The 54,315-nt window shown below is 41.6% G+C and carries 45 protein-coding genes and 2 rRNA genes (2 of these 47 cut by a window edge); 28 read left to right on the top strand and 19 right to left on the bottom strand.

Annotated elements, in window-relative coordinates:
- The 3 genes from FPL27_RS14710 to FPL27_RS14700 all read left to right on the top strand — a co-directional run.
- Positions 1-520: ribosomal RNA gene (locus FPL27_RS14710) — 23S ribosomal RNA — on the top strand (it extends 2,384 nt beyond the left edge of the window).
- Between the two features lie 171 nt (positions 521-691).
- Positions 692-803: ribosomal RNA gene (gene rrf / locus FPL27_RS14705) — 5S ribosomal RNA — on the top strand.
- 181 nt (positions 804-984) lie between these two features.
- Positions 985-2,118, top strand: a complete 1,134-nt coding sequence (locus FPL27_RS14700) for a 1-acyl-sn-glycerol-3-phosphate acyltransferase (RefSeq protein ID WP_143961810.1) — start codon at positions 985-987, stop codon at positions 2,116-2,118.
- A gap of 19 nt (positions 2,119-2,137) precedes the next feature.
- On the opposite strand, the gene FPL27_RS14695 is transcribed toward FPL27_RS14700, so the two are convergent.
- Positions 2,138-2,404, bottom strand: a complete 267-nt coding sequence (locus FPL27_RS14695) for a GNAT family N-acetyltransferase (protein WP_143961809.1) — start codon at positions 2,402-2,404, stop codon at positions 2,138-2,140.
- A gap of 305 nt (positions 2,405-2,709) precedes the next feature.
- On the opposite strand from FPL27_RS14695, the gene FPL27_RS14690 reads away from it, so the two are divergent.
- Positions 2,710-3,339: a hypothetical protein gene (locus FPL27_RS14690; protein WP_143961808.1), complete on the top strand. Its 630-nt coding sequence runs from the start codon at positions 2,710-2,712 to the stop codon at positions 3,337-3,339.
- Between the two features lie 158 nt (positions 3,340-3,497).
- On the opposite strand, the gene FPL27_RS14685 is transcribed toward FPL27_RS14690, so the two are convergent.
- Positions 3,498-6,446 (bottom strand): DNA polymerase III subunit alpha, encoded by a 2,949-nt coding sequence (locus FPL27_RS14685; protein WP_143961807.1) that lies wholly within the window; start codon positions 6,444-6,446, stop codon positions 3,498-3,500.
- A gap of 154 nt (positions 6,447-6,600) precedes the next feature.
- Here FPL27_RS14685 and FPL27_RS14680 point away from each other — a divergent pair, with 154 nt between their 5' ends.
- Positions 6,601-7,509 (top strand): mechanosensitive ion channel family protein, encoded by a 909-nt coding sequence (locus FPL27_RS14680; RefSeq protein ID WP_143961806.1) that lies wholly within the window; start codon positions 6,601-6,603, stop codon positions 7,507-7,509.
- 45 nt (positions 7,510-7,554) lie between these two features.
- On the opposite strand, the gene FPL27_RS14675 is transcribed toward FPL27_RS14680, so the two are convergent.
- Together FPL27_RS14675 and dinB are read right to left on the bottom strand one after the other, a co-directional pair.
- Positions 7,555-8,286: a DNA alkylation repair protein gene (locus FPL27_RS14675; protein WP_235893448.1), complete on the bottom strand. Its 732-nt coding sequence runs from the start codon at positions 8,284-8,286 to the stop codon at positions 7,555-7,557.
- A 92-nt stretch (positions 8,287-8,378) separates the two neighbouring features.
- Positions 8,379-9,569: a DNA polymerase IV gene (gene dinB, locus FPL27_RS14670; protein ID WP_143961805.1), complete on the bottom strand. Its 1,191-nt coding sequence runs from the start codon at positions 9,567-9,569 to the stop codon at positions 8,379-8,381.
- Positions 9,570-9,691: 122 nt separating this feature from the next.
- On the opposite strand from dinB, the gene FPL27_RS20080 reads away from it, so the two are divergent.
- The 3 genes from FPL27_RS20080 (at position 9,692) to FPL27_RS14655 (ending at position 11,778) form a co-directional block, all read left to right on the top strand.
- Entirely contained in the window at positions 9,692-9,913 is a 222-nt protein-coding gene (locus FPL27_RS20080; protein WP_235893447.1) for a four helix bundle protein, read from the top strand.
- A 223-nt stretch (positions 9,914-10,136) separates the two neighbouring features.
- The gene (locus FPL27_RS14660) at positions 10,137-10,832 is read left to right on the top strand and encodes an XRE family transcriptional regulator (RefSeq protein WP_143961804.1); all 696 of its coding nucleotides are present in this window, start codon (positions 10,137-10,139) and stop codon (positions 10,830-10,832) included.
- Between the two features lie 37 nt (positions 10,833-10,869).
- Entirely contained in the window at positions 10,870-11,778 is a 909-nt protein-coding gene (locus FPL27_RS14655) for a cation diffusion facilitator family transporter (RefSeq protein ID WP_143961803.1), read from the top strand.
- Here the strand turns inward: FPL27_RS14655 and FPL27_RS14650 are convergent.
- Entirely contained in the window at positions 11,750-12,121 is a 372-nt protein-coding gene (locus FPL27_RS14650) for a hypothetical protein (RefSeq protein WP_143961802.1), read from the bottom strand. The two genes, FPL27_RS14655 and FPL27_RS14650, sit on opposite strands and share 29 nt — an antisense overlap.
- Before the next feature lie 112 nt (positions 12,122-12,233).
- On the opposite strand from FPL27_RS14650, the gene FPL27_RS14645 reads away from it, so the two are divergent.
- The 8 genes from FPL27_RS14645 to FPL27_RS14610 all read left to right on the top strand — a co-directional run bounded on the left by FPL27_RS14645 (position 12,234) and on the right by FPL27_RS14610 (position 23,965).
- Positions 12,234-13,034, top strand: coding sequence for a phytanoyl-CoA dioxygenase family protein (locus FPL27_RS14645; RefSeq protein WP_143961801.1), 801 nt, complete (start codon positions 12,234-12,236; stop codon positions 13,032-13,034).
- Between the two features lie 147 nt (positions 13,035-13,181).
- Positions 13,182-14,336: a glycosyltransferase family 4 protein gene (locus FPL27_RS14640; RefSeq protein ID WP_143961800.1), complete on the top strand. Its 1,155-nt coding sequence runs from the start codon at positions 13,182-13,184 to the stop codon at positions 14,334-14,336.
- 1 nt (position 14,337) lies between these two features.
- Positions 14,338-14,922, top strand: coding sequence for an acetyltransferase (locus FPL27_RS14635; protein WP_143961799.1), 585 nt, complete (start codon positions 14,338-14,340; stop codon positions 14,920-14,922).
- Positions 14,923-15,082: 160 nt separating this feature from the next.
- Positions 15,083-15,904, top strand: a complete 822-nt coding sequence (locus FPL27_RS14630) for a polysaccharide biosynthesis/export family protein (RefSeq protein WP_143961798.1) — start codon at positions 15,083-15,085, stop codon at positions 15,902-15,904.
- A gap of 1 nt (position 15,905) precedes the next feature.
- Positions 15,906-18,347: a GumC family protein gene (locus FPL27_RS14625; protein ID WP_143961797.1), complete on the top strand. Its 2,442-nt coding sequence runs from the start codon at positions 15,906-15,908 to the stop codon at positions 18,345-18,347.
- A 10-nt stretch (positions 18,348-18,357) separates the two neighbouring features.
- A complete protein-coding gene (locus tag FPL27_RS14620; protein WP_143961796.1) occupies positions 18,358-19,650 on the top strand; it encodes a nucleotide sugar dehydrogenase in 1,293 nt (430 codons plus the stop codon).
- A gap of 238 nt (positions 19,651-19,888) precedes the next feature.
- On the top strand, positions 19,889-22,990 hold the full coding sequence (locus FPL27_RS14615) for a T9SS type B sorting domain-containing protein (RefSeq protein WP_185974384.1): 3,102 nt from the start codon (positions 19,889-19,891) through the stop codon (positions 22,988-22,990).
- A 21-nt stretch (positions 22,991-23,011) separates the two neighbouring features.
- Positions 23,012-23,965: a PorP/SprF family type IX secretion system membrane protein gene (locus tag FPL27_RS14610; protein WP_143961794.1), complete on the top strand. Its 954-nt coding sequence runs from the start codon at positions 23,012-23,014 to the stop codon at positions 23,963-23,965.
- 1 nt (position 23,966) lies between these two features.
- Here FPL27_RS14610 and FPL27_RS14605 read toward each other — a convergent pair whose 3' ends face one another.
- Positions 23,967-25,040 carry an endonuclease/exonuclease/phosphatase family protein gene (locus FPL27_RS14605; protein ID WP_143961793.1) on the bottom strand — a complete coding sequence of 358 codons (1,074 nt, stop codon included), beginning with the start codon at positions 25,038-25,040 and terminating at the stop codon, positions 23,967-23,969.
- Between the two features lie 230 nt (positions 25,041-25,270).
- Here FPL27_RS14605 and FPL27_RS14600 point away from each other — a divergent pair, with 230 nt between their 5' ends.
- Positions 25,271-26,065, top strand: a complete 795-nt coding sequence (locus FPL27_RS14600) for a thymidylate synthase (RefSeq protein ID WP_143961792.1) — start codon at positions 25,271-25,273, stop codon at positions 26,063-26,065.
- Here the strand turns inward: FPL27_RS14600 and FPL27_RS14595 are convergent.
- Complete coding sequence (locus FPL27_RS14595; RefSeq protein WP_143961791.1) at positions 26,062-26,889, bottom strand: aminotransferase class IV; 828 nt, start codon at positions 26,887-26,889, stop codon at positions 26,062-26,064. The genes FPL27_RS14600 and FPL27_RS14595 overlap by 4 nt on opposite strands.
- A 156-nt stretch (positions 26,890-27,045) precedes the next feature.
- On the opposite strand from FPL27_RS14595, the gene sdaAB reads away from it, so the two are divergent.
- The 3 genes from sdaAB to FPL27_RS14580 are packed head-to-tail and all read left to right on the top strand — an operon-like array spanning position 27,046 to position 30,386.
- Entirely contained in the window at positions 27,046-27,723 is a 678-nt protein-coding gene (sdaAB, locus tag FPL27_RS14590) for an L-serine ammonia-lyase, iron-sulfur-dependent subunit beta (RefSeq protein WP_143961790.1), read from the top strand.
- Between the two features lies 1 nt (position 27,724).
- Positions 27,725-29,068: a TolC family protein gene (locus FPL27_RS14585; RefSeq protein WP_143961789.1), complete on the top strand. Its 1,344-nt coding sequence runs from the start codon at positions 27,725-27,727 to the stop codon at positions 29,066-29,068.
- A gap of 4 nt (positions 29,069-29,072) precedes the next feature.
- The gene (locus tag FPL27_RS14580) at positions 29,073-30,386 is read left to right on the top strand and encodes an efflux RND transporter periplasmic adaptor subunit (RefSeq protein WP_143961788.1); all 1,314 of its coding nucleotides are present in this window, start codon (positions 29,073-29,075) and stop codon (positions 30,384-30,386) included.
- Between the two features lie 37 nt (positions 30,387-30,423).
- Here FPL27_RS14580 and FPL27_RS14575 read toward each other — a convergent pair whose 3' ends face one another.
- A complete protein-coding gene (locus tag FPL27_RS14575; protein WP_143961787.1) occupies positions 30,424-31,527 on the bottom strand; it encodes an alanine racemase in 1,104 nt (367 codons plus the stop codon).
- Between the two features lie 168 nt (positions 31,528-31,695).
- On the opposite strand from FPL27_RS14575, the gene FPL27_RS14570 reads away from it, so the two are divergent.
- The 4 genes from FPL27_RS14570 (at position 31,696) to FPL27_RS14555 (ending at position 37,230) form a co-directional block, all read left to right on the top strand.
- Positions 31,696-34,851 (top strand): AsmA-like C-terminal region-containing protein, encoded by a 3,156-nt coding sequence (locus FPL27_RS14570; RefSeq protein WP_143961786.1) that lies wholly within the window; start codon positions 31,696-31,698, stop codon positions 34,849-34,851.
- A 289-nt stretch (positions 34,852-35,140) separates the two neighbouring features.
- Positions 35,141-35,353, top strand: a complete 213-nt coding sequence (locus tag FPL27_RS14565; RefSeq protein WP_143961785.1) for a hypothetical protein — start codon at positions 35,141-35,143, stop codon at positions 35,351-35,353.
- A 442-nt stretch (positions 35,354-35,795) separates the two neighbouring features.
- Positions 35,796-36,446, top strand: a complete 651-nt coding sequence (locus tag FPL27_RS14560) for a DUF6266 family protein (protein ID WP_143961784.1) — start codon at positions 35,796-35,798, stop codon at positions 36,444-36,446.
- Between the two features lie 13 nt (positions 36,447-36,459).
- Entirely contained in the window at positions 36,460-37,230 is a 771-nt protein-coding gene (locus FPL27_RS14555) for a hypothetical protein (RefSeq protein WP_143961783.1), read from the top strand.
- Here the strand turns inward: FPL27_RS14555 and FPL27_RS14550 are convergent.
- On the bottom strand, positions 37,227-39,296 hold the full coding sequence (locus FPL27_RS14550; RefSeq protein WP_143961782.1) for a S9 family peptidase: 2,070 nt from the start codon (positions 39,294-39,296) through the stop codon (positions 37,227-37,229). The genes FPL27_RS14555 and FPL27_RS14550 overlap by 4 nt on opposite strands.
- 191 nt (positions 39,297-39,487) lie before the next feature.
- On the opposite strand from FPL27_RS14550, the gene mscL reads away from it, so the two are divergent.
- Positions 39,488-39,904: a large-conductance mechanosensitive channel protein MscL gene (mscL, locus tag FPL27_RS14545; RefSeq protein ID WP_143961781.1), complete on the top strand. Its 417-nt coding sequence runs from the start codon at positions 39,488-39,490 to the stop codon at positions 39,902-39,904.
- Between the two features lie 48 nt (positions 39,905-39,952).
- Here mscL and FPL27_RS14540 read toward each other — a convergent pair whose 3' ends face one another.
- The 3 genes from FPL27_RS14540 to FPL27_RS14530 all read right to left on the bottom strand — a co-directional run bounded on the left by FPL27_RS14540 (position 39,953) and on the right by FPL27_RS14530 (position 44,395).
- Positions 39,953-42,049 (bottom strand): ComEA family DNA-binding protein, encoded by a 2,097-nt coding sequence (locus FPL27_RS14540; RefSeq protein ID WP_143961780.1) that lies wholly within the window; start codon positions 42,047-42,049, stop codon positions 39,953-39,955.
- Entirely contained in the window at positions 42,046-42,870 is an 825-nt protein-coding gene (locus FPL27_RS14535; protein ID WP_235893446.1) for a PorV/PorQ family protein, read from the bottom strand. The genes FPL27_RS14540 and FPL27_RS14535 overlap by 4 nt, the downstream gene beginning before the upstream one ends.
- Positions 42,871-42,955: 85 nt before the next feature.
- Entirely contained in the window at positions 42,956-44,395 is a 1,440-nt protein-coding gene (locus FPL27_RS14530) for a BamA/TamA family outer membrane protein (protein ID WP_394348513.1), read from the bottom strand.
- A 167-nt stretch (positions 44,396-44,562) separates the two neighbouring features.
- Between FPL27_RS14530 and yidD the strand changes: the two genes are divergently transcribed.
- A complete protein-coding gene (yidD, locus tag FPL27_RS14525; protein ID WP_143961779.1) occupies positions 44,563-44,784 on the top strand; it encodes a membrane protein insertion efficiency factor YidD in 222 nt (73 codons plus the stop codon).
- On the opposite strand, the gene FPL27_RS14520 is transcribed toward yidD, so the two are convergent.
- The 5 genes from FPL27_RS14520 to FPL27_RS14500 are packed head-to-tail and all read right to left on the bottom strand — an operon-like array spanning position 44,781 to position 50,073.
- On the bottom strand, positions 44,781-45,878 hold the full coding sequence (locus FPL27_RS14520) for a prolipoprotein diacylglyceryl transferase (RefSeq protein ID WP_143961778.1): 1,098 nt from the start codon (positions 45,876-45,878) through the stop codon (positions 44,781-44,783). The genes yidD and FPL27_RS14520 overlap by 4 nt on opposite strands.
- A gap of 26 nt (positions 45,879-45,904) precedes the next feature.
- Positions 45,905-47,761, bottom strand: coding sequence for a nitrilase-related carbon-nitrogen hydrolase (locus tag FPL27_RS14515; RefSeq protein WP_143961777.1), 1,857 nt, complete (start codon positions 47,759-47,761; stop codon positions 45,905-45,907).
- A gap of 60 nt (positions 47,762-47,821) precedes the next feature.
- Positions 47,822-48,556, bottom strand: coding sequence for a ribonuclease III (gene rnc / locus FPL27_RS14510; RefSeq protein ID WP_143961776.1), 735 nt, complete (start codon positions 48,554-48,556; stop codon positions 47,822-47,824).
- A 2-nt stretch (positions 48,557-48,558) separates the two neighbouring features.
- The gene (fabF, locus tag FPL27_RS14505) at positions 48,559-49,812 is read right to left on the bottom strand and encodes a beta-ketoacyl-ACP synthase II (RefSeq protein ID WP_143961775.1); all 1,254 of its coding nucleotides are present in this window, start codon (positions 49,810-49,812) and stop codon (positions 48,559-48,561) included.
- 24 nt (positions 49,813-49,836) lie between these two features.
- Positions 49,837-50,073 (bottom strand): acyl carrier protein, encoded by a 237-nt coding sequence (locus tag FPL27_RS14500; RefSeq protein WP_010855324.1) that lies wholly within the window; start codon positions 50,071-50,073, stop codon positions 49,837-49,839.
- Between the two features lie 149 nt (positions 50,074-50,222).
- Between FPL27_RS14500 and FPL27_RS14495 the strand changes: the two genes are divergently transcribed.
- Together FPL27_RS14495 and pyk are read left to right on the top strand one after the other, a co-directional pair.
- The gene (locus FPL27_RS14495) at positions 50,223-50,651 is read left to right on the top strand and encodes an IPExxxVDY family protein (RefSeq protein WP_143961774.1); all 429 of its coding nucleotides are present in this window, start codon (positions 50,223-50,225) and stop codon (positions 50,649-50,651) included.
- Positions 50,652-50,666: 15 nt separating this feature from the next.
- Complete coding sequence (pyk, locus tag FPL27_RS14490) at positions 50,667-52,097, top strand: pyruvate kinase (protein WP_143961773.1); 1,431 nt, start codon at positions 50,667-50,669, stop codon at positions 52,095-52,097.
- 59 nt (positions 52,098-52,156) lie between these two features.
- Here the strand turns inward: pyk and FPL27_RS14485 are convergent, their stop codons facing one another.
- Both FPL27_RS14485 and FPL27_RS14480 read right to left on the bottom strand, forming a co-directional pair.
- On the bottom strand, positions 52,157-53,725 hold the full coding sequence (locus tag FPL27_RS14485; protein WP_143961772.1) for an NFACT RNA binding domain-containing protein: 1,569 nt from the start codon (positions 53,723-53,725) through the stop codon (positions 52,157-52,159).
- A 2-nt stretch (positions 53,726-53,727) separates the two neighbouring features.
- Positions 53,728-54,315 carry the 3' portion of an MBL fold metallo-hydrolase gene (locus FPL27_RS14480; protein WP_143961771.1) on the bottom strand. The gene runs 174 nt beyond the window's last position, so only the last 588 of its 762 coding nucleotides appear in the window; its start codon lies off the right edge, out of view; it ends in the stop codon at positions 53,728-53,730.

Below are 54,315 nucleotides of genomic sequence, written 5' to 3'. Positions count from 1 at the left end.
AGCAGGGACGAAAGTCGGGTATAGTGATCCGGCGGTTCTGTATGGAAGGGCCGTCGCTCAAAGGATAAAAGGTACTCTGGGGATAACAGGCTGATCTCCCCCAAGAGCTCATATCGACGGGGAGGTTTGGCACCTCGATGTCGGCTCGTCACATCCTGGGGCTGGAGAAGGTCCCAAGGGTTGGGCTGTTCGCCCATTAAAGTGGCACGCGAGCTGGGTTCAGAACGTCGTGAGACAGTTCGGTCCCTATCTGTTGCGGGCGTGGGAAGTTTGAGAGGACCTGACCTTAGTACGAGAGGACCGGGTTGGACTGACCGCTGGTGTACCGGTTGTGATGCCAATTGCATTGCCGGGTAGCTACGTCGGGAAGAGATAAGCGCTGAAAGCATCTAAGTGCGAAACTCCCCTCAAGATGAGACTTCCAAACAGGGCCGTCAGAGACGATGACGTCGATAGGCTGCAGGTGTAAAGCCAGAAATGGCATAGCTGAGCAGTACTAATTGCCCGAACACTTGAACACGCTTTATCTGTTGCATTTTCTGCGAGACATATCAAATGTCATGAAGGGATGTCCGAAGCCGGATGTCCGATGACAAAGAACTTAACATACTGTGTCCAATGGACAGTGCCGGAAGACGGCCGAACGGGACTTACATCCGACATCGGCCATCTGACATCCGACACCAAAACCTTGGGCGGCCCAGCGCAGGGGCCCCACCTCTTCCCATCCCGAACAGAGAAGTTAAGCCCTGCAGCGCCGATGGTACTGGAGTCACATCCGGGAGAGTAGGTCGCCGCCTTCCTTTATTAACAGAAGCCTTTGGAGAAATCCAGAGGCTTTTTTGCGTTTAGGGGAACGCGCGATTTATGAATCATAAACATAAATCAATTTTATATTAATGCGTAGTGCAACCTCAAGTCATTCCTTAAGGGTGATTTAAAGAAAATTTCGTTTCTTTGTAGTTAAGCCCAAATATATAAGAGATGTCGAAATTTGATCATATAAGACCTTATTATGATACTGAAGTAAATGCAGCCCTTCGTGAGATCGCTCATGACCCCATGATGAAAGCTATCATGAACTTTACTTTTCCAGGTATGGAAGATCAGGAATGGGTTGATAGATTGAGCAGAACCCATTCCATTAGAGATTTCCAGATCAATTTTATTTATCCGGCATTAAATATGGTTTTGAAAAGCAGCTCGAAAGGACTAACTACTTCTGGATTTGATAATTTGGATGAGCATACTGCATACCTGTTCATTTCAAACCATAGAGATATCATTCTTGACACCTCCCTTTTAAACTATAACCTGTACAATCATAATCTGATGATGACTACATCGGCTATTGGAGATAACTTGATCAAAAAACCGTTTTTGATGGCCATGTCGCGACTTACCAGAAACTTTATAGTTCAAAGGGGATTGCCTGCCAGAGATCTTTTGTTAAGTTCTAGACTGCTTTCCGAATATATCAACAATTCACTTTTTCATGAAAATAGATCCGTATGGATGGCCCAGCGTGAAGGCAGAACCAAAGATGGCAATGATGCAACACATAAAGGTGTCTTAAAAATGCTGGGGATGGCGAAAGGTGATTTGTCCGAAATGGAATATTATAAAAGTATGAAAATTGTTCCAGTCTCCATTTCTTACGAATACGACCCTACAGACGCTCTAAAAATGCCGGAGCTACTTGCCAGATCAAGAGCGGAAAAATATGTGAAGGAGAAAAACGAAGATTTCATCAATGTTTTAACTGGTCTCATGGGGCAAAAGAAGAGAATCCATTTCCATGCGGGAACAGTACTTCACGAAGAGATCGATGAAATAGTTAGTCAACATTCCAGTGCCAATAAACAAATCCAAGCACTTTGCGATACAATAGACGCTTCGATCGTGTCCAATTACAAGCTTTGGCCAACCAATTACATTGCGCATGATTTAATGAATGAAGGCAATCAGTTTGCTGAATTCTATTCCAAAGAAGAAAAAGAAGAGTTTGTGGACAGGATGAATAAAGGGATTAATATAGATGATCCACAGATAGTGAATAACTTTTTAGCTATGTATGCCAACCCTGTAATTAACCAGATGTCGGCCGTAGTACAATAAAATAAGGCTCAAAAGAGCCTTATTTTATTTCATTCAATACTTTTTTGGCATATGGGCAAGTAGATTTTATCTTGAGGTTTTTCTCCTTGGAAAAATCCAAAGCTTTTACCACTAAAGTTTTGGCTAAATCTGTTCCTCGCTTGTCTGGATGGACCTCAGTATGTTCAACAACCATTTCTGTCGTAGTGAGTTGGTATTCAATGCGACCTACTTCATTGGAATCTTCAATAGCCAAAATATTACTATTCCCACTATCGGTATTATTCTCAAATTTTATATTTTCCATGTGCTTTCCCTTTGAAGTAATAAACCGAATGCTGCTTGAAAATGTTATTTTTTCAAAAAAATACAGAATGGGATTTTTTTAATAGTTAAGCCTTTGAATTATAGTGGTTTAATTGGTAATATAATTTTTTTACCATAACTTTATATACTTATTTCTTACTGTAGCTAGAGAACATTTTGAAATAATTGTTATTTCAACAGGCCAGTTTTTATTTTACCCCGACCGCCTGATTCCGTGTAAGGTCCTTTCTTATAAAGGTTGCGTTGCGTGCTTATCTATAATAACTTATCCTATTTTAATTTTCCATGAAAACAAAAATCGGTATCTCTTGGCTGAGGCTATTGTTAATAGCTGTTGCCATGATGTTAGTTGGATGTATATCTGACCAACTTGATGATTTGGACCTGGCTCAAGAACCAGATTTAATGCTTGAGGAAGAATTGACTGATGAAAATTTAAGAGTTAATCCTGCTGCTCAAAACCAACTTCTGGCTTCAGTCAGAAAAGCTACAGCTAAATATCAACGTATGGAAGTTGCGATAGCCGATGGTTATGCGCCCGCAAGTCCATGTGTGGTAGATTTCATTAACAATACAGGGGCAATGGGAGTACACCTGGTCAATTTTGACTTAGTGGATGGTGAATTAGACCCCAATAAACCTGAAGCCTTGGTGTATGAACCCTTGCCTGGTGGTAAGTATAAACTAGTAGCGCTAGAGTACATTGTGGTGGCAGATCTTCTGGAGGATAGGAATATCGCACCTAAGTTTGGCCAAGTACCAATGGATAACCACCTTCAAGGTGCGCCATTAGATTTCCCCCATTATCAACTTCATGTGTGGGTATGGAAAAACAATCCTTCAGGAATGTATACTCCATATAACCCCAAAGTGTCTTGCGCATATTTTGTAGATGATGGGAATGACCATCACTAAATAAAAAAACCGGTCTCGTGCCGGTTTTTTATTAGGCACATATATTATTTGATACGATATCATGTCATTTGTAAACATGTGAAAACATGAAGGTTACAGCTATTATATCGGATGAAATTATAGAGGAGACGATGAGGTTATCAGAATTTTTAAAGCTTTCAACCTTCTGCATTCCAATACGCCATCCTTTCACAACTGCTGACCTCAACTGTATAAAAACCAAATTCTTCTGAAACTTTTCCATTTATGAGATAAATCCCCCTTCCTTTGAAGGGGTGTTTTTTTACCGCGGGAGGAAAATGAACCGTGTCCACCCAGTCTCCCGCACGATCGATGAAAGTCCCGAAGTTCATGATGTCGCCCTTTACGGTCCGGGTGTACTTGATGGTAACCAAATAACCAATTACTTGAACTTCCTTACCCAGAAATTTCCGTAGATCTTTAGCAGCTATACTAGGTACATTTTGATTTTTGACTAACAGGAAAGGGGAGGCCAAGGGGAATTCCAAAATGTCAATTTGATCAATAATTTCCTGACGTGGATCATTGGTTTCCAGCTGGGGTATCTGTGCTTTTCGCAAGCCCTGCTTTTGAAATAGTCCTCCTGCCGGCATCACTTTTCGCTGCTGGTTGAATATGAAATGGGCCTCCCATAAGCATTCCTGCTTGGACTTGCCCGTAAATCGGAAACAGCCGATGCGGATAAGTATGAGCAACTGCTCGAGGCTCACTTCCACCCGAGCTATGAAATCTTCCAAGCCTGTGTAAGGACCACTTTGACAGCGCTCGCGCAGCAACCTTTCCCAAGTGGCCGTTTCCAGATTTTTCAGATGGGTAAAGCCTAAATATACAACCCTACCTTTAATGTTAGTCAGATAATCACTTTCGTTGATATGCGGGGCTTCTATCTGAGCGCCGTTCATGCGGAGTTCGTGGATATAAAACTCGGTATGGTAAAACCCTCCAAAATTATTGACCACGGCAACCATAAATTCCAGCGGAAAATGGGCCTTGAGATAGAGACTTTGGTAACTTTCCACTGCAAAGGATGCAGAGTGGCCTTTGGCGAATGAATAGCCTGCAAAGCTTTCAATCTGATGCCAAACTTCCTTGGTTATATTTGGATCTCTGCCCAGTTTTTCGCAGTTGATAAAAAATTGGGAATGCACCCGTTGAAATTCATCTTTGGAGCGGGATTTTCCACTCATGCCCCTGCGGAGGATGTCCGCTTCACTGAGGCTGAGTTGGGCAAAGTAATGCGCCACCTTGATCACATCCTCTTGGTAGACCATGATGCCGTAAGTGTCCGGCATGATGTCATACAGGACAGGGTGGGCGACCTTGCGGCGGGCGGGGTCGATATGTCTGAGGATATATTCCCGCATCATACCGGAACGGGCCACCCCAGGACGGATGATGGAGCTTGCCGCTACCAGTTCGAGATACTCGTCTGCCTTCATTTTGGCTAGCAGCATACGCATGGCAGGAGACTCCACGTAAAAAGCCCCCATGGTTTTTCCTTCACGCAGATGCATTTTGATTTTAGGATCCTTTTTGAACTCACTAACCTGATGAATATCGATTTTCATACCTTGGTTTTGCTCGATAATTTCCACGGCACTTTTGATGTGGCCAAGGCCACGCTGGCTTAGGATGTCAAATTTATGCAGGCCAATGTCCTCAGCGACATGCATGTCAAAATGGGAAATAGGAAAGCCTTTCGGAGGCAGTTCCGTAGCTGTATAGTAATGAATGGGCTTGTGGGCTATCAGAATGCCTCCCGCATGAATGCTCAGGTGCGATGGGAAATTTTTCAACACTTGACTGTATTTGATGATAAGACGGCCAAACTGGTCGGGCTGGTAGCTGGGCTTGTCTGCATGATAAATCAGTGATTCAATTTCTGTTTTGGGCAGACCAAACACCTTGCCCAGCTCCCTAAAGACAGAATTGTATTGAAAGGTAGTATGGGTAGCCAACAAGCATACATGTTCCTGTTGAGCGGTGTTGTGTTTCTTGAAAACATAATCGATGATGTCATCCCTTTCTTTCCAGGAAAAGTCAATGTCAAAATCCGGTGGGTTTTCCCGGTATAAATTGATGAAACGCTCAAAATATAAATCCAGCTCAATGGGGTCCACATCGGTGATGAAAAGACTGTAAGCCACAATGCTGTTTGCCCCGCTACCCCGGCCCACATGGTAGTACCCTTTCTGCTGGGCATAGCGGATGATGTCATAATTGATGAGGAAATAGGAGACAAAGCCTTTTTGCTGAATAAGCTCCAGTTCTTTCTCTATCCGTGTTTCAATCTCCGGTAAAATTGTCCCGTACCGCAAAGCAGCCCCTTTGAAAGTCTCCTCCCGCAGGTAGTCGTAATCCTGCCAATCGGAACCCAGGATGTCTCGCTTATTTTTGACCGCTTGGAAATAAAACGAAAACTGACATTGCTCGAGGAGTTTTTGGGCATTATAGATCAGGTAGGTGTGGTTTTCACAACGGGCTACTATCTCCGCATATTCATAGAGCCTGTCAGAAGCATTTCCTTGATCGGCAAGGGGTAGTTTGCTAAGCAAAGTGTTGAGGTCAATGGATCGGAGCAGACGGTGAGCGCTGAAATCTCTTTTAGAAGTGAAGGTGGCAGGCTGGAGCAGTACTAAGCGGTCTTTGTGACGAAGCCAAGGGGAGCGCTGAAACTGATTCAGAAGTTCCGGCGGCACTCCAATGTATTCATTTTCCCGAAGGGCAAAATGCTGCGCAGGCAAAGGGTAAATGATAAAGCTATTGGCGAATTCAGGGGCTCGGTGGGTAAAAGGGATTCTCTGCATCCGATGATGGGAAAGATGTTTGTTCAGCTCAAAAAAGCCTTCCTGATTCTTGGCCAAACCGATATATACCTGCTGGGTACCATTGCGAAAGTCGATGCCGATCACCGGATGTATGCCATTTTTGTGAGCTTCCCTGAGAAAAGGAAATACACCGGCCGTACTGTTTATATCCGTCAAAGCCAAGGCGTCAAGCTTTTTGCCTTTGGCTTCGGATACCAATTCCTCAATGGACAGGGTTCCGTATTTGAAACTGTAATATGAATGGCAGTTGAGATACAATTGTTTATTATTTTGACATTTTGTTGTTTATAATTTAATCAAAAAAATAGCAGGAGAGAAAGTTTTTAATAGAGAAATAAGGAAAAAATAGGATTGAGTGGAGAAGAGGGGATTTTCTACTTATATTAGATATATTTTGAAATACCACGCCTTTATGAACGAGATTTTGAATTATATAGATGAGTTTGTCCCTTATGATGTTAGATTGAAAATCCTCCAGACGGTTATCATTATTTTGGTACTCTGGCTGATCAAAAAGGGTGCAACTAGGCTGGTCATTCAAAATGTAGGAGGAGAGCTAAAGCGGCAATACCATTGGCAGAAAACCATCCAGTATGTGGTGGTGGTGATTGGATTGCTATTGGTGGGTAGTATTTGGATCACCAATTTCCAATTTGTAACCACTTACTTGGGATTGTTGTCGGCAGGTATTGCGATTGCTTTGAAGGATATTTTTGTCAATATCGCTGGGTGGTTTTTTATTTATTGGCGGAGGCCATTTGATGTGGGTGACCGGATTCAGGTAGGGGAGCATAAGGGGGATGTCGTAGATCTGCGGATGTTCCAATTTTCGATCCTCGAGGTGGGCAGCTGGGTGGATGCAGAGCAAAGTACCGGCAGGATCATCCATATCCCCAACGGAAAGGTTTTTTCAGACTCCCAGGCCAACTATAGCCAGGGTTTTGACTATATCTGGAACGAGCAGCATGTCTATATCAGCTTGGAAAGTGACCACAAGAAAGCTCAGAAGATTTTGCTGGACATTATGAATGAGGAGCTGAAAGATGAGTTTAAGAAAATCGAAAAGGCATTTAAAAGAGCTGAAAAGAAACACCTGATTTCCTTCATTTTTTATACCCCCACCGTCTACATCAATCTTAACGAAAGGGGTATACAATTATCCATGCGCTACCTTTGTCCGCCGAGAAAGCGAAGAGTGCTCCAGCATGCCATGATTGAGGCGGTGCTTGAGAAATTCAGAAATGAGGAGAGTATCAGGATTGTGTACCCGATTACGTCAGTGCATTTTGAAAATGATAAAGGGAGAATGAGAAATGATTGAAAAAACCGCAGAGACGCAAAGAGCCCCAGAGAAATTAAATGGAAATTATATCAGCCCCTTCAAAAACCTATCTCTTGTATCCGACTCAAACTTTTCAATGGCATACCTCAGCATGGTCCTTGGCATTTGTCGGTAGTGTTCTTTGAGGAAATCATATTCGGTCTCAAAATCCTTTCGACCCACTTCTCGGAGCATCCAGCCCACGGCTTTGTGAATGAGGTCATGGGGGTGGTTGAGCAAGATCCCTGCAATTTGAAGCGTATCGGAATAATGCCCTTTTTTTATAAAATACATAGTGGAAATGATAGCGACTCTCTGTTTCCAAAGCTCACCGGATCTGGCAAATTCGTACAGAACATCTTTTTCCTTGTCAAACAGATAGGCACCCAGAATTTTCGGAGCCGAAGAATCCACCAAGTCCCAGTTGTTGACAAAACTCAGATGGCGGAGGTAAAAGTCAACCAGGTTTTTTTTGTCTTCTGATGTCTGTGCCTTTTCGAACTTGTTCACTAGCATGAATAAAGCTGTCATTCTGTATTCATGTACCGGATGGGTCAGCAAAGTCTCCAGCGCCTCCATGGAAATCTCCCGATAATATTTTTGGGCAACTCTTTGCTGTATGGGTACCTTCACGCCGATAAAGCGATCACCCTCTCCATACCCGCCGGGGATAGCTTTAAAATACCTGGGCAGAAATTCAGCCTTAGCAGGATCCGCATGTTGGGCCAGCTCTTCCTGGATGATGGTAACGGTTGCCATCTGGGGCTGATTTTTCATAAGTATAAAGTTAACAATTACCCTATTCAAATTATAGGTAAATTTTTTATTGTAATATTTCGTTAGGTATTACTCGGTCAGCCGGAAATATCTTAAATCTCCTTCCCATTAAACGGATTGAACCTCCTTCTCCCCACCTGCATGCCCACGGCACGACAAACGGTCTTGTCACCATACCTGACATTGAGCTTGTCCAAAGCTTGGTAGAGGTTGATCTGCTCCTGGGTGTCTTCGAAGAGGTTGATCTGATAGTTGCCGTAGACTAGGCTGCTGAATCTCACCCCGATCAGACGGATGAGGATGCGACGGTTGTAGAGCTTGTGGAAAAGCTCCTTTACCAAAGGAATCAACGTATGATCCGCAGAGGTGTAGGGGATTTTTCGCTGCATAGTGTGGGTGTCAAAATCCGAGTAGCGGATCTTCACACTCACACAGGCGGTGAGCTGGCCTTTCTGCCGAAGCTTGGAGGCGATTTGCTCTGTCATGGCTACTAAAGTTGCCTCCAACATACGTACATCGATGGTGTCCTGCTCAAAGGTGTTTTCCGTAGAGATGGACTTGGCTTCGGAATAGGGGACGACAAGGGAGCGGTCGATGCCATTGGCCTTTTCCCAAATCATATTGCCGTTTTTGCCGAAAGTCGCTTCCAACAGTTCTGCCGGCATGGCCTGCAGGGTATGCACTTTCCGCACGCCCATATTGTATAGTGTCTGCGAGGTTTTCTCCCCGATCATGGGGATTTTGCGAATGGACAGGGGGGCCAGAAAAGGTTTCTCTTGCCCATGAAGGATTTCCTTCTCGTTATTGGGCTTGGCTTCGCCGGTAGCAACTTTTGATACGGTTTTGTTTTCCGACAGCCCCAGCGAAATAGGCAGTCCGGTTTCCTGCATAATTCTTCGACGCAGCTGGTGGGCCATCTTGGCACAGCCAAAAAAACGGTCCATGCCTGTGTAGTCAATGTAGAATTCATCGATCGATGATTTTTCGAACAGGGGCACGTCTTCCTGTATGATTTCGGTGACATCATGGGATTTTTGACTGTATTTTTCAAAATCCCCCCGGATGATCAGTGCCTCCGGGCAAAGCTGCCTGGCCGTACGCATGGGCATGGCCGAGTGCACGCCAAACTTCCGTGCCTCATAGCTGCAGGAAGCCACCACTCCCCGGTCACCCGACCCCCCGATAAGGATGGGTTTGCCGTTCAGTCTGCTGTCGTATAATCGCTCCACCGACACAAAAAACGAGTCCAGATCCATATGGACAATGCTTCTTCTTCCCTCCATAACTTATATTGACAACATTATTAACATTTATATGTTTATAATGTAGACATTATTTTTTATATTTGAGATGAAATAAGTAAGCTACCCTGGTATTACTTGGATTTTTAACGTGAAAAAGAAACATGAACAAAAAGCCAGCATTTATTGCTTTGAAAGACTTGGAGGTGTATCAGCTTTCCCGGCAGTTGTCGGCTATCGCTTGGGTGATTTATGAGCGGTTGACTTATCAGCAGAGAAAAGTCTGGGGTGATCAGATGCTGACAGCAGTAGATTCTGTGGGGGCTAATATAGCGGAAGGCTATGCTCGCTATCACTATCTGGAAAGATCAGGTTCTTTTATATAGCCAGAGGATCTTTATCAGAAGGAGTCGAGCATTGGGTAAACCTGGGTTGGTGTCGAAAAATTGTTTATGACCAAGAACATGAAGAGATTCGTATAACAGGAAAAACACTTCAGGTTAAACTTAACCTTTTCATTAAATCAACTTATGCGTCCAAGAGAGGGGAAGGCGATCATTAATATTTCTTTATTTCAAAAAAAAAGTATTTCCCTATTTCTATTTTAATATGTATTTAAACTCAAACATCAAATTTCTCCGTAAGCAAAAAGGGCTCACCCAGATGGTAATGGCCGAAGCGATGGGGATCAGCAGGTCCAAGCTTGCTGGGTATGAACTGAACATCACACCACCCCTGGAGACAATCCTTGTGATTGCCGATTACTTGGGTGTGTCAGTGGATGTCTTGCTGAGGCAGAATTTGGAAAAGTTCTCCGAATACAAACTTCGTGAACTGCTGGAAACAGACCGCTACCTCAGTGGACGCAACCTGAGGATACTTTCCACCACAGTGGACTCGGAAGGCCGAGAACTCATCGAAGTGGTGTCGCAAAAAGCCAAGGCCAGTTATCTGGCAGGTTTTTCCGACCCGGACTTCATCGGGGAGTTACCTCGATTTTCACTTCCCTTTCTTCCTGCGGACAAAAAACACCGGGTGTTTCAGGTTGATGGAGATTCCATGTTGCCGATTCCGGAAGGGGCGTGGATTGTATGTGAGTATGTGGATGATTGGAGAAGCGTGAAGGACGGGGAGAAATACGTGATCGTGACTGAGCAGGATGGAGTAACTTTCAAGATTGCTTACAACCATCTGCAGGGAGAGGAAAAGCTGTTGCTCTGCTCCGGTAACCCTATTTATAAGCCTTTTGAAGTGAAGGCTGAAGATATACGAGAGGTGTGGAGATTCAGGCTGGTTATGCATTGAAGTTAAACTTTCCCTGACAGGCGAAGGTTTCACGGGTATGAGGCAAGTCAGTGAGCGTTTTGTTTTGAAGGTTTCGGCTTACGGGGCATTCGTTTTTGCCGTAGTGGCCATGGTCTGGGGTGTGCTAGGGCAATCTCAGATGATCTTGTTTGATGGGGTTTATTCGCTGATTAGTGTGGCACTCTCACTTGGTTCTCTCTGGTCAGCTGCTTATATTCAAAAGTATGACTTCAAAAGATTCCCATTCGGCAAGGAAATGCTTGAACCGATCATTATTCTATTGAAAAATGTGGTCATCATCATTCTGTGTGTGTTCGCTTTTTCCAATGCGGTGGCAAGTATTCTTTCCGGAGGGCAGATGATTGATCCAGGAATGTCTGCCTTGTACGCTTTTTTGGCTACAGTAGGGTGCCTGTTAGTGTATCGATATTTAGAAAAGAGGTACAAAGCTTCCCTGTCAGGTTTTATCAAAGCGGAAGCGGTGCAGTGGAAAATGGACTTCTTTTTGAGTATGGCCGTTTTGCTTGGTTTTGCATTAGCCTTCGGCCTGAACTTTACGAGATATAAAAATTTTGTCCCCTACATTGATCCTTTGATGGTACTTCTGGTGTCAGGGTATTTTATTAAGGTACCATCTGCATTGATCAAAAAACAAGTCCGTGAGGTGATGGAAATGTCACCTGAAAGTGAAATAAAACTGGACGTAGAAAATATTATTTCCTCCATAAAGACCAAATATGGCTTTAATGAATACTTTCTCAGAGTATCCAAAGTGGGTAGCAAACTTTTTATAGAGGTGGACTATGTCGTGGACAGAAAAGCATTTGAACCTAGGATTCAGGAGATGGACTTGATTCGCCAAGAGATTTTTGATGCGCTTCAGCAGGTTCCTTATAAGAAATGGCTTACCATTTCTTTTACTTCTGATCGGAAATGGGCCCTCTAGACCTTTTTTCTATACGTTTTTCGGCATAATACTCAGTCAATACCCGCAATAGTTTATGATAGTTTTCAGGCTGAAGTCGAGAGTTGATGGATTTCCATTTGCTGTTGTTAAACTGCATATTAATTGCGTACACTTTTCCCCACCAAAGAAAGTATGCTTCCTGGATTTGCCAGCTCTTCAGGTCTTTTTCAAAACTGATGTTTTCTGACTTAATAGGGGAAATAAAAGTCACATCATCCCCTTGTATGTTCAACTCGGTACTTCTCCTTAAGTACAGCCAGATGGGAAAGATTAAAATTCCGGCAAAGAGTAAAATGATCAGAACTATATAAAGGTATTCCATGATTAGGTGAAATTATTTAAATACAATTAAAATGTAACGTAATTGTTTGTTTGTTAATGGGAATGAAGTATTTTTAGATAGTATTTTTTATAACTTTTCAAATCTCAGGGTCATGTTAGAAAAATTTTTAGAAGATGGCTATACGGAAGCCATCGACCTCTTAAACGAGGATCAGATTGAGCAAGTTTTATCCGCATGCGCGGCGATGCCCGAAAAATTCCTCCCTTGGTTGAAAGGTAGGCATAGCATCGTCCCTGAAATGGTGGACTTGGGTAGCCACCCGGTATTGGTAGATGTAGTTTCAAAACTGCTAGGAGACAATTTGCTTTTATGGAGCAGCCAAATTATTTACCAGAAGCCTCAAGTTACTCATCGATGGCATATAGATGTGGAGCATTCTACTTGGGATGGTGTCACGGTGTGGCTGGCTATGCAGAATGTTACAGCGGGTTCTATTAAGCTTATTTCCAGATCCCAACATCTCAATATTACTCCCCAGGAACTCGGTGAGAAGTATTATGTCGACCTTACGGATGATATGCAGGTGCTGCATGAGGCGCAAAAGCGAAACCCGGATTGCAAATTGGTGAATGTCAAAATCAAACCGGGGCAGTTTGTTATTTTTGACGGGCGATTATGGCATGGTACCCATAATGCCACTTCAAACCGCCGGTCTTCCATGATATTCCAATACACTAAGCCTTCCAATAAACTATTTATCCCCTTAGATAACAATTATCCCGGTACCCGGTGGTCAAAACTTCAGCCTGACTGCGTGCTGGTGAAGGGTAGGGATGATTTCCGTTTGAATAAAATTATCGACAGGGATTACTCAGGTAGTTGGAAGTCAAAGGCTAGGGTGCTGATGGTGCATTTTCCACAAAAATTTCTAAGAAAAATTATTCCCGCGTAACTATCTAGGCACCCAATATGCTTATCTTTGATCAAGTGCAAAAAAATGGTTTTAGGATTCAGATTATAGGTTTTTTTAAGCGACGTCTATATCTCTTGAAACTCAAGTTTTTATCTTTGCATTTTTCAGTTTAGTAATAGAATATACATGCCTAAATTAATACGGATTACCACAGTACCGATGTCCCTAAAATTACTTTTGACGGGGCAGATGAGGTTTTTGAAAGAGAATGGCTGGGAAGTGAAAATGGTCAGTGCTGAGGGTAGGGAAATCCATGACGCAAAAAAAAATGAAGGGGTTGAACATATATCCATCCCCTTTACTCGCAAAATCACACCTTTTCATGATCTTTATTGCTTATGGCTGCTGATTCAGCTTTTCCGTAAGGAGAAACCGGATATAGTTCATACTCACACTCCCAAGGCGGGGCTCTTAGGAATAATGGCAGCTTGGATTACCGGGGTAAAGGTGCGGATTCATACCGTGGCAGGGATGCCTTATATGGTGGCTCATAAGAATAAAGCGAAACTTCTCATTTGGTGTGAAAAACTGACTTTTAGATTGGCTCATCAGGTATGGCCAAATTCCAATTCTCTAAAGGATTTCATTCTCAAAGAGGAATTGGTAGATCCTAATAAAGTCAAGGTAATAGGTGAGGGCTCATCCAATGGAGTGAACTTGAACCGTTTTAACCGGAACTCATTGAAAGAAAATCATTTGGTTGCAGCTATGATGCGAGTAGTGCCTGGAGATAATGAATTTGTGATTCTTGCAGTCGGTAGAATGGTACGTGACAAGGGGATTGAGGATTTGGTAAAGGCCTTTTTGAATTCCAAAATCGTTACCAAGTCAAAACTGGTACTGTTGGGTCCTATGGAACAGGAGCTAAACCCGCTGGATGATGAAATTGTCAGGAAGATCGCCGATCATCCTAAAATTGTGCATATCGATTGGTCCGACCATGTGGAGCATTATATGGCTATTTCTGATATTTTGGTACACGCTTCTCATAGAGAGGGCTGTCCCAACGTGATTTTACAGGCTGGAGCGATGCAATGTCCGGTTATTTGCTCGGATATTATCGGGAATATTGATATTATTACCCATAAAAAAACAGGGTTGGTTTACCCTGTCAAAAAGGTACAAGTTTTACAGGAGGCTTTGGAGTTCGCATTTGTAAAAAGGGAAGTGATGTATGGGTTTGCCCAAAATCTCTATCAGGAGATCAAAACGAAATTTGATAGCCGTAAAATGCACCAACTTATTTTGGAGGAATATCAGCAACTTTTAAATCAGTCATAATATGTACATCGTGGGTGCCTCTGGACATGCCAAGGTGGTGATAGACGCTTTGGAAAGCAGTGGGGGGCAGGTGTGCGGAGTTTTAGACAAAAACGAACTTCTTAGAGATTGTCTTGGACATCGAGTCTCTATTAGAGCGCTATTTTCCCCTTCATTGGAAAAAACGCTTTTCATCGCCATTGGCTGCAATCAAACCCGTGAAAGGATTGCTTCGGAATATTTGGGAAAGGTGGAATGGGGTACTATTATCCACCCTTCTGCAATAATGAGTAAATACTGTAAATTAGGCAGAGGTACTATAGTGATGGCAGGGGCTGTCATACAGGCTGACTGCATGATTGGTAGTCACTCAATCATCAACACAAAAGCATCGGTAGATCATGATTGTATGATTGGAGATTTTGTGCATATAGCTCCCCAGGTTACTTTATGCGGAAATGTTCGAGTTGAGAATAGCGTCTTGATTGGAGCCGGTGCAATTTTAAAGCCTGGTATTAATGTTGGAAAAGGAGCAATCGTTGGAGCTGGTTCCTTGGTTTTGAGAGACGTTAAGGATTGGGAAAAAGTTTACGGAGTAGTAAAATAGCTTCCTGATGATTTTTTGATTTGTTGGAAAAAAAAATGTGTATCTTTCCCCCTAAAGCATAAGACCATTTAAGCTTTTTCAAAGAAAACGGTAATGGGGTTTTATTGCTTGAAGAATTAACTAATTTTGAGGGGGATTTTTATATATCCATTCAGTACTGATGAATAAAGGGTTTTACTTATTACTTCTTTTGCTGCTAGCAAGTTCATGTATCAGCAACAGGAGAATTACATATTTTCAGAATTTGCCAGATAATGAGCCGATCGGGCTAGAGGAGTTTATCCCCTATGCTGAAGTAGAGTATGAGTATATTCTGCAACCCTTCGATATTGTGGATATTGATTTTGCTACCTCCGACGAAGAATTGACCAAGGCTTTTGAATTTCAAGGATCTCGCTCTATGCGAGGAGGAATGGCAGGAGGCCGTGGCGGTATGGGGGGTGGCGATATTTTTTATTTTACGGGTTACACCATTGACAAGGATGGATTTGTGGAGATTCCCAAGCTTGGCAAAATTGAAATAGCAGGGATGAGTGAGGAGTCAGCGAGATTAAAAGTCCAACAAGAAATTAACGAGTTTTTTCAGGAAGAGGTATTCGTTCGTTTGCGGACCGGGGGAATAAGATATACTACACTTGGTGAATTTTCAAGTGTAGGTACCCAATTGATCATGAGAAACAGGGCGACTATTTTTGACGCCTTGGCCAATGCGGGAGAAGCCAATATTTTGGCCAAGAAGAACCAACTTTTTATTATCCGCCAATACGATGGTGGTACAAAAATCCATCAAATTAACCTCAATGATCGGAGACTTTTAGCCTCTCCGTATTATTTTATCCAACCCAATGATATATTATATCTGGAACCCATGCGTATCCGACAGGTGGGAACAGGGGACAACCTTGTGCAATCCCTTCAACTCGGAGCCACCTTGGTGACCATGTTCATATTTTTCTATGGTTTAACCCAAGGATGGAATTGAGATGGAGAATATTGATTTATCAAAATTTGAGGAAGAGGAAAGACCAATTGATATAAAGTATTATATCACTAAGTACTCGCGCTATTGGCCACTTTACCTTACCTGCATAGCGATTGGATTGGTGGCTGTTTTCTTGTTTCACCGTTATACTGTGGAGCAATATCAAGTCAAAGGCAGTATTATGATCAAGCGAAGCCTTTCGCCCGAGGTCAGAATTTTGGATAGGTCCCAGATTTTTTCGGGTAACAACAACCTTGAAAATGATATACTACTTTTTACTTCCAAAAATCTTGCGGAAGAGGCGCTCAAAAAACTTCATTTTGATGTGAGTTATTATGCCGCCACTCATATCAAAGAAATTGAGATGTATGAAAACTCTCCCATTCGCATTGAAGTGGACTGGGAGTTTCCTCAAAACCTTCATGGGATAGTGCATTTAACAATTTTATCTGAGGATACTTATATTCTTTCCAGAGAGGAGACTAGCCTTATGGATTATTTGTCAGCGAAGGCTTCTGTTGGCGAAGATGATATTTTGGGTAGGGAATTGCGGTTTGGTGAAACTGTCCAAACCAGTAAATTGAAGTTTAAAGCCCTCTTGGTTAATCCTAATAGAGTTGGCGACATGGTTGGCTTTAAAATTCATCATCCTTCAAGTTTGGTAGATAGTTACGCGAGGTCAGTTACAGTTAGGCCTCAGAATAATTATGGGTCTGTACTTGAGGTGAGTATGGTGTCCACCGTCGTGGAAAAAGGAAGAGATTATGTCAATGCATTGATGGATTCCTTTTTAGAGTATGATTTAAAAGAGAAGAACCGTATCTCTGAAAATACCTTAGCTTTTATTGATGACCAGTTGTTCTTGGTTGAGGACTCCTTGAAATCAGTTGAAAGGAGAATGCAGAATTTTAAGGTCAGCAACAAGCTCTTGGATGTCAATAAAGAATTTGGAGGTTTGCTTACACGAATAGAGTCCTTGGAGGAGACAATTCAAGGCTTTGAGTTTGAGTTGGCCTATTACCGGTCGCTTGAGCAATACCTATCTGATAAGGGTAATGATTACAGTGAAGTTGTGGCTCCATCCTTAGTTGGTGTTTCGGATTTACTTTTAAATGGTCTGGTTCAAAATCTGGTACAATTATCGTTAGAGAGACGAAAGTTACTTTCTGTGGTGAAGCCCAATCACCCCGATGTGGCACAGCTTGACCAACAGATCGATAGACTCAGAGAAAACGTCTTTGAGAACATTCAAAACTTGGTGCAGAATACCGAAAGCAGGAAGAAGGAGATTTATGAAAAACTAAGGTCATACGATCATCAGTTTGCCAACCTTCCAGAAGCGGAATCGAATTATACTCATATTTTCAGGGAGTTTAAGCTTAGAGAAAATCTCTATACCTATCTACTTGAAAAGAGGGCAGAAGCTGGAATTGCTAAGGCCTCTAATGTGCCAGACAATGCTATTTTGGATTATGCTAAGAAGGGTAGTTTGATCTATCCCAAAAAGCCGCAGAATTATGGAATGGCAGTCGGTTTAGGCTTTATGATTCCGTTGGCATTTTTGCTTTTGTATCATTATCTTAATAATAAGATAGTGGATCAGATTCAACTTAAAAGCTTTTTGAAAATCCCGCTGCTTAGCACAGTGGGATTTAGTAATAAGGATACTAACATGATAGTTGCGGAACATCCGAGGTCCTTGGTCTCGGAGTCGTTCAGGTCTTTGCGGTCGGCGCTTTTCTACATAGCCAGTGAGAAAAAATGCAAGACGATATTGGTAACCTCAAGCGTGTCTGGGGAAGGAAAGACTTTTGTAGCGCTTAATTTGGCCTCTGCTATGGCTCTTAGTGGAAAGAAGACTTGTCTAATTGGTATGGACCTCAGAAAACCGAAGGTGTCCCAATACATGGGCGTTTCTAATAAGAAAGGCTTATCCTCCTTATTGGTGGGTACGGCCACTGGGGATGAAGTGGTTCAGGCTACAAAGTATGATAATTTATACATCGTACCGTCTGGCCCTGTACCGCCCAATCCTGCTGAGCTTTTATTGAAAGATAAGTTGAAAGGGTTTTTGGACGGTCTTAAGGAACAGTTCGATGTAATCGTGCTTGATACCCCGCCAGTGGGACTGGTTTCTGAGACAATGGACTTGTTGAGGTTTTCAGATGTCAATCTCTATATAGTTAGACAAAACTATACCCATAAGAAACACTTGCTGATGATCAACGATTTATATTCCAGCAATCATGTTTCTGACTTTTATGCGGTTTTCAACGGCTTCAAAGGTGGAGGAGATATTTACGATTATGAGGGGTATACATATGGTTATGGATATAACTATTCGTATATGAAGAAAAATAAATATACAGGGAATTATTACGAAGAGGAAGGTGAACTTCAGTCTTCATTTATACAAAAATGGATTTCAAAATTAAATAAATAAGTTTTTTTCAATGTTAAGTATCAATGAGATAAAAGACCAGGGCATTGCCGTTATAGGACTAGGTTATGTAGGATTGCCCCTGGCAGTAGAGTTTGCCAAGAAATTTAAAGTGGTTGGGTTTGATATCAACCAAGGTAGAATTACCGAATTGGGTAATGGCCATGACCGTACTCTTGAAGTGGAGGATGATTATTTGAAGGAAGTCCTTGATATGGGCAAACTGTCATTTACCAATAAAAGTGAGGATATCGCCTCATGCAATGTTTTTATCATAACTGTGCCTACTCCAGTAGATAAGCATAACCGACCTGATTTAACTCCTCTTGTTAAGGCGAGTGAGTCTGTAGGTAAAGTACTTAAAAAGGGGGATATTGTGATCTATGAATCCACCGTTTACCCTGGTTGTACAGAAGAAGACTGTGTTCCAGTGTTGGAAAAAGTTAGCGGTCTAAAGTTTAATACTGATTTCTTCGCAGGGTATTCTCCTGAAAGAATAAATCCGGGAGATAAAGAGCATACAGTGACCAAAATCAAAAAGGTAACCGCTGGTAGCACTCCTGAATCTGGTAAGGTGATCAATGAGTTATATGCTGAAATCATCGTTGCTGGGACTCATTTGGCGCCAGCAATCAAGGTGGCTGAGGCAGCTAAAGTTATAGAAAATAGCCAAAGAGATATCAATATTGCCTTTGTAAATGAGCTTTCCAAAATTTTCGCCAAGCTGGATATCGATACCTTGGATGTACTGGAAGCTGCTGGAACAAAGTGGAACTTCTTGCCCTTCCGTCCAGGATTGGTAGGCGGACACTGTATTGGCGTGGATCCATTCTATTTAGCTCAAAAAGCGATGGAAGTAGGGTACAATCCTGAAATTATCCTAGGTGGCCGTAGAGTTAACGATTCCATGGGCAAGTTTGTAGCTGATCAAGTAATCAAGCTTTTGATCAAAAATGAACACATGATTGCCAAATCAAGGGTATTAATGTTGGGTGTTACCTTTAAGGAAAATTGTCCAGATGTAAGAAATACTAGAGTAATCGATGTAATTCAGGAAATGACTGCTTTTGGAGTGACGGTTGACGTGTATGATCCTTGGGCTGACAAGGACGAAGTGAAGCATGAATACGGACTGGATCTAATTGATAATCCATTCGAGTCAGGGAACAAATATGAAGGGGTTGTATTGGCAGTAAGCCACAATGAATTTCTTACCTCAGACCTATCTCAATTGAAGGCTGAAAATGGTGTGATTTACGATGTGAAATCCATTTTGCCAAAGGATCAAATTGACGCTAGGTTATAAAAACTGAATTTGCTAACAAGTTGAAAAGCCGACAGATATCTGTCGGCTTTTCTTTTTTTAAAACCTACCCATATTTGATAAAAATTTTAATTTGATATGCGTAATGTAGAATAATTTATATTTATTTGTAACAGCTATTAGGTAAAATTTTATAGTAAAAATGAAAGTTATACCAAATATGCTGTAAGTGCTGATGAAAAAGCATTTTGTGGTCTATTTTCAGATATACCCAATTTATATGACAACACGTTTACGGTTAATCCTTCTTACTTTCCTAATTCAGTTTTCGCTTTTTGCAAGCGAAAATAATCCTCCGGTGAACGATGCTCCTGTAGTTGTCATATCGGATCCAGGTGTGACCATTTATCCTGCGGGCACGGAGGATATATTGGTAGATCCCAATGTGAGGGTTTCTGATTCAGATTCTGACAACCTAATAAGAGCGGAGGTTGTTCTAAGTGATATTTGGGATGGGACTATCATTGAACAGTTATTCTTGACTGAAGCAGGAACTGACCTAATATCAGCTTATGGACTTTCCTTTAAAGTAGAGTTTTCCCCAGTGATGCGGGTTTTGATATCAGGTCTTGCGCCAGTTTCAGTTTATGAGCAAATTTTACAGGAATTGGTTTATGATAACCACCGATCTGCGCCTACCCCGGGTGACAGAAGGGCAGTGTATACTGTCACGGATGAAGACAACAACGTAAGTGCACCTGTAACGCGAATCATCCGGATTGAGGAACCCCCTTTGGAAATCGTAGAAACTGAAGTAGTTAATTTGCCTCCAAATGGTCTTTTTGGTATCGACGATGTCATTGAACTCCGACTTGCTTATAGTGAGCCTGTGTTTGTGAGTGGAGGTACACCTTATATCCTATTAAATATCAACGGTGTGGAGGTCCGCGCCAATTATGTTTCAGGTTCAGGGACCGAGGAGTTGCTGTTTGCCTATACGGTGGAGGAAGAACTTGAGCTACTAGACATGGAGGGAATCGGAATAGCTCCGACGGTTACATTGGATGGAGCAGAAGTGCTCAACAGCGGAGGAGAAACCATTCCTTTGGAGGTAGGCGAAATTGCCGGAAATATATTTGTTGATGGCATTCGTCCCTTTGTAGTGAGTGTGCAAGTACCTGCAGATGGTGTGTATGCGTTTTGTGCAGAAGATGTGATGACTTTCACACTTCAACTAAATGAAGCTGTACAAATTGATTTTGATAATTTACCAGAATTGCAATTGATATTTGATTCTGGAGAAGCTTGGGCAAGATTTGATCAAGGAAATGTGAATGACTCAACTTTGGTTTTTACCTATGAGATTCAGAAAGGGGATCAAGATCTTACAGGCATCACCATTGGCAGCATCAGACTGAACGGTACGGTCATTTATGATATCGCTAACAATGAATTTTTAAATGTTGAAATGACTGGTTCGGATATACCGCATACTTCGGGGGTATTGATCGATACCAGTGAACCTAATGCTCCTCTCGTTTGGGGAATAAGAGAAGATACAGGTGTCTCTGATGAAGATGGAATTACCAATTCTCAAAACCTTGAGATCTTTGGAACCGGCTTGGTCAATTCCTTAATAATTGTGTTTTTAGACGGGGAAGAAATCGGAAGAACAGACTCTAATAGTGATGGCTGGTGGGACTTAGATTATACCGACGTAACTTTAGAAGAAGGCTCGTATGAAGTTACTGCCTATTTGATCAATGAGCTTTGTGCGGAAAGTCCTTTAAGTGAACTTTATACCTTTATAGTTGATCTCACCCCTCCAACGGTTGATTTGCAGGAGATAACTATTTCCGTGGACGAAGAAGGAAGTGTCACTTTAGACGGCAGAATTTTAGATGCAGGCTCCTCAGATAATATCAGTGAAAACGCCAATTTAACATTCACCGTTGAGCCGGGTACATTTGATTGCGATGACCTGGGAGAAAATGAAGTTACGGTCACAGTTACTGATGAAGCAGGAAATAGTGTTTCTGAAACGGTGACAGTGACAATTGTGGATAATATAGCTCCTACTGCAGAAGTTGATAATTACACTTTGTATTTAGATGTAAATGGTTTAGCTACTTTCTCTGAGGAAGATATTGATGCAATGGTATACGACAATTGTGGTATTGAATCGATTGTCTTTAGTGAGGAGGAGTTTAGTTGTGAAGATGTGGGAGAAATTGAAGTAGAAGCCACGATCACTGATCCATCTGGAAATGAAACCGTAGTCACCTTCACGATTACAGTAGCTGATAACCTGGCTCCAATAATCTCAAATTCACCTGAGGACTTTTCAACGGGCACCAATGTAGATGGCGAGTACAGTGTACCTGATTTTATCGGAAACCTTGAAGTAAGTGACAATTGTGAGGTTGCTTCCATAGCACAGTTCCCTGCTCAGGGAACAATTTTGGAGGGTTTTGGTACTCCTCATACCATTACTATAATTGCTACCGATATTCATGGCAACCAAACCGAAGTAGTATTCACCGTTACATTGGTTGATAATTCAATCGAGGAAATAGTGATGCCTGAAATCATTTCAGTTCCTTGGAATACCCAGATCGATGATCTTCCATTACCTACTGAGGTGACCGTGATATTGAGGAACGGTGAAATAGTGACTGTAGTTGTCAATTGGCAAATCGACAATTACGAGCCTATGGAGCCAGGATTCTACCAGAATGATGGCGTTATTGTACTTCCTGAGGATGTTTTCAACCCAGATGGATTGATGGCCTCTATTACAATAATCGTTGAGGACAAGCTTTTACCTGAAGATATAGAGTTGGATAACCAGACTTTCCAAATGGATCATGGTATCGCCCGTCCAATTGGACTTTTCAATACAATTGACCCAAGTGATGATCAACATGTATATGCTTTGGTAGATGGAGGCGCGGATAATGGGTTCTTTAGAATTGAAAATGGACAACTTTTCTGGAATACCGATGAGCAATTGCCTGGTCGTACTGAGTTTACTATAACTGTCAGTTCAACTGATAGGATGGGTAATGTGATTACTAGAACCTTTACCATAACCCGTATCTTCCCGCCTCTTTCAGAGCTTAGGATTGTTAATGTATTTTCTCCTAACGGTGATGGAATCAATGATACGTGGGGAGTGGAAGTGTTAGGCTTTTATGGGGATGTGAGAGTGATGGTCTTCGAAAGAAGTGGCAAAAGAGTCTATTATTCTAATGACCCTTATGAAAGGTGGGATGGGAAATACTTAGGCGAGCCTGTGGTGTCAGGAGCTTATTATTATATAATTGAAGTGGTGCCTACCGGGGAGGTGCATCGAAGTGTTTTAACAATTTTAAGAGATTGAGGGCTAGGTAAATAGAAGCATATGAAAAAATATTTACTGATACTGATAATAGTGATGACTTCCATAGAGGGCTTTGCCCAAAGCCGGAAGTATTTTACTCAGTTCAATTCCTTGCAAGGGTATTATAATTCTGCCCTAACTGCCCATGGGGGTAGTGCTCTAAGGGGCGTGGTAAGAAATCAATGGATGGGGCTTGACGGCTCACCTTCCACTACCTTTTTCAGTGGGGAAATCGACTTTGCGGAACTTGCCGGAGAGGATGATCCAGCTTTGATAGGAAAAAATGCAGTAGGCGCATATGTGCTTTTTGATCAACATGGTCCATTTGCCGAAACGGAGCTGACTATGAACTATGCGACCCGAGTCAGGCTTTCTGCCAAGCACAGCTTTCGCTTGGGGGCAGGGGTAAATTTTGCATCTGTCAGACTTGATGGAGCCTCATTGACTCCAGAGTTGGAAAATGACCCAATAATTGGTAAATACTTGGGTGGTTTTGGAGATATGCAAAGTCTGGATTTTCATATTGGAGGAGCGCTCACCCATGAAAAATACTATGTTGGATTTGCAATGAACCATGTAAATGGAGGTAAATTCCATAGAGGAGATGTGTTCTGGCCTCAGAGACCACTGGGGTACGTTATTTCAGCAGGTTATAGAGAGTCTCTTTCCGATCAGTTGTCGGTAATGGGAAATGCCTTATATCGTTATCAGGATGGCTTATATGACAATATAGAATTTAACTTTAAGGCTTTGTTTGCCGATACCTTCTGGCTTGGGGGTGGACATCGAATAGATCACGGTAACAATTTCCAATTCGGAGTGCTGTTACTTCACCAGTTTACGGTAGGATATGTATTTGAATTTCCTACAAATGCCACTCATCGCTTGCCTGGAACAACTCACGAATTTGTAGCAGCGCTTCGCTTAGGCAGAACTCACATCAGAAGGGATAGGAGAGAAATTCTAATTTGGTAACTTAGTATGTTTCCTCAAAGGTTTTTTGGGGAAACGGTGATTCCCAGCTAAATACCGCACTGACGGGGTAATGGTCGGAGTAATCCACTTCCCGATGAGTGTTAAAATCTTTTATTTGGAAAATAGGGGAGTAGAAAATATTGTCAATTCTTAAAAAGAATAGAACCCTATTGAAAGTAAAGCCAAAACCTCTTCCACCTTCCTCAAATGCATTTAGTAGTTCTTTTTTCAAAGTTTGGTAAGTGAAGCTGTAAGGCAAATCATTAAAATCGCCTGCCACAATTACAGGATGCGGACTGTTACTAATATGTTCTTGCAACACTTGGACCTGTGAAGCTCTTATTTCGGTGCCGTTTTTAAGTTTTCTAAAAGTATCTCTATAGTTTTCCTTTATGCCATCCACGTTGTTAAGGTCATCGGCCTTGATATTCATAGATTCCAAGTGAGTATTGTAAACCCTAATGGTGTCTTGATTGATCTTTATATCGGTAAAAATAGCGCCATTGGTCCAGCGGTTTTGGAATACCTTTCCACTGTTGATTATAGGGTATCTACTGAAAGTAGCCAAACCATAACTGTTTCTTTTGGCGTCTCCCTCCATTATTTCATACTTGTACTCAAACGTTCCATCCTGACTGATTTGCTTGATAGAATTGTAGGTCGGAATAGTATAATTTTGATAAAATTCCTGAAAACATTTGATGTCAGCGGGGAATTCCCTAGCCCATTGAATGCTATTTTTGGTAAAGCTTTTTTTATCATCTTGGGCTATACCTAAATTAAATAATCTCACATTATAGCTCATTACCGATAATCCTTCCGCATCCTCAACTGCCGGATTGAGCTGATAAGTCGCTCCCAAAAAATTGTACCCGATTGCTAAAGCTATAATTGGGACAATCATGACAATTCTCATTCTTAAAATGTGGAGGAGTAATAATGCTATGTTGAAAATCAAAAAAGCAGGAATCAAAAGAGGAAGCAACCCTGTATAAGGGAGTACCTCAGGAGATATCCTTACACTGAAGAAAAGAATCATGGAAATTATAAATACTAACAGAGTAATAAATCGCATGTTTTCAGGGATGCCAACGTTGGCTTTCTAATTGATTCGGTTTGGGACAGCTTAATCTTGACCTCTTGAAGGTTAAGATTATCAAAAGGCTAGAATGTTGATTGGCAAAAATAAGGCAATTAAACCCAGATTTGAAAACTGCGGATTAATTTCCTTGAAATGAATTTAAATTCTTTTGATCAATCCTTATATTGCGGTTCAGCTTCAGTCAAAAATAACTCAAATTCTGCATGAAACAATATCACCGATTACTTCAGCATATTTTAGATAAAGGCGTGCAAAAGGGAGACCGCACCGGTACAGGTACCCAAAGTGTGTTTGGCTACCAGATGCGTTTTGACCTTCAGGAGGGCTTTCCCCTAGTGACAACCAAAAAATGCCACCTTCGCTCCATTATCCACGAATTGCTGTGGTTTTTGAAGGGTGATACTAATATTAAGTATTTGAAAGAGAACAAGGTTTCCATCTGGGATGAATGGGCGGATGAATCCGGTGATCTGGGGCCTGTATATGGTTACCAGTGGAGGCATTGGCCTGATGGAAAAGGGGGAGAGATTGACCAGATCAAAAACCTTATCCATCAGATCAAAAATAACCCAGACTCAAGACGGCTGATAGTAAGTGCCTGGAATGTAGCTGATGTGGACCAGATGGCCCTGCCACCTTGCCACCTGTTGTTTCAATTTTATGTGGCGGAGGGAAAACTGTCCTGCCAGCTCTATCAGAGAAGTGCTGATGTGTTTTTGGGCGTTCCGTTCAATATCGCCAGCTATGCATTGATGGTGATGATGATTGCACAGGTTTGTGATCTTCAGCCGGGAGAGTTTATCCATACTTTTGGCGATGCTCACCTTTATAGCAATCACTTGGAGCAGGCCCGACTCCAGCTTAGCCGTGAATGCAGACCGTTGCCTAATATGAAAATTAATCCTAAAGTTAAAGATATTTTCCGATTTGAATATCAGGACTTTGAGCTGGAGAATTACGATCCTCACCCTCATATCAAAGCACCTGTAGCTGTCTAAATCATAAACAAACTTTCTAAAAACTCGACTGGTTCAATATTAAATCCGGTCGAGTTTATTTTGGATATATAATGAATACCCGTCACGTTAGAAGTGAATACCAAATCGGCCTTCAAAACTTCAGACGGGTTGTATTCTCCCTCCAAAACTTTTATCTCCAATTCCTTCAGTTTTTTTATTATCACACATCTGCTCACCCCTTCTATGCAGGAGGTTTTTAGTGAAGGAGTATAATAAATACCATCTTTTACCCAGAAAAGATTGGCTGCTCCCGCCTCACAAACATGTCCTTGGGTATCAAGTAAGATGATTTCTTCGAAACCGGCCTTTTTTCTTGCGATTCCAGCTTGAACGTACAACATTGCATTTAAAGTTTTGCAATTGCTCCAAGGGAGGTTGGGTACAGAAAACTGCTCGTTTATAAACGCAACTTTTGATTGAGGGGAAAGGTAGCAAAATGGCTCAATAATCAGTGATTGCTGAGTGTCATTGCTAATAGGTGTGTACTTTCCTTTACTGGAGCGGAAGATATTCCATCTAACTCTCAAAATCTGCCCATCATATTTTTCTTTCACAAATAGCTCAACTAAGCTAAATGCTTCATCCACATTTAAAACCAGATCCAACATCTGGCAACCCTTTGTTGCTCTATAAATATGTTGCGTTGCAAACCTAAACTCCGTCCAGGTAAAGATCATGGTTTCAAATATACCATCCCCAAATAGGCAGCCCCGGTTGGTCAACTCATTATTCTCAAATTGAAATTGTCCATTTTCAGTGCGGAGGTAAAAAACTGTATCGTTTTCGGACGGTAGTTTGTTCATTTTCGATCAATAATTGAATTCACAACCTAAAGCTAGTGTTAAATAATTTTAAATAAAGGTCCCTTTAAATTTATGTAAGACCAATAATCCAATATTAATTATTTAATTGGAAATTAGTTGTTAGATTAGCACAGTATTAGTAAAAATTGAACCACAATGGCAGGAAAAAGTAGTGTTTTCGATATGATTGGCCCAGTGATGATTGGCCCATCATCTTCTCATACAGCAGGTGTAGTACGTATCGGCCGGGCAGCCATCCGGGTGATGGGAGAGGTGCCAGATGAGGCCTTGATTACTTTCTACAATTCTTTTGCCAGAACCTACGAAGGACACGGAAGTGACCGGGCTATTATCGGAGGACTTCTGGATATGAAAACGGATGATGCCCGCATCAAAACTGCTTTTGAAGTAGCAAAAGAAAAAGGTTTGAAATACACCTTCAAATCTATTGGAAATGCCTCCGTGTACCACCCTAATACAGTGAAAATCAACTTGACAAAGGGAGAAAAGAAGGTTGAAGTAATCGGAGAAAGTTTGGGGGGTGGATTGATAAATATCTCCAGAGTGGATGGATTCAACGCTGATTTTTCCGCTCAAGCTCATACACTCATAATTAAAGCCCAAGATGTGTCCGGAGCAATTGCATTCATTGCCAGCGTGATTGCGCAAGAAAAAACCAATATTGCTACCATGTCCGTTTCTCGGAAGGGAAAAAATGACGTGGCCTGTCATGTAATTGAAATGGATTCTGGTCTACAGCCTATTACCATTGAATACCTAAAAAGCCTTCCTTGGATTAAGGAATTGATTTATATCCCAGACATAGATTTATAATATGAAGAAAGTTTACTTTTTGTTTAGTTTACTTCTGTTTACCAGTCAGTTGAAAGCCCAAGATTATCAAGTCTCGGACCTGACATTGCAGGAGTGTATTGAGATCGCTCTCGAAAACAACATCAATTTACAACGTACGGAACTTAACCTCGCTAATACAGAGGCGGCGTTATTGGAAGCTCGAGGCAATGTATTGCCTTCCTTTACCTTGGGATTTTCTCCTCAAGTGAGATGGGGTAGAAATATCAACCCTGTGACTAACCTCTTTGAGACTAGGAGAATCGGAGCGGTAAACATGGTAGCCAATACCAATGTGACTCTTTTTGCAGGTCGCCAAATCCAGAATAATGTGAATCAGGCTCTTACCAATGTGGAAGCAAGCCATTATGATGTGGAGGCCTCCAGAAATGATATTACCCTTTCGGTGATTAACCTTTTTGTCAATGTAGTTTTTGCCAAAGAACAACTCAACATTGCACAAAGCCAATTGCAAACTGTGGCTGATCAGCGAGACAGGACAATTAAGCTTGTCGAAGCGGGCTCTTTACCTACTGCCGAAAAATTGGAAATTGAAGCACAAACCGCCACAAGTGAACTCGAGGTGATAAATGCAACTAACAATCTTAGACTTGCACGTCTTAATTTAGCTCAACAGATGCAGGTTCCATTTTCGGAAAGGTTTAGTATAAGTTTCCCTGACTTAGAGGCGGAAGATTATGCTTTAGAGGAAAGCGATGTAAATCAGATTTTTGCCCGTGCAATGGAGACAATGCCACAGGTGAAAGCTGCTGAACTAGGGGTGGAAGCGGCAGATTTTGGTGTGAAAGCTGCTAAAGGCGGTTTTTATCCTACTATTTCCCTTGGAGGAAATGTATTTTCCAACTACATTGATCAGCCCTCCTTACCAAATTTCGAAATAAATCCGTTTTTCCAACAAGTAGAAAACAACCTGGCTCAACAGGTTACGTTAAATTTGAATATACCCGTATTTTCCAATTTCCGTAACAGGGCCAATCTCCAGCGTGCTCGTGTTCAAAGGCGGATGAGCGAACTTCAGCAAGTCGAAACTCACAATCAGCTGCGTCAAGATATTGAAACTGCCTTTACTAATGCGATGGCCTCGCGTCAAGCATATAGAAGTTCAATTAGAAGGGTTAGCTCCCTGGAAGAGGCCTTCCGTATGTCCCAGCAACGTTATGACGTCGGAGGTATAAATGCAGTAGATTTTCAGATCGCTCAGAATAACCTGTTCAATGCTCAAGCGGATCTGATCAACGCAAAATACGAATACATCTTCCGGGTGAAAGTCCTGGATTTTTACCTAGGCAATCCCATTACATTATAATATCATGGCTAAGAAAAAGAAATCAAATAAATTAATTTATATCCTACTTGGAGTAGTAGGGGTACTGCTACTTTTTATAATCATTGGCAGGTCAGCTGGATGGATTGGCGGAGAGAAGGAACTTGAAGTCGAGGTCGCTGAAGCCAACCGTAAGACAATTATTGAAAAAGTTAGTGCATCGGGGGTAGTACAACCTGAAATTGAAGTGAAGCTCAGCCCAGATGTGGCCGGAGAGATTATCAATCTTAATGTAAAAGAAGGAGACTCTGTACGTGTCAATGACCTTTTGGTTAAGATACGTCCTGATAACCTAATTTCTGCATTGGGAAGAAGTGAAGCCAACCTCAATCAAAACAAGGCTAATCTTAGCCAAGCAAAAGCGCAGTTGAAAAGAGCTGAGGCTGTTTTTCACAGATCTGAGTTGGAGTTCAATAGAAATGAGAAGTTATATAAAGACAAGGTAATTTCCGATTCAGATTTTGAGCAAGCCAATGCAGATTTCCTTTCTGCCAAAAATGACCTTGAAGCTGCACAGCAAAATGTTATCGCTGCAGAATATATTGTAAAGAGTGCTCAGGCAACTGTGGACGAGGCAGCTGAAAACTTACGTTTAACCAACGTTTACTCCCCGATGAACGGGATTGTTTCCAAGCTTTTGGTTGAAAAAGGCGAGCGGGTAGTTGGTACCCAGCAAATGGCAGGTACTGAGATGCTTAGACTGGCCGACCTTTCCCAAATGGAAGTTAGGGTGAATGTGAATGAAAATGATATAGTAAGGATATCCTTTGGTGATACCACTTTAATTGATGTGGACTCTTATTCTTACAGCAATAAGAAATTTACCGGCATTGTAACTTCTATTGCCAACTCTGCAAATGAGAAAGCTAACCAAGATGCTGTGACGGAATTTGAGGTTCGAATTAGAATTTTGAATGAGTCCTATCAGGATTTGATTTCAGAAAAGAACAGGTTTCCTTTCCGTCCAGGCATGACTGCAAGTGTGGAAATCATTACTAACAAAAAGCAGGATGTTTTAGCCGTTCCATTGGCGGCCGTGACCACTCGCGAGGGTCAGGTAAGAGAAGGTGCCGAAGGAAGACTTAAAGAACTTGTCTTCGTAAAAGATGGTGACCGCGCCAAGAGAGTAGAAGTAACTACCGGTATCTCGGATTTCGACAACATTGAAATTCTAGAAGGCATTGAAGAAGGACAGAAGATTATCAGTGGACCTTACTTCATTGTTAGCAAACAAATGGAAGATGGGAAGTTGGTTAAATCAACTACACCGGCAACTGAAAAGGCTACCGCATCTAGGTAAAATAAAAATAGAGGCTTTCAACAGAAAGCCTCTATTTTTATTTCATGGTTCCCTCTAAGTGGTCCACCAAGTCATTGTCCAGCGTCCGGTAGCTTCTCATGCAGTCTGCTGTCATACAACTATGGATGGGGAGTATTCCTATAATGTCTCCAGTATTAATTTTCTCCATCAAGGAATCAGGCGCATGGATGAGGCCATGTTCCTGGGATATACTTTTCAAAAAAGCTCTTTCGGGTGGAATTATCCACTTATCTTTTTCAAAGAGAACAACTTCCCCAAAATTCTTCACCCCATTTCCTTCCAGTACATCCTTGGAAAGGTGAACCCCTCCACAATGGATCAAAATTTCATTTTTCTCAGCCTTGACATCCACCACTGGGGCGGCTAATGCTACCGCTATGTCTTCTTTGTTACAACTTCCTATAGCTGCTTGCGTAAGGTCATAAAAAACAAAATTACCAGGTCCCAATTCATCTATATGCTCAAAATCCTCCATTAGGGATGCCGATGGAGTATCCCCAGACCTGCAGGCCAAATTGGAATATTGGCTACTATACTTGGCTTTCAAAATTCTAAAGGCCTCTTGGGTTTCTTTGTGTATTTTTTCTATACCTTCCAAATCTGTGTGGTAGGTATGCCCGGCATGAATATAAAACCCTTTAAAAGCTAGATTTTTGTTCTCAGCAGCGGCTCGCAATATCCTATCGATTAATTCAAAATTCTCAATAGGTACCCCGGCCCTTCCGTATCCTGCGTCTATTTCAATGAAAAAACCAACCTGACTTTGTACTTTTTGGGCTACCAATTTTGTAACTTCCTCATTGACTAATTGAATCGAAACAGGCTGACCTTGCATAAGTGCCAAATCCTCAATTAATAGAGGATTAAAAGGAAATGCAATATGGATGTTTTTGAATCCCCTGTCACGGAAATAAAACGCCATCCGGAATGAAGAAACCGAAATTTCTTCAACACCATAGTCCTTGCACCATTCCGCTACTTTTAAGGATTGGTGGGTTTTAAAATGTGGGGCAATTTTCAAGTTGAGAGATTTTGCCTTTATAGACATCCTTTTGATGTTTTTTCTGCAAATGGCCTCGTCAAGGATAAGGGTGGGGTTTTTGATCTCAAAATCAAGCATATAGTAGGGTTTATGGGTCAAATAGATATATTCTTTTTCTTAAAATTCTGTAAAAATTACTGATTTCTGAAATTCTAACCCTATTCTTTAATAGTAGTTCTTAATTTTGGCAAACAAAATCTATCTCCGTAATTTTTACGTTACTAATTTTGGGGAAGGGGAAATACCATGAGTAAGAAAATAATAATCATTATCCTGGCTATCGTTTTGGTGCCAGTATTGTTGGTGGCCGGTACGATAGCCGCTATATATTACAATCAACAAAAAATAGTCCAACGGGCATTACTTACAGTAAATGAAGGTTTTGATGGAGAACTAACCATTAAGGGAAGTCATATTTCCCCTTTTGCCAATTTTCCTTACATTTCAATCGACTTAGAGGAAGTTACATTTTTTGAAAGCAAAGCCCAAGATACAAGACCCCTTTACACTGCTAGTGACGTTTATGTAGGATTTGATATCAAGGATGTTCTGGCAGGAAATTACACCGTAAAGAGCATCAAAGTGAAAAATGGGCACCTTGATGTAGTCAAGTATGAAAATGGTGATATTAATCTACTTTTAGCTAAAGGTATCGGTGAAAGTTCAGAGCCAGAAAGTGAGGAGGGCTTTGATGGACAAATAGAGTTAGAGTCGTTAATAATCGATGGATTTGAAATCAGTTACAAAGACTTTTCCTCAGCTCAAGAAATTCTGGCTCATATTAAATCAGTAAGAACCAACCTGAAATTTAGCGCTGATCATTTTTTCATAGATATAGCTTCTGATTTTTTGCTTGACATTCAGGAGAATGGTGAACCAACATTCTTTTCCAACAAGCACTTAGACATAGACCTTCACCTCGATTATGACATCACTGATGAGTTGGTGACTGTGCTTGAAAGTCAGGTAATTTTAGAACAAGCACTTTTTTCCTTAGATGGTTTTGTTGATTTGGATGATGATCTCAATATGGATATCAAGTTTTATGGAGAAAAGCCTGATTTCAACATTTTTGCTGCTTTTGCACCTCCCGAGGTGGGGGATGCGCTAAAGCGATACAAAAATGAAGGCCAAGTTTATTTTCTCGGAAGCGTGGAAGGAAAGTCAGGCAATGGAAATACTCCTGCGATTTCGGTGGAATTTGGTGCCGACAACGCTTATTTTCTCAATACTGAGATGGATAAAAAGGTTGATAATCTGGCATTTGCTGGTTATTTCACTAACGGTAAGGACAGGACTTTGGAAAGTTCCGAACTTAGGTTGCAGCGATTTACTGCCAGACCGGAAGAGGGGATTTTTGAAGGCAAAATGATTGTCAAAAACTTTAAGGATCCTTTCATCAAGGTGAATCTCCATGCAGATCTTGACCTGGAATTTATTGGCCAATTTCTCCAAGTGGAAGGACTTGAGAGAATTAAAGGACAAGTACTCCTGGACATGGATTTTGACGAGCTTATAGATTTGGAGCTTCCTGGAGAAAACCTTGCCCAGCTTAAACAAGGGATCGACAGTGAACTGACGATTAAAAATCTCAGCTTTAATATCCCTAATTACCCTCATTCCATTCGCAATGCCAATGGGCATGCCGTGATGCGTGAGGGGAAAATTGAGATGGATAATCTTTCCTTCAATATTGCCGGGTCGGATTTCAAATTCACCATGGGACTTAGTGATTTCCCTGCTCTGTTCCATCAATACGACCAAATGGTCAATTTGGATCTCAATGCCAATTCTAGCAAAATTGACTTCCCCGAGTTACTATCTTTTGATTCAGCGCTTTTGACCATCACAGATGAAGTGATCGATGATTTTGAAATCAAGTTGGCTTTTGAAGCCAATGCCAAAGATCTCTGGAACTTTGAGCATCTTCCCAAAGGTGAATTCTTCATCAAGGATTTTCATGCTAAGCTGAAAAATTACAGTCATGAACTTCATGATTTTCATGCTGATCTGATCATTTCCGACAGTTCTTTCCTGTTGAAAGATTTTTCCGGCTTTATTGACAAGAGCGACTTTCATTTTACTGGACAGCTGGACAATTATAAAAAATGGTTTCAGGAGGTCAAAAGGGGTGATACCAAGCTTGAATTCGATTTCCATTCAGAATACCTACAATTGGCCGATTTATTATCTTATGATGGCCAAAACTACTTACCGGAAGATTATCGCAATGAAGAACTGCGGGGAGTAAAGGCCCATGGGCTGCTGGATCTTCACTATGATTCAATATTTCACTCGCTCGATTTCTATCTTTCCGGTTTCCAAGGTAAGATGAATGTTCACCCATTGAAGTTTGAGGGTTTCAAAGGAAGGGTTCATTATGAGGATGAGCACCTTTTGGTAGAAGGTTTTGAGGGGAAAATGGGAGCAAGTGACTTTAAGGTTGATCTTGCCTATTATCTTGGAGAGGATAGCACGATCCGTAAGCGAGACAACCATTTTAAATTCATGGCCAAAGCACTTGATCTGGACGCCTTGATGAATTATGACATACAGGCCGACACCTCCCATGAGGATGCCTTCAACATATTCGATTTGCCTTTTACTGATATGAAATTCCAGGCTGAAATAGGAAAGCTTAACTACCATACCTATTGGTTGGAGAATTTTAAGTTGGAGGGAAGGATCCAAGAAGATCATTATATGTTTGTCGATACACTTGGAGTGAATGTCGCAGAAGGAAGCTTAGGGCTCAAAGGATACTTTAATGGTTCGGATCCCAAAAACATTTACTTTAACAGTGCCGTTACCGCTAATAAACTCGATTTGGACAAGTTACTGATCAAGTTCGAAAACTTTGGACAGGATTATTTCATTAATGAAAACATACACGGAAAAGTCAGCGGTACGATAACCAGCAATTTTCTGGTCCACCCAGACTTTACGCCAATATTAGAACAAAGTGAAGCCCACATGGACTTGAGAATCTATGATGGCAGTATAAATAATTTTGCGCCACTACATGCTCTGTCGGATTATTTCAAGGACAAGAACTTAAACATGGTTAGGTTTGACACCTTGGAAAACTCCATGGATCTAAAGGAAGGCGTATTGTCCATCCCTAAGATGAATATCAACTCCAGTCTTGGCTTCATCGAGCTCTCAGGGCGTCAAAGCCTCGACCTCAGCATGGATTACTTCTTAAGGATACCATTGGGTCTAGTTACCCAAGTAGGCTTCAGATCCCTGTTTGGCGGCAAAAACAAAGGAGAAGTTGACCCCGACCAGGTCGATGATATCGTATACCGTAACGAAGACCGTAGAGTCCGCTTTCTCAATATCAACATGAAAGGCACACCGGATGATATACAGGTGTCGCTGGGGAAGGATAGGAAGAATTAACTTGTGATTTTCACCAGGTTAAGGAGATCGTGAAAAAAAATATCAAATTTTTTTCAAAGAAATTTTTGGGGTGAAATGCAATAAAGTTTTGGTGTGTTACAAAATTAAATTTATGTAACAATTATTGGTAAAATACAGTAGGTTTTGGTTGATTGTTTTGGGTTTTTGGTGTTTTGGAATTAAATATTTTTGTTTCATATTAGTGTCGTAATCAAAATCAAACGGGACAACACCCCCGGATTTTGACACCTAAAACAGAAATCTTTTTAAAACATTAACGTACCATACTATGAAAAATATTAAGAAAATTGCTCTGGTTAATTTTTATGCACTTGTAACAGTTGTGGCTATTTATTCAACCACCATGATGTTGGGCTTGGATTTCGGATTCTCCTCTGTCTCCCTAATACCTACCTTATTGTTGCTAGTTGTTCCTCAGGCCGGTTTTATCTATTACTTGACCAAGGAAGCTAACCCAAAGAGACAAGAAGCTATGGCATAATATTCTATTCATTGGAATCAAAAGCCCCAGGTAGAGATACTTGGGGCTTTTTGCGTTAATACCAAACACGACTTTTCCCTAGGCGTATCCTCTGAATCTGATCATAGCCGGGCTTACACCTGCCTCCTTTATTCCCCTCAGCAGCAAATGCTAAAGCAGTCCTTAACCAAACAAAATTCTGAACAGTCTTTGAACAATTACCGATCAAGTACCGATTACCTATCGATCTGCCGGTAGTTAAAACAAATTATATTTGGGTATATTGGATGCTTGATATAAAATTAATTAACCTAAGGTCTTGCTTATTAGAATATTATGAGTATTTTAGTCCTGCTTTGTAGTCGCCTTTGGGCCAAAGGTAGTTTTTTGTGAGAAATGGGGGCGCAGATAAGGTGCTTTGAGTTTTTTTGAATTTAGTATTTTTCATTTATCTCTCATTATTATGGCAAAAGCAGAAGGCGCCGGCAAGGATTTTCGGGGCAAAAAAGGTAACAGCATTTATTACAAGGTCAAGGGCAAAACCTATGCAAAAGAGGTTTCGGAGAAGGAGCCCAAGGAAAGGACTCCCTTGCAGAAACTTTATATCAGCAAATTTTCCCAAACCAACACTTATCTGTCGAGGATAAAGGAGGTCATTGATTTTGGATTTCAGGATGCTGGATCGGGAATGAAGTTTCCGATTGATGTGGCTTCAGGGCAGGTCATGAACAATGCTTTTCGAGAAGAACCGGGTCGTTTTGTATTACAACCAGAAGATGTTTTGATTAGTATGGGTGTCCTAACTGGGCCAAACGGAGGAAGTGTGAGGTGGATAGAAGAGGATAGCAGTGTTCTCTTTGAGTGGGAGGATAATTCCGGGATGGGTAGTGCTAAGTCTACCGACAGGGCTCTACTGTTGCTTTATAATGCCGAGGATGGAAAGAGCTTCTACGTCCTACAAGGAAACCGAAGAAAGGAGGGGAAAATGGAAATAGGGATTTCCTTCCCGCAATTGCATAAGGGAAAGCTCCATGCTTATATGGCATTTTCGGCTTTTAACCGCGGAAGAAAGAAATACAAAATATCCAATAGTGTTTATCTCGGTTTGATCTAAACGAAAAGCAGCCATGGCAATACAAAAAAGTGGACAGCGGTTTATAGGGGCACTTGGGAAATTGACCTATTATAAATCAAATGGGGTGTACTTGGTCAGGGAAAATGGTGGGAGTGAGCGCTCTTACATCATGGAGCACCCCAAAATGTCCAGGGTACGTGAGAATTTTGCAGAATTCGGAAATGCAGGCAAGCAGGCAGCCGAGATATTAAAAGCGCTGAGAGACTCCATTGTGCGTGGCTCGGACAATGAATTTTTCAACCGCTTAGTGACTATCATGGTGAAAGTGGTAAAATCTGATCCCACCAAGAGTAGAGGGAAACGCACCGTTCTGAATGGCGATCTCAATCTTTTGGTAGGGCTTCGACTCAACAGGAAAGTCGGTGTGCGAAATGCCGTTATGACTCCTTTTTATCTACAATTTGAGGAGGATGGATTAACCATATTTGTGCCGGATTTGATCCCTGCACGAGACATGCATACAAGACCAAATGCCACCCATTTCAGGTTTTATCTGCAGGCCGTTTCTTTGAGCTTTCAAAAAAAAGACCAATATGACGGTGTTTTGTTTGAAGGGGAAATGCTCCCTATAGATGATGAAACATACCATATGGAGTTTAAGCTCCCGACCACGCAGCTTGAGTACCCCCATATCATCTACCTTTTCGGCATTGAGTTTTTTCAATACCTATGTGGGGAATACCATCCGGTGGCAAACCTTAATTCCAACGCCTGCGAGATTGTAGCAACCGATGAAAGGGCAGAAGTTGATGAAGAGTTTTAATTCCTGATTCCTGCCAGTTTGAGGATAAAAGCATACTCCATCGCCAATTCTTTGAGGCTGTTAAACCTTCCAGAGGCGCCCCCATGCCCTGCTTCCATGTTTGTATAGAGGAGTAGCAGGTTGTCGTCGGTTTTTAACTCCCGAAGCTTTGCGGCCCATTTGGTGGGTTCCCAATATTGGACTTGGCTATCGTGGAGGCCGGAGGTGATCAATAGGTGAGGGTAGGCCTTTGCCTCAATATTATCATATGGAGAATAGGAAAGCATGTAATCATAAAACTCCTTGTTTTTGGGATTACCCCACTCGTCAAATTCTCCCGTGGTCAAGGGAATACTCTCGTCAAGCATGGTAGTAACCACGTCAACGAAGGGAACCGCCGCAATAATGCCGTGGTACAATTCTGGTCGCATGTTCATCACTGCACCCATCAGAAGCCCTCCAGCACTGCCTCCCATGGCGTAAAGGCGGTCTGAAGAAGTGTATCCCGAGTCGATCAAAAACTCGGAGCAGTCAATGAAATCTAGGAATGTATTAATCTTTTTGAGCATTTTGCCTTCCTCGTACCAGTTGCGGCCCATTTCCTGACCGCCCCGGATGTGGGCAATGGCAAACACAAACCCTCTGTCCAGCAAACTTAATCTGCTGGAGCTGAAAACAGGGTCGGTGCTAAAACCATAAGAACCATAGGCATATTGTAGAAGCGGGTTTTGCCCATTTTGATTAAATAGGTCCTTTTTGTAGACGATCGAAATGGGCACCTTAGTACCGTCTTTGGCAATGGCCCATTCCCTCTTGGACTCGTATTCGGCAGGATCAAATCCTCCTAATACTTCTTGTTGCTTGAGTAGATATTTTTCACGGCTTTCCATATCATAGTCGAATGTGGAGGCCGGGGTGGTAAGTGAATTGTATCCGAATCTTAGAATATGGGTATCAAACTCTGGATTATGCCCAATCCAAATGGTATAGGTCTCCTCATTGATTTCAATGAAATGATTGGAGGCATTTCTCATGTTTCGGATTTGAATGCGAGAAAGACCGTTGAATCTTTCCTCAAGAACCAGATGGTTTTTGAAAACCTCAAAACCTTCCAAAAGTACCTCCTCACGGTGAGGGATTATTTCAACCCAATTCTCCATGGCTGGATTATCAACCGGAGCTTTGTCAAGCTTGAAATTTATAGCTTGATGGTTGTTAAGGATTAAGAAATGTCCATTAAAATGTTCCACCTCATATTCCAAATCCCGTTTTCTCTTTTGGATCAGATGGATATGCCCATGCGGTTCATTGGCATCCAAAAACCTGTACTCTGAAGAGACAGTGCTCTGTGAACAAAAGAAAATATATTGTTTAGACTTCGATTTGGATACAAAAGTAGTGAAGGTGTCGTCTTTTTCTTCGTAGACGAGTTCATCTTCCACTTGCGGTGTACCCAAAATGTGCTTATAAATTTGATAGGAGCGAAGGGTATCTTGATCCTGCTTGGAATAGAACAGGGTCCTGTTATCATTGGCCCACACAAAATTTCCGGTTACCTCAATGATTTCATCTGGCAAAAATTCACCGGTTTTCAAATCCTTGAAACGCAGACTGTAAATCCTTCTTCCGATAATATCCTGAGCAAAAGCCAATAAATTTTGGTTTGGTGCTACACCTACTGCACTTACATTAAAGTAGTCACAATCCTCGGCCAGAAGGTTTTGGTCCAGAATAATTTCTTCTTCTGCTTCTAAAGATTCTTTTTTACGACAAAAAACCGGGTATTCGCCACCTTTTATATATTTGGTATAATAGTAAAAACCGTCCTTAAAGTAGGGAACACTTTCATCATCCTCTTTTATCCTACCTTTCATTTCCAAGAAAAGCTTTTCTTGAAGCCCGATAGTATCTGCTAACTGTGCATCCAGATACTGATTTTCCTCATTCAGGTAATTAATCACATCTGAATTAGACCGGTCATTCATCCAGTAGTAGTGGTCTACTCTGGAATGCTGGTGCATGGAAAGATTCTTGGCTATTTTTAATGCTTTAGGCTTATTTAAGAGATTGGTTTCCGCTATGTTCATATATGGATTTCGATCAACTGTTCCTTTAACGTTCGGGCAAAAATAAATAGTTCGGCTGGGATTATTTAGATTAAGTAAAAATAATTTGTCATAGATTTGAACTTACTGTATACGTTGAATTTTGTTTTTAAATGGTTATATTTAACAGTAAGATTATGTGTTAATATTATTTTTAACCAAACAAAATTTTTATGACATTTATCAAAGAGTTTAAGGAATTCGCGTTACGCGGCAATGTTGTTGATTTGGCAATAGCTGTTATAATAGGTGCGGCTTTTGGTCGGGTGGTTACTTCAATGGTCAACGATATTTTAATGCCACCTATAGGACTTGCATTGGGAGGTGTTGATTTCAAAGATCTGATGGTCGTACTTAGGGAAGCCTATATCGATCCTGCTGGGGAAACGATAAGCGCTGTTACCGTTAATTATGGCAATTTCATTCAGCAGGTTGTAGATTTTCTGATTATAGCATTAATCATATTTATGATAATTCGCTCCATGGTACGGATTCAGAAAAAAGAGGAAACTGCACCAACACCCCCACCGGCACCTTCCCGGGAGGAAAAACTTCTAGAGGAGATTAGGGATCTTTTGAAAAGAGCCTAACTTTTGAAAAAATGGACTATTGTACAAGTATACCTATAGTCCATTTTTTTATTTATTGAAGGCGTATCGGATTTGCAAGTTGCTTTCGGTTAGCTTTGAACCATTTATTTCTTGAAGTCCCGAACTGATTACATCCCTATCAGTAAAGGTGGTACGTGCCAAACGCCCCCATACAGTGAGTTTGGGACTGATTTTATATTGCCCCAGCAAATAATATCGCATACCTTGGCCATAATAAGCGGGGATGGAAAATGCCCATAATACGTTCTTTTCATATACGTACTGTCTGTTATCATAGTCGTCCGTATCAAACAGGGCAATCCGTCCGCTTATCGAGGTCTTTTGAGATTTATAGGTCAAATCCTGCAATATGGTGTAGCCTCTGGTTTTTTGCCCTTCAAAATCATAACTGCTGAACTGGACCCTCGACTTGATGCTCCACCGGCGATCTATGACCAAATCTAAATTTGCGGTAGTATTGAAGCGTTTTGCCTTTGAAAGAATATGGCCTGATGGGCCAACTGGAGTATTCCGGTGATTGCGGTCCTTGCTTTCTTCTCTGGTTTGGACAAAAATTAAGATTTGTCGGCTAGGGGAATAAGTGATGCGTTGCAGCCACTCATAACCCTCAGAAGGTGCATAAGCTTGGAACCTTAGCCATGGAAATCGGAATTGGTCATAATACCCCGACCAGGTTACCTTTCTCCTAGGTTTGGCTTGTAAACCTATGTAAAAACCAGTTTCATTGATAGGTCGACTGCTTTCACCAAAGCCATTCCCATAAAAGGTATGAAAGTTCTTGGCATAATTTCTATAAAGTAAAGACAAATCTATTTTTGGACTTAGGCTGCTCATCAAGCCTACTACTGTTCCCATTCCACCGCTTTTCGAACGGGCGGTTTCTCCGAAAAGAAAATAGTTTTGATAGTTGAAGTTAAAATACATGCTTTGCAAATGGTTCTGTTTTCCTCTAAACTCAAAGCTATTGTAGATTCTTTCTTGTCGATGAAAAGATTGGCTGTATTCTGTATATAGTGCATTAGCTCCCATTTGAAAGGAACGGTTAAGCGAAGTGTAATGAATATTTCCGCCCAAATTATGCTCTCGCAGCTGGGCTTTTTGAGCTATTTCATTCGGGGTGCGGTGAAGCCCACTTAGCATTAAGGATGAAATAAAAGCCTCTTCTCTCTCAAGGGTGTCAAAGCTCACTTGCACATTTCCGTCCCTTGGCGTTGAAGATGCTAAAGCGGTGATTTCAAACCGGCCTTCTTTTCGGGTGAATGCTGCACCACGGAAAAAACCGAACTCCAATACTGAAGTATAAGGCCTGATGCCCAAAGTGCTCCTTCGAACGGTAGTAATTGCCTCAGCACCTTTTCCGACGGAAAATCCCGATCCAAATACCAATCCCTGACCAAATTGCAATTGATAGTCCCCCAAAGCCAATGTTTTCCACTTTCCTTTATTAAAGAGTGTGAAATGATAGGATAGAAAATTGAATCCATACCGCTTTGAACTGGGTTCCCAAGTGAATTGCTCTCCAGGATCTTTATCAAGGGTTAGGCCTACGCTGAAATCTTTGGCATGCTGCATTCTAAAGCGCACGTAGAGGTCATTAGGGTCTCCAAGGTATCTACTGCTCAGATTGCCATTGGAGAGTGTGTCGGGCGCTGTGTAACCTTTTCTGGATTCCCAGACACGACGATGCCGGATCATGAGGTAATTGTCCCTGTCATTTGCAATTCGATTCAAGAGATTACCTGTAAATTGGTTTTCCCTGTCTTCAAGAGTTACAAATGGTACTAACCTGTAGATGGTTTCCAAATCAAACTCAGGTATAGCCTGAAGTTCATAGATGGTAAGCAAGGGGCCGAATAATGACCGATAGTTAATAAATTCAATGATTTGCAACGGGGTCAATAAATACAATGATTGCAGCTCCTCGGCAGAGACTTTATTTAGATGCAATGGATTTAGAAGGAGTTGAAGCAAGCTTTCATAAAGGTTTTCGTAATCAAGCTCTTCCTCTTGAAAGGCAAATAACTCCTCAGCAAATTTTTCCAAATCCACTTCTTTTGGCTTAAAGGTTTGGGCTGAAGCTAAAACAGCCGAAAAAGTGAAAATCAATGCGAACAACCATTTCATTGGCCAAAAAGGAGATTAAATGAAAAATGGTGGGTGAAGCCAAGTTTATAATTTTGGCTCAAGGCATAATCAATTTGGTATTTTCTGGGTCTGAAGCCAATTCCGAAAAAGAGGTTGTTTGGGTTGGAGTTAAAACCCATTCTTCCTTGAAGCTTTTCCTGAAAATCATACTCCATTCCAACTTTCAAAATGGGTGGTAAGAGTATGTCTTTTTCGGCTTCCACATTGAAAGTCAGATGCTCGGATGGTTTTATGGATAAGCCTGCTTTAATTATGGTGGGAAAAGTGTCATTGGTAAGCTTGCTCATTTTTGCTCTTGAAAAATTGTAAATATGGGCTCCAAAGAACAACTTGGGCGTCAATTCAGCTACTCCTCCGAATTCGAAAATAGGTACACCACTTCTTCCAAATTCCTCCATGTTTGTTTGTAGGTAATTGACTTTTAATCCAAAACTTCCGATTCCCAACTTGTTCGAAAATCCCAAACCCACATTTTGTTGATTGAAAAGCTGTCCTCCAAAATGGCTGACATTGAGTCCCCAATTCCCTTTTGGGGTTACCATGGCCATACCGGCCGAAAGTGTGGTTAGTTCAGAAAGATTTAGACGGTGATCAAAGCCAAAGAAGGCCTGGGAAGATTCTAGCCTGCCCAGTGCTCCGATATTGTTGAAAAGGCTGTAACCATCTACCAAAGTTGTGTGGGAATTCCCCATGCCCATACTGCGGGCCCCTGAAGGGTAGACCTCCATTCCCGATTGAGCGAGAGAAACTAAAACACAGCAAGTCCATAAGGACAGGGTCATCCATGCAGCAGGCTTCATAAAAAAAATGTCTGGATAAGTGGAAAAAAATCGGAAAGTAATTTACAATAAATTTACTATAACCACTTGATATTAAACGACTAAATTAGAAGGGAGCTCTAAAGTTTATGAAGAAGTTACCAAATCCGAGATTGTTAACAGAGTATTCAAACCTGAAGACTTGGTCGTAAAAGGTGACCAAATCCAATCCTAAACCATACCCATACAAATACCTATTCGTCAGGCGGGCATTTTCTGGCAAATTGTTTCGGTCCTTTACATGCCCGTGGTCAAAGTTGGCGCTCAGATAAAGTCGTACCGGAAAAGTAGATAAGGCATCCAATGGGACAAAACTTGATATATCATAGGCTCTATTGAACAACTCATATCTTAAGCTGTTTTTGTGAGCGATGGTTTGCTGACCCTCGATGACATTTAGTTCATAGCCTCTAATGAAATTGGGTAAATAACCAACACCTCTAACCAAAGTATAGGGTTGCCGGGGGCTCAGGTAGGTGGAACCAGAAACACCTGATACAAAATGGAACTTAGGCGTCAACCGTATGTATTTATTCGCAATCACCGAAAATTCGGTTTCATTGACATCGTCATTTGAAAACAGCCCATATCGGGTCAGGCCTACATTCAATACTTGACCCTCGGTAGCATAGGCGACATTATCACGCTTATCGTGTCGGTAGCTGTAACTGGCCGAGAAAAAGCGCAATTGATTGTCATCATGTTGAAAAAAGTCTGGATTTTCGGCAAGCACATCCTCATGGATGGAAGTCTGGTTGTAACCTACTGTTACATTGTGAAAATTATAAAAACTTCCCCGATAGGTATACTTGACGTTAGCCGCGATATTCTGCCTCAGTACATCTTCATTGTCATTGGTGTAAAAGACCTGCCTATTGTCTGCCGAACGGATAGGTATAGTTTTCATTGTGAAATAAGTGACCTGGGCTGCAAGTCCGTGTTGTTGGTTTCTATCAATATAGGGCTTAGAATAAGTGATATCGAAAGCTTGAGTAAACCCAAATTGAGCCAATAACTTTAATTTTTCATTCCTTCCCCCCACATTATCGTGGTTAAGTTTCACACCATAGTTGACTCTAGAAAAATCCCTATTTTGGTTGACCCACCACTCCGAAAAATTCCGGTCTGCTAAGGTGAAGATAACACTCGGAATCACATACCAGCGCTCTTTCACAGTTACTAATATTTCCACTTGGTCATCCTCAACAAACAATGGGGTAACTTCTACTGAGGTAAAAAGCTGAAGGTTGTAGATTTTCTTTTGGTCCTCAATCAGCAAGGAAATAAAATCCTCCCAGTCATATGTGGTCCGGATTTGTATATCCATTTCCCTAGATATAATGCTTTTCCGGGTTTTTTCATTTCCAATGATAAAAATATTGTTTACTGTCACTTGTTCTGGAGCCATGGGATCCATAGCCAAAGAGTCTAAATCTTGCGCATTCAAGACGACTCCTGAAGCAAAACTCAGTAAGAAAAGCGTGATATATTTCCAGTATAACTTCAAATGGGTTTTTGTATTTAATAAATCAAAATTAGGAACTAACTTAGGCAGTTGAAACTTAATTACCTAAAGTCAGAATTAAATAAACGTGCCTTCTGGGTTATTATTTAACTAAGCAAAGCTGTAGGAAATTCAAAGCTATAATATCGAGTAGGATAAACCAAAACTGAGTGAGCACCATCATCAAAAAAATCGCCATATTGCCCGTATTGTTTTATCAATACTTTATATCCCCATTGTTGCCTCCTATGTGTCGTTATACGCCAACTTGCAGCCAATATACCAAAGAAGCCATATTAAAACATGGAGTTTTTAAAGGTGGATGGTTAGGTTTAAAGCGGATTGCCCGATGCAACCCGCTTGGTGGTCATGGCCATGACCCGGTACCTTAAAGCTCGGTTTGCTTTTTCCTCATTGCCAAAATGATCAAGACAAATCCTCCCAACACAGCAGGTATGCTTAGTACCTGCCCCATATTCAATGTAAGCCCTTCTTCAAACTCCACCTGATTTTCTTTTAGGAATTCCCAGATAAACCGCATCCCAAACACTGCCACAAGGAATATCCCAAGGTACAAGCCTTCAGGAATTCTATTCTTATACTTTACCCAGCCTATATATAATCCAATAAAGATCAGCAAATAGGAGATGGCCTCGTAGATTTGAGTAGGATATTTAGCAATACCAAAAGTGTGAATGGTAGCCACGTAATGATCACCACGGTCTTGCAATGTATAATTCAACGGTGTATCCGCAGATTCGGCCAGGTATTTTTGTGAGCTTCTAAACTTGGTCAGTACATATTTGACATCGGTTTCCAGAGCTGTTTTCAAATCCTTTTCCTCATAGGTCCCTTTTGCAATTTCTATGTCAAAATTTAAGGGAACGATTCCATTGCCAGTCAATTCATCCTCGCGGTTATCCGGCTTATAGGCATTTACCTCTAGGACTGGTATCCTCAATGTTGCCAACGTCTCTTCAGCATCTCTTGCAAAAACGAATCCAGAGTCACTATCGGTAGCTTTCCCGCCTATTTCAGAATTCATCAGGTTACCGAACCTTATTAGACAACCCACAAGTGCCACTACGATCACAATCCGGTCAACCACCCATAAATAGCTTTGTCCAGGGGTTTTTCGTACATACATCCATAAAGCTAAAAGGATGGCGATAGCAGCACCATGGCTTGCTAAGCCGCCTTCCCAGACTTTAAGAATGTCAAGTGGGTTGCTGAAATACTTGTCAGGCTCGTAGAAAAGCACATGCCCTAATCTGGCACCCACAATTGTAGCTACCACCATATAGATGGTAAGTTTATCCACCAATTCAGGATTGTGATTCTCCTTTTTGAAAATATAAATCATGATCTGCTGGCCAATGATGAACCCTATGGCAAACAACAAACTGTACCACCTCAACCTTTCAAATCCCGGAAAAACGGCAGGGTTGGGGCTCCAAACAATGTAATCTAAAATACTACTGACCATGATTTAAAATTTTTGCTAAGTTAAGATTATTCCTCCTCTAGGGAAGCCAATTCGGCCAATTCTTCCTCAAAACCACCAGAAAGGATAGGGAAGCGCAACCATGTTTTGGGGTCTACATTATAATCGTCCAAATGAAAAGCCGGAGCCAACCTCTCTCTTTTCCACTGATTGCGAGCCCAGAGTCTGAAAAACTTGGTAATATAGTTTTTGAGGATTTTAGGGTCAATATCCAATTCCTCTCTCAGATTCAAAAACACGTCGACTGGTGAACGCTTGTCCCGCAAGGCAAGCTTTTCAATTTCCAACATCACCGGATAGGGCATTAAATCATCCTCATCCGTTTGCTTGTTATCCTGGGGACGCAACTCTGCAGTGGGCTGAAGGGAGTTGACATATTGCAAACCGTCATAACCAAGGACTTTTTCGGCCCATTTCAGCCAAGTGATTATAAATGGTTTGTCTATGGCAGCGATTGGAGAAATGCTGCCGCTAGTATCCCCATCCATAGTGGTGTAGCCTACAGAACCTTCGTTTCGGTTTGAAGTGGCCAGCAATAAGGCATTGTTTAGGTTAGCAAGCATCCAGATGATAGGGGAGCGGGTCCGGGCCTGAATGTTTTGAAGAGTGATGTCATCCTGTTCCCAAGTAAGCTCTCTTCCGATGGCTTTTTCGATTTTTGAAGTAAAGCCTTTGACTTCTTCTCCAATCTGCCAATCATAAAATGTGGCCCCGATGCTTTCCGCCAAGTTCTTGGCACTTTCAAAGGTCTCATCTCCTGAATTGTCACTGGCCTGGTAGGCGCAAGTGAGCAGGTGACCCACCAGTTCCTTCTGAGGATTATTTGAATTTAGCTGTCCTTTAAAATGAATTTTCTTCAAAAACTCCTCAGTGCCAAGTTCGGCCAATCCTCTTCTTACCATTTCAGCAACCAAAATGGCCACAGAAGAACTGTCGGCCCCTCCACTTAAGGAAAGTACAAAGCCATTGCTGCGGCTTTTGCGCATATAATCGAAAAGTGAAAGACTTACTGCTTGAGCAAATTCTTCTTCTTTAATCTGTTTTTGTATTTTCTTGATGGAAGCGGTTACCTTCTCGTGCAAGTTGAAACAAAGGATTTGATAGTCCTTAAAACTGAGCAGATTGTTCTTCTCGACCAATTTTCCATTTTTGGCCACCATGATTTCCCCATCAAAAATCATCCTGCCGCTTTCATTGCCCAGCAGGTTGGTATAGCAGTATACTGCATCAAGTTCTTTGGAGCTACTTTTGGCGAGTTCCTCTCTCATGGCAGTCTTTCCTAAGGCAAAATGACTGGCACTTGGATTGAATATCAAATCGACCTTCCGGTCTTTGAGTCTATAGCCGGGTCGGAATCCTCCTCTCCAAGCATCCTCACATATTTCAAACCCGTACTTGATGCCTTTCTTTTCAAAAATGATATCGCCTAAAGGCACATCTTCATCAAAAAATTCAATAGTCTCTATTTTGCCATGTTGCCAGGGGGTAAACCAGCGGAATTCATAATGTACACCATCAATGGCCATAAACTGTTTTGCTACCAGCCCTTTCAAGTGGCCATTTTCAATCACAGCCATGCAGTTATATACCTTCTCATTTATCCTTACAGGGGTTCCCACACAAACGGTGATATTTTGGCAGTATGGGATGAGCTTGTGAACATAGGCCAAGGCTCTTTCTGGGTACCAATAGCTTAAAAATAGGTCTTCACTCCCATAACCAGTGATGGAAAGTTCTGGAAAACATAGAATATCAACGTGTTGGTGCTGGGCGTCTTCAATAGCGGCCTTGAGCCGGTCAAAATTACCCTTCCAATCTAAGGGAGTCTGGTTGACAGTGGCTCCTGCGATTTTTAATTGAGGCATAACAGTTTAAAAGAATCTTAATGGCTTAAAACGAATTTATCGGGAGGATGTTCAGCACATCTAAAGCTGCAGTTTCTCACAGGCTGTCTTTGCGGCTTCTTGTTCAGCTTTCTTTTTGGTTGAGCCTTTTCCTTCAGCCACCTGCTCTTCGTTCACCGTCAGGTTTACGGTGAATTCCTTGAATCGCTGATTTCCCTGAATGCCGGAAAGGTGGAACTCCAAAGCATGGTTGTTTTTTTGGGCCCACTCAATGATTTTACTCTTGAAATTGATGGTGGTGGTGATGATGTGCTCAATATCGAAATGAGTCAAAATGCGCTTATAGACAAAGTCTTTGGTGAATGCATAACCGCGGTCAAGGTACACCGCACCAACCAATGCTTCCAAGGCATCCCCAAAAAGGGACTTATGCATATACATGCCTTTTTCAGAAAGTTCAGATTCTACAATTTTCCCCAAGCCCAGTTTTATCCCAATCTGATTGAGAGATTCTCTGTTTACGATACGGGAACGGGTTTCGGTCAGAAAGCCTTCATCGCGGTAGGGGAACTTTAAAAATAGGTGTTCTGCGATGATGGTACCCAATACGGCATCCCCGAGAAATTCCAGCCTTTCATTAGAAGCTTTAATACCATTACCTACATCTTCGGCGGCCGAAGCATGTTTTAGAGCGAGCTTATATAGAGATAAGTTCAAAGGCTTGCGACCCACTATCATTTTGATAGCGGCCGCAAGCCTTCTTTCTTTTCTATTGTAAATAAGCTCCTGAACTCTGAGTAGCCTAAATATTTTCAATTTTATTCGGCGATTTTCTTGAAGATGATTGAGCAGTTGTGCCCACCAAATCCGAATGTATTACTCAAGGCAGCATTTACTTTTCTTTCTTGAGCCTTATTGAACGTAAGGTTCAACTTGGTGTCCAGGTTCTCGTCATCAGTAAAATGGTTGATGGTAGGAGGAACTAGGTCTTTTTGAACAGCAAAGATAGCTGCAATCGCCTCAATAGCACCCGCCGCACCTAGAAGGTGTCCGGTCATGGATTTTGTACTGCTGATGTTCAAGTTATAAGCATGGTCTCCAAATACTTTTTGGATGGCTTTAACTTCACTTACATCACCTAATGGGGTGGATGTACCGTGCACGTTGATATAATCTATATCCTCGGGCGTCAATCCGGCATCTTCAAGGGCAAGTTTCATCACATTGCCAGCTCCTTCACCTTCAGGGTGAGGGGCGGTGATGTGGTGTGCATCGGCCGTCATGGCTCCTCCGACTAATTCGGCGTAGATTTTGGCTCCCCTTGCTTTGGCGTGCTCATATTCTTCTAGAATAAGGGCGCCGGCACCTTCTCCAAGTACAAATCCTTCTCTATCCTTGTCAAATGGCCTTGAGGCTGTCTCTGGAGAATCATTTCTCTGTGAAAGGGCCTTCATGGCATTGAACCCACCAATACCGGCCTCGGTTACCGCAGCTTCCGAACCGCCTGAAATAAACACGTCAGCTTTACCCAATCGGATATAGTTGAATGCGTCGATTAGAGCGTTTGTAGCAGAAGCACAAGCAGATACAGTGACAAAGTTAGGACCCTTGAAACCATACTTGATGGAAAGGAATCCCGCACTGATGTCAGCGATCATTTTAGGGATAAAGAATGGGTTGAATCTTGGGGTACCGTCTCCATGTGCAAAGGTGGTAACCTCATCCTGGAAAGTCTTCAAACCTCCTATACCAGACCCCCAGATTACTCCGGCGCGGTTGAGGTTGATTGTTTCTAGGTCCAGTCCGGAATCCTTCATTGCCTCTTCCGCTACTATCATAGCGTATTGGGTGAAAGGATCCATCTTCCTGGCTTCTTTTTTATCGATGTATTGCTCTACGTCAAAGTTTTTGATTTCGCAGGCAAATTGCGTCTTGAATTTTGATGCATCGAATCTAGTAATAGGTGCAGCACCGCTTACACCATTTGCCAACCCTTCCCAGAATTCCTGGAGATTGTTGCCAATTGGTGTAAGGGCACCTAAACCTGTTACTACAACTCTTCTTAAATTCATAAATGAATTTTCAGTGATGGAATTTTATTTCACGTTTGCTTCCAGGTAGCTCACTGCCTGACCTACTGTGCCGATTTGCTCAGCTTGGTCGTCTGGAATAGAGATGTTGAATTCCTTTTCGAATTCCATAATAAGCTCAACAGTATCAAGAGAGTCAGCTCCTAGGTCATTAGTGAAGCTTGCCTCAGGCGTAACTTCAGATTCTTCTACGCCTAACTTATCAACGATAATGGCTTTTACTTTTTGTGCAATTTCAGACATTTTGTGATTAGTTTAGTTAAAACACTCCGCAAAGAAATATATTTATCCCCTTATTGCCAAAAAAAACAGGAAACTAAATTTAGATATTCCGCTTACGGCTAAAAGTTGAACTATAATTTTTACCTTTGGTTTTTTAAATTCTTCCTCGAATGAAGAAAACCAAGCTCCAAGTTGTACATGAATATGAATTTGATCTCATCGGCCTCGTAGCCCCTCTAAAGGACTATAAGATGGCCTGGGTGATCAATAATTCGCTCGAATTGGACCTTATCAAAACAAAGGATTACCAGTTAGAATTTCTCAACCAACCGGCTTTGGTTATTTCCCAATTTATATTAGAAAAAGACCATGGCTTCATTCAGTTGCTCAAGAACAGGTCATACTCAAAATCGGACAAGGCCCTCTATCTGGTGCCGGAGCTTAAAACCATCGATTACTTCCTCCTACTGCAGGACTATACCTACGAATTGAATATAAATGCGTATATTGAGGAGCTTTCCAGACATCCATATGTCCAAAACGTGGTCAAATTGGATGTGACCAAACTGAAATCAAAAGAAAACCTATTAACCTATTAAAACTGAAATTACTTTATGAAGGTACCTGTTTTTAACAAAACAAAAATCTTAGCAACAGTAGGCCCTGCCTCCAACAACGAAGATACACTCACCAAATTAGTCCACGCCGGAGCAAGTGTTTTCAGACTTAATTTTTCCCACGGCAATCACCAAGGACACTCTGACGTCATCAAGTTAATTCGTGATATCAACAAAAAACTTAATTTAAATATTGGTATCCTACAAGATCTTCAAGGTCCTAAAATCAGAGTAGGCGAAGTTGAAAATAACGGAGTAGAAATTATAGCCGGTGACCCTATTACTATCACCACCGAACCAGTAGTAGGTACTTCCAGTCTCGTAAGTACCGTTTACCAAAACCTTCCTAATGATGTGCAGGAAGGGGATAGAATTCTTATTGACGATGGAAACTTAGAGCTTGTGGTGCTCAGCACTGATGGGAAAAGCGTGAAATGTACCGTTATCCACGGTGGGTTATTGAAATCTAAAAAAGGAATAAACTTACCTAGCACCAAAGTGAGTGCTCCATCCCTTACTGAAAAGGATTTGGAGGATTTGGAATTTGGGTTGGCAAACGATGTCGATTGGATAGCACTTTCATTTGTGAGGTCCGCTGAGGATATTTTGGACCTCAGACTTAGGATTGAAAAAGCTGGTAAGGAATGTAAAATCGTTGCAAAGGTGGAAAAGCCGGAAGCCCTGGATGATATCGATGCCATCATTGAAGCTTCGGACGCTATCATGGTAGCAAGAGGCGATCTTGGTGTAGAGGTACCGATGCAAATGGTTCCTCTATGGCAGAAAAAAATGGTGGAGAAATGTAAGTTGGCCTGCAAGCCAGTAATCATCGCCACCCAAATGATGGAAAGCATGATCGTCAATCCTCGGCCTACACGTGCGGAGTCCAATGATGTAGCCAATGCTGTTTTGGATGGAGCTGATGCAGTGATGCTTTCTGCTGAAACCGCTTCTGGTAACTATCCAGTGGAAACTGTAAAGGCCATGAGCAGCATCGTTGATTACATTGAACAAAACGCTGAAATCTATCATAACCTTTACAAAATCCCTGAGGATGATGGTACATTTTTAAGTAATAACTTATTACTGATGGCCTCAAGGCTTTCAAGAAATGTTAAGGCTAAGGCCCTTGTAGGTATTACTGTATCGGGTTTTACAGCCTTTAGACTTGCCTCTCACCGTCCATTAGCTAATATTTTCATCTTTACTAGCAATAAGAGTCTGATCACCCAACTTAGTCTTGTTTGGGGAGTTAGAGCATATTTCTACGATGAACAAACTAGCACCGATGGGACTTTTCAGGATATCCAAGACCAGTTGAAAAATGACGGTTTTGTCAAAGAAGGAGATATTATCATTAATACAGGTAGCATGCCACTAAAAGCAAAGGGCCGTACTAATATGTTGAAATTGCATATTGTGAACTGATAAGCGACGGTAGACCGAAAAGCACCATAAGGCTGGACAAATGTCCGGCCTTATGTGTTTTATTGGAGTTCTTGTGGGCCTTTAGGAGACACCATGATGACTTTTTCCTTGTCCACCATTACAGCGCCGGGAGCTGAGCCTTTTACTTTTCGCACATATTTACAAGGGGTGTATATGACCGGGGTTAGGCTGTCATTCTTGTTTTTGGAATAATAGGCAGCAAGTTGGGCTGACTTTTCCAAGACGTCTTTGGGGATGTTTTCCTTACCCTTTCCTTTGATGATCACATGGGAGCCGGATACACCTTTGGCATGGAGCCATAGGTCATCTTTCCAGCTGTGGTAGCGCAGCATTTCGTCATTGCCTTTGGCTGATTTGCCGACCAATACCACATAGCTATCAAATTCAAACCGCTTGTAGGGAATGGTTTCTAGTGATGCTGATTTTTGCAGGCTCAAATTGTTTTCCTTTTCAAATGCTTTGAGGTCCCGATAAGAATTGAAAGCTTCGATCTCTTCCGATTTTTTCATGAGTTCAAGCAGGTAATCCTCCTTTCTAGAAATGTTTTCTTCCAGTTGGGCGATTTCGATTTTCCGGTTTTTGCCTTTTCTATAGAGGTTTTCGGCAAACTTCTGAGGGGTCATCCCTCTTTTCAGCTTGACAATAATGTTTTTGTTTTGGTAAAAGTCAAATAAGGTTACTTCCTCCTCGTTTACTGCTATTTGATGAAGGTTGGCCATGACGATATCTGCAAGCTGCTGAGGGCTGGTTTCGTCGACCAGCGTTTTTAGCTTTTGCTGGGACTTATGTAAATAGGCCTCGGTTTTCTTGATCTTATCCTGAAAGCTTTTTAGCAGTTTGTCCTTTTCCTTTTCAAAAGATGCGAACACCACTGCATATCGAAAGAACTCATTGCTAACTTCAATGGCAGAGCTGCTCTGAAAAATGGGGGATGAGGCAGGGAGAAGAGTGAGTTTGTAATCGCCTTTTTCTTGGATTATTGAAAAAATAGGACTTTCTAGCATGTCCAAGAGTTCTTGCATGAGTTGCCATTTTTTTTCAATTGAGGCTTCTATGTATCCTTTCTCTTTCAGCCATTGCCTTGGCAATTTACCCAATGTTGGGGCAAACTGGGCTGCATTGCCCTCAAGTGTTGAAAATCTTTCTTTCGAGAACTCCATAGGTCTAGAAAAATCTCCAGAATTGATGTTCCAATCGTCCTGCAGGGATTTTTTGAAAATATCATCAGGTTGATCCTTGGATTCCTGAAATAAGAGTACGTTGCTTCTGGAGCCGTGCATTTTAAACACTAGCATGCGGTAAGACTCAAACTTGATGAAAAATGCTCTTTCATTGAGAAATGTCCCTACCTCGGTCACTTGATGATTGAGTAATGTAGGGAATAGGTCAATATTATTCTTTTTGCTGCGGGCAAATTTGTCGGGGAAACTCAGGACGGTGTTTGAGGGGCTAAGTAAGGCCCGTATAAAGCGGGATTCTTCTTGGTTTTCAAACTCAAAAATCAGCTCATCTTTGTTTTGTGAAAAACAATTCTTTAAGGTGCAGCCTTTCAATCCTTTGTCCAGTTCAGGGCAAAGGAATTTGAAAAAATGATAATTTAAATGCATAGTTAAATTTCGATCTTTAGCCCGTCAAAGGCCAAACGGATATGAGGCGGCAATAGTTTTTCCACTTTGGAATGAGTGCCCAACTGATGGCTGATATGTGTGAAATAGGCCTGCTCAGGCTGGATTTTCTCTACCATTTCTATCGCTTGCTCTAGAGTGAAATGTGAGATATGGTCTTTTAATCTCAGTGCATTTAGAACCAGCACCTTCGAACCTTTAATCTTTTCTATTTCCTCCTTAGTAATCGAATTAGCATCTGTAATGTAGGTAAAATCCTTTACCCTAAAACCAAAAACGGGTAGCTTATAATGTAAAACGTCAATTGGAATTATGGGAACCCCTTCTGCAAGGAATGGCTCATTGGTGATTTCCACAGGCTGAACCTTCGGTACACCGGGATAGCTGTGGTTTTCGAAGATGTAGGAAAATTCCCTTTTGATTTGTTCAAGAACCTGATACCTCCCAAAAATTGGCATATCCCTTTGGTGCATGAAGTTGAAAGGACGGATATCATCTAGACCAGCAGTGTGGTCTTTGTGTTCGTGTGTGAAAATAACTGCATCCACATCCCGGATGTCTTCACGCAGCAT

Source organism: Litoribacter populi (assembly GCF_007483685.1).
GTDB lineage: Bacteria > Bacteroidota > Bacteroidia > Cytophagales > Cyclobacteriaceae > Litoribacter > Litoribacter populi.
Note: the sequence above shows the minus strand (reverse complement) of the source record. Positions and strands in the feature narration are given on the sequence as shown.

What these genes read in the sequence shown, in the direction of transcription:
- FPL27_RS14700 (WP_143961810.1), top strand. Translation starts at nt 985, where the DNA reads ATGTCGAAATTTGATCATATAAGACCTTATTATGATACTGAAGTAAAT.
- FPL27_RS14695 (WP_143961809.1), bottom strand. Translation starts at nt 2,404, where the DNA reads ATGGAAAATATAAAATTTGAGAATAATACCGATAGTGGGAATAGTAAT.
- FPL27_RS14690 (WP_143961808.1), top strand. Translation starts at nt 2,710, where the DNA reads ATGAAAACAAAAATCGGTATCTCTTGGCTGAGGCTATTGTTAATAGCT.
- FPL27_RS14680 (WP_143961806.1), top strand. Translation starts at nt 6,601, where the DNA reads ATGAACGAGATTTTGAATTATATAGATGAGTTTGTCCCTTATGATGTT.
- FPL27_RS14675 (WP_235893448.1), bottom strand. Translation starts at nt 8,286, where the DNA reads ATGAAAAATCAGCCCCAGATGGCAACCGTTACCATCATCCAGGAAGAG.
- dinB (WP_143961805.1), bottom strand. Translation starts at nt 9,569, where the DNA reads ATGGAGGGAAGAAGAAGCATTGTCCATATGGATCTGGACTCGTTTTTT.
- FPL27_RS20080 (WP_235893447.1), top strand. Translation starts at nt 9,692, where the DNA reads ATGAACAAAAAGCCAGCATTTATTGCTTTGAAAGACTTGGAGGTGTAT.
- FPL27_RS14660 (WP_143961804.1), top strand. Translation starts at nt 10,137, where the DNA reads ATGTATTTAAACTCAAACATCAAATTTCTCCGTAAGCAAAAAGGGCTC.
- FPL27_RS14655 (WP_143961803.1), top strand. Translation starts at nt 10,870, where the DNA reads ATGAGGCAAGTCAGTGAGCGTTTTGTTTTGAAGGTTTCGGCTTACGGG.
- FPL27_RS14650 (WP_143961802.1), bottom strand. Translation starts at nt 12,121, where the DNA reads ATGGAATACCTTTATATAGTTCTGATCATTTTACTCTTTGCCGGAATT.
- FPL27_RS14645 (WP_143961801.1), top strand. Translation starts at nt 12,234, where the DNA reads ATGTTAGAAAAATTTTTAGAAGATGGCTATACGGAAGCCATCGACCTC.
- FPL27_RS14640 (WP_143961800.1), top strand. Translation starts at nt 13,182, where the DNA reads ATGCCTAAATTAATACGGATTACCACAGTACCGATGTCCCTAAAATTA.
- FPL27_RS14635 (WP_143961799.1), top strand. Translation starts at nt 14,338, where the DNA reads ATGTACATCGTGGGTGCCTCTGGACATGCCAAGGTGGTGATAGACGCT.
- FPL27_RS14630 (WP_143961798.1), top strand. Translation starts at nt 15,083, where the DNA reads ATGAATAAAGGGTTTTACTTATTACTTCTTTTGCTGCTAGCAAGTTCA.
- FPL27_RS14625 (WP_143961797.1), top strand. Translation starts at nt 15,906, where the DNA reads ATGGAGAATATTGATTTATCAAAATTTGAGGAAGAGGAAAGACCAATT.
- FPL27_RS14620 (WP_143961796.1), top strand. Translation starts at nt 18,358, where the DNA reads ATGTTAAGTATCAATGAGATAAAAGACCAGGGCATTGCCGTTATAGGA.
- FPL27_RS14615 (WP_185974384.1), top strand. Translation starts at nt 19,889, where the DNA reads ATGACAACACGTTTACGGTTAATCCTTCTTACTTTCCTAATTCAGTTT.
- FPL27_RS14610 (WP_143961794.1), top strand. Translation starts at nt 23,012, where the DNA reads ATGAAAAAATATTTACTGATACTGATAATAGTGATGACTTCCATAGAG.
- FPL27_RS14605 (WP_143961793.1), bottom strand. Translation starts at nt 25,040, where the DNA reads ATGCGATTTATTACTCTGTTAGTATTTATAATTTCCATGATTCTTTTC.
- FPL27_RS14600 (WP_143961792.1), top strand. Translation starts at nt 25,271, where the DNA reads ATGAAACAATATCACCGATTACTTCAGCATATTTTAGATAAAGGCGTG.
- FPL27_RS14595 (WP_143961791.1), bottom strand. Translation starts at nt 26,889, where the DNA reads ATGAACAAACTACCGTCCGAAAACGATACAGTTTTTTACCTCCGCACT.
- sdaAB (WP_143961790.1), top strand. Translation starts at nt 27,046, where the DNA reads ATGGCAGGAAAAAGTAGTGTTTTCGATATGATTGGCCCAGTGATGATT.
- FPL27_RS14585 (WP_143961789.1), top strand. Translation starts at nt 27,725, where the DNA reads ATGAAGAAAGTTTACTTTTTGTTTAGTTTACTTCTGTTTACCAGTCAG.
- FPL27_RS14580 (WP_143961788.1), top strand. Translation starts at nt 29,073, where the DNA reads ATGGCTAAGAAAAAGAAATCAAATAAATTAATTTATATCCTACTTGGA.
- FPL27_RS14575 (WP_143961787.1), bottom strand. Translation starts at nt 31,527, where the DNA reads ATGCTTGATTTTGAGATCAAAAACCCCACCCTTATCCTTGACGAGGCC.
- FPL27_RS14570 (WP_143961786.1), top strand. Translation starts at nt 31,696, where the DNA reads ATGAGTAAGAAAATAATAATCATTATCCTGGCTATCGTTTTGGTGCCA.
- FPL27_RS14565 (WP_143961785.1), top strand. Translation starts at nt 35,141, where the DNA reads ATGAAAAATATTAAGAAAATTGCTCTGGTTAATTTTTATGCACTTGTA.
- FPL27_RS14560 (WP_143961784.1), top strand. Translation starts at nt 35,796, where the DNA reads ATGGCAAAAGCAGAAGGCGCCGGCAAGGATTTTCGGGGCAAAAAAGGT.
- FPL27_RS14555 (WP_143961783.1), top strand. Translation starts at nt 36,460, where the DNA reads ATGGCAATACAAAAAAGTGGACAGCGGTTTATAGGGGCACTTGGGAAA.
- FPL27_RS14550 (WP_143961782.1), bottom strand. Translation starts at nt 39,296, where the DNA reads ATGAACATAGCGGAAACCAATCTCTTAAATAAGCCTAAAGCATTAAAA.
- mscL (WP_143961781.1), top strand. Translation starts at nt 39,488, where the DNA reads ATGACATTTATCAAAGAGTTTAAGGAATTCGCGTTACGCGGCAATGTT.
- FPL27_RS14540 (WP_143961780.1), bottom strand. Translation starts at nt 42,049, where the DNA reads ATGAAATGGTTGTTCGCATTGATTTTCACTTTTTCGGCTGTTTTAGCT.
- FPL27_RS14535 (WP_235893446.1), bottom strand. Translation starts at nt 42,870, where the DNA reads ATGAAGCCTGCTGCATGGATGACCCTGTCCTTATGGACTTGCTGTGTT.
- FPL27_RS14520 (WP_143961778.1), bottom strand. Translation starts at nt 45,878, where the DNA reads ATGGTCAGTAGTATTTTAGATTACATTGTTTGGAGCCCCAACCCTGCC.
- FPL27_RS14515 (WP_143961777.1), bottom strand. Translation starts at nt 47,761, where the DNA reads ATGCCTCAATTAAAAATCGCAGGAGCCACTGTCAACCAGACTCCCTTA.
- fabF (WP_143961775.1), bottom strand. Translation starts at nt 49,812, where the DNA reads ATGAATTTAAGAAGAGTTGTAGTAACAGGTTTAGGTGCCCTTACACCA.
- FPL27_RS14500 (WP_010855324.1), bottom strand. Translation starts at nt 50,073, where the DNA reads ATGTCTGAAATTGCACAAAAAGTAAAAGCCATTATCGTTGATAAGTTA.
- FPL27_RS14495 (WP_143961774.1), top strand. Translation starts at nt 50,223, where the DNA reads ATGAAGAAAACCAAGCTCCAAGTTGTACATGAATATGAATTTGATCTC.
- pyk (WP_143961773.1), top strand. Translation starts at nt 50,667, where the DNA reads ATGAAGGTACCTGTTTTTAACAAAACAAAAATCTTAGCAACAGTAGGC.
- FPL27_RS14485 (WP_143961772.1), bottom strand. Translation starts at nt 53,725, where the DNA reads ATGCATTTAAATTATCATTTTTTCAAATTCCTTTGCCCTGAACTGGAC.